Source organism: Candidatus Limnocylindrales bacterium (genome assembly GCA_035559535.1).
Lineage (GTDB): Bacteria > Moduliflexota > Moduliflexia > Moduliflexales > JAUQPW01 > JAUQPW01.
Genome location: DATMBG010000021.1, coordinates 57672 through 115342 on the forward strand (window position 1 = coordinate 57672; position 57671 = coordinate 115342).

General features: G+C 45.9%; 48 protein-coding genes (1 of these 48 only partly in view). 29 read left to right on the forward strand and 19 right to left on the reverse strand.

The window, feature by feature from the left end; translation table 11 throughout:
* Nucleotides 1-170 precede the first annotated feature (170 nt).
* A complete protein-coding gene (gene uppS, locus VNM22_06140; GenBank protein HWP46724.1) occupies nucleotides 171-854 on the forward strand; it encodes a polyprenyl diphosphate synthase in 684 nt (227 codons plus the stop codon).
* Nucleotides 855-1177: 323 nt separating this feature from the next.
* On the opposite strand, the gene VNM22_06145 is transcribed toward uppS, so the two are convergent.
* The 3 genes from VNM22_06145 to VNM22_06155 all read right to left on the reverse strand — a co-directional run bounded on the left by VNM22_06145 (nucleotide 1178) and on the right by VNM22_06155 (nucleotide 6562).
* Nucleotides 1178-2188 (reverse strand): hypothetical protein, encoded by a 1011-nt coding sequence (locus tag VNM22_06145; protein ID HWP46725.1) that lies wholly within the window; start codon nucleotides 2186-2188, stop codon nucleotides 1178-1180.
* A 78-nt stretch (nucleotides 2189-2266) separates the two neighbouring features.
* Nucleotides 2267-4525 carry an alpha-2-macroglobulin family protein gene (locus tag VNM22_06150; GenBank protein HWP46726.1) on the reverse strand — a complete coding sequence of 753 codons (2259 nt, stop codon included), beginning with the start codon at nucleotides 4523-4525 and terminating at the stop codon, nucleotides 2267-2269.
* A 129-nt stretch (nucleotides 4526-4654) separates the two neighbouring features.
* Nucleotides 4655-6562, reverse strand: a complete 1908-nt coding sequence (locus tag VNM22_06155; GenBank protein ID HWP46727.1) for a tetratricopeptide repeat protein — start codon at nucleotides 6560-6562, stop codon at nucleotides 4655-4657.
* A gap of 231 nt (nucleotides 6563-6793) precedes the next feature.
* Between VNM22_06155 and VNM22_06160 the strand changes: the two genes are divergently transcribed.
* A complete protein-coding gene (locus tag VNM22_06160; protein HWP46728.1) occupies nucleotides 6794-6976 on the forward strand; it encodes a hypothetical protein in 183 nt (60 codons plus the stop codon).
* Nucleotides 6977-7033: 57 nt separating this feature from the next.
* On the opposite strand, the gene VNM22_06165 is transcribed toward VNM22_06160, so the two are convergent.
* The 3 genes from VNM22_06165 to VNM22_06175 all read right to left on the reverse strand — a co-directional run bounded on the left by VNM22_06165 (nucleotide 7034) and on the right by VNM22_06175 (nucleotide 11751).
* On the reverse strand, nucleotides 7034-9073 hold the full coding sequence (locus VNM22_06165; GenBank protein ID HWP46729.1) for an amylo-alpha-1,6-glucosidase: 2040 nt from the start codon (nucleotides 9071-9073) through the stop codon (nucleotides 7034-7036).
* A 70-nt stretch (nucleotides 9074-9143) separates the two neighbouring features.
* Nucleotides 9144-11105, reverse strand: coding sequence for a malto-oligosyltrehalose trehalohydrolase (gene treZ / locus VNM22_06170; GenBank protein HWP46730.1), 1962 nt, complete (start codon nucleotides 11103-11105; stop codon nucleotides 9144-9146).
* Between the two features lie 109 nt (nucleotides 11106-11214).
* Nucleotides 11215-11751, reverse strand: coding sequence for a hypothetical protein (locus VNM22_06175; protein HWP46731.1), 537 nt, complete (start codon nucleotides 11749-11751; stop codon nucleotides 11215-11217).
* A 736-nt stretch (nucleotides 11752-12487) separates the two neighbouring features.
* On the opposite strand from VNM22_06175, the gene VNM22_06180 reads away from it, so the two are divergent.
* A complete protein-coding gene (locus tag VNM22_06180) occupies nucleotides 12488-13027 on the forward strand; it encodes a copper-binding protein (protein ID HWP46732.1) in 540 nt (179 codons plus the stop codon).
* Nucleotides 13028-13162: 135 nt separating this feature from the next.
* Here VNM22_06180 and ugpC read toward each other — a convergent pair whose 3' ends face one another.
* The 7 genes from ugpC to VNM22_06215 form a co-directional block, all read right to left on the reverse strand.
* A complete protein-coding gene (gene ugpC / locus VNM22_06185) occupies nucleotides 13163-14260 on the reverse strand; it encodes a sn-glycerol-3-phosphate ABC transporter ATP-binding protein UgpC (GenBank protein HWP46733.1) in 1098 nt (365 codons plus the stop codon).
* A gap of 88 nt (nucleotides 14261-14348) precedes the next feature.
* Nucleotides 14349-15194 (reverse strand): carbohydrate ABC transporter permease, encoded by an 846-nt coding sequence (locus VNM22_06190; GenBank protein HWP46734.1) that lies wholly within the window; start codon nucleotides 15192-15194, stop codon nucleotides 14349-14351.
* 1 nt (nucleotide 15195) lies between these two features.
* A complete protein-coding gene (locus VNM22_06195) occupies nucleotides 15196-16203 on the reverse strand; it encodes a sugar ABC transporter permease (protein HWP46735.1) in 1008 nt (335 codons plus the stop codon).
* 76 nt (nucleotides 16204-16279) lie between these two features.
* Entirely contained in the window at nucleotides 16280-17650 is a 1371-nt protein-coding gene (locus VNM22_06200) for an extracellular solute-binding protein (GenBank protein ID HWP46736.1), read from the reverse strand.
* A gap of 752 nt (nucleotides 17651-18402) precedes the next feature.
* The gene (locus VNM22_06205; GenBank protein HWP46737.1) at nucleotides 18403-19596 is read right to left on the reverse strand and encodes a lactate racemase domain-containing protein; all 1194 of its coding nucleotides are present in this window, start codon (nucleotides 19594-19596) and stop codon (nucleotides 18403-18405) included.
* 184 nt (nucleotides 19597-19780) lie between these two features.
* Entirely contained in the window at nucleotides 19781-21007 is a 1227-nt protein-coding gene (locus tag VNM22_06210; GenBank protein HWP46738.1) for an aspartate kinase, read from the reverse strand.
* A 152-nt stretch (nucleotides 21008-21159) separates the two neighbouring features.
* On the reverse strand, nucleotides 21160-22179 hold the full coding sequence (locus VNM22_06215; protein ID HWP46739.1) for an aspartate-semialdehyde dehydrogenase: 1020 nt from the start codon (nucleotides 22177-22179) through the stop codon (nucleotides 21160-21162).
* A gap of 403 nt (nucleotides 22180-22582) precedes the next feature.
* On the opposite strand from VNM22_06215, the gene VNM22_06220 reads away from it, so the two are divergent.
* The 3 genes from VNM22_06220 to VNM22_06230 all read left to right on the forward strand — a co-directional run bounded on the left by VNM22_06220 (nucleotide 22583) and on the right by VNM22_06230 (nucleotide 26691).
* Complete coding sequence (locus VNM22_06220; protein HWP46740.1) at nucleotides 22583-24235, forward strand: ATPase, T2SS/T4P/T4SS family; 1653 nt, start codon at nucleotides 22583-22585, stop codon at nucleotides 24233-24235.
* Nucleotides 24236-24288: 53 nt separating this feature from the next.
* Complete coding sequence (locus tag VNM22_06225; GenBank protein ID HWP46741.1) at nucleotides 24289-25407, forward strand: type IV pilus twitching motility protein PilT; 1119 nt, start codon at nucleotides 24289-24291, stop codon at nucleotides 25405-25407.
* A gap of 111 nt (nucleotides 25408-25518) precedes the next feature.
* Nucleotides 25519-26691 (forward strand): PilT/PilU family type 4a pilus ATPase, encoded by a 1173-nt coding sequence (locus VNM22_06230; protein HWP46742.1) that lies wholly within the window; start codon nucleotides 25519-25521, stop codon nucleotides 26689-26691.
* A gap of 53 nt (nucleotides 26692-26744) precedes the next feature.
* Here VNM22_06230 and VNM22_06235 read toward each other — a convergent pair whose 3' ends face one another.
* On the reverse strand, nucleotides 26745-27224 hold the full coding sequence (locus VNM22_06235; GenBank protein ID HWP46743.1) for a hypothetical protein: 480 nt from the start codon (nucleotides 27222-27224) through the stop codon (nucleotides 26745-26747).
* A gap of 301 nt (nucleotides 27225-27525) precedes the next feature.
* Here VNM22_06235 and VNM22_06240 point away from each other — a divergent pair, with 301 nt between their 5' ends.
* From VNM22_06240 to VNM22_06315, 16 genes are all read left to right on the forward strand, one after another.
* Entirely contained in the window at nucleotides 27526-28290 is a 765-nt protein-coding gene (locus VNM22_06240) for a glucose 1-dehydrogenase (protein ID HWP46744.1), read from the forward strand.
* A 417-nt stretch (nucleotides 28291-28707) separates the two neighbouring features.
* Nucleotides 28708-29019, forward strand: coding sequence for a hypothetical protein (locus VNM22_06245; GenBank protein ID HWP46745.1), 312 nt, complete (start codon nucleotides 28708-28710; stop codon nucleotides 29017-29019).
* Nucleotides 29020-29106: 87 nt separating this feature from the next.
* Complete coding sequence (locus VNM22_06250) at nucleotides 29107-29388, forward strand: SH3-like domain-containing protein (GenBank protein HWP46746.1); 282 nt, start codon at nucleotides 29107-29109, stop codon at nucleotides 29386-29388.
* 84 nt (nucleotides 29389-29472) lie between these two features.
* A complete protein-coding gene (nthA, locus tag VNM22_06255) occupies nucleotides 29473-30105 on the forward strand; it encodes a nitrile hydratase subunit alpha (GenBank protein HWP46747.1) in 633 nt (210 codons plus the stop codon).
* Between the two features lie 77 nt (nucleotides 30106-30182).
* Nucleotides 30183-31862 (forward strand): DNA repair protein RecN, encoded by a 1680-nt coding sequence (gene recN / locus VNM22_06260; protein ID HWP46748.1) that lies wholly within the window; start codon nucleotides 30183-30185, stop codon nucleotides 31860-31862.
* Between the two features lie 163 nt (nucleotides 31863-32025).
* Nucleotides 32026-32454: a 50S ribosomal protein L13 gene (rplM, locus tag VNM22_06265; protein HWP46749.1), complete on the forward strand. Its 429-nt coding sequence runs from the start codon at nucleotides 32026-32028 to the stop codon at nucleotides 32452-32454.
* A gap of 143 nt (nucleotides 32455-32597) precedes the next feature.
* Nucleotides 32598-33002, forward strand: a complete 405-nt coding sequence (gene rpsI, locus VNM22_06270) for a 30S ribosomal protein S9 (GenBank protein HWP46750.1) — start codon at nucleotides 32598-32600, stop codon at nucleotides 33000-33002.
* Nucleotides 33003-33079: 77 nt separating this feature from the next.
* Nucleotides 33080-33916, forward strand: coding sequence for a 30S ribosomal protein S2 (gene rpsB / locus VNM22_06275; GenBank protein ID HWP46751.1), 837 nt, complete (start codon nucleotides 33080-33082; stop codon nucleotides 33914-33916).
* 78 nt (nucleotides 33917-33994) lie between these two features.
* Nucleotides 33995-34603, forward strand: coding sequence for a translation elongation factor Ts (tsf, locus tag VNM22_06280; protein ID HWP46752.1), 609 nt, complete (start codon nucleotides 33995-33997; stop codon nucleotides 34601-34603).
* 2 nt (nucleotides 34604-34605) lie between these two features.
* Nucleotides 34606-35322, forward strand: coding sequence for a UMP kinase (pyrH, locus tag VNM22_06285; protein ID HWP46753.1), 717 nt, complete (start codon nucleotides 34606-34608; stop codon nucleotides 35320-35322).
* Nucleotides 35323-35406: 84 nt separating this feature from the next.
* A complete protein-coding gene (frr, locus tag VNM22_06290; protein ID HWP46754.1) occupies nucleotides 35407-35964 on the forward strand; it encodes a ribosome recycling factor in 558 nt (185 codons plus the stop codon).
* A gap of 88 nt (nucleotides 35965-36052) precedes the next feature.
* Complete coding sequence (locus tag VNM22_06295) at nucleotides 36053-36859, forward strand: isoprenyl transferase (protein ID HWP46755.1); 807 nt, start codon at nucleotides 36053-36055, stop codon at nucleotides 36857-36859.
* Nucleotides 36849-37232, forward strand: a complete 384-nt coding sequence (locus VNM22_06300; GenBank protein ID HWP46756.1) for a hypothetical protein — start codon at nucleotides 36849-36851, stop codon at nucleotides 37230-37232. Before VNM22_06295 ends, VNM22_06300 begins: the two co-directional genes overlap by 11 nt.
* Nucleotides 37233-37283: 51 nt before the next feature.
* Nucleotides 37284-38420 (forward strand): glycosyltransferase family 1 protein, encoded by a 1137-nt coding sequence (locus VNM22_06305; protein HWP46757.1) that lies wholly within the window; start codon nucleotides 37284-37286, stop codon nucleotides 38418-38420.
* Nucleotides 38421-38444: 24 nt separating this feature from the next.
* Entirely contained in the window at nucleotides 38445-39608 is a 1164-nt protein-coding gene (locus VNM22_06310; protein HWP46758.1) for a glycosyltransferase family 1 protein, read from the forward strand.
* Nucleotides 39609-39613: 5 nt separating this feature from the next.
* Nucleotides 39614-39937, forward strand: a complete 324-nt coding sequence (locus VNM22_06315) for a hypothetical protein (GenBank protein HWP46759.1) — start codon at nucleotides 39614-39616, stop codon at nucleotides 39935-39937.
* Between the two features lie 153 nt (nucleotides 39938-40090).
* On the opposite strand, the gene VNM22_06320 is transcribed toward VNM22_06315, so the two are convergent.
* Together VNM22_06320 and VNM22_06325 are read right to left on the reverse strand one after the other, a co-directional pair.
* A complete protein-coding gene (locus VNM22_06320; GenBank protein HWP46760.1) occupies nucleotides 40091-41140 on the reverse strand; it encodes a radical SAM protein in 1050 nt (349 codons plus the stop codon).
* Nucleotides 41141-41254: 114 nt separating this feature from the next.
* Entirely contained in the window at nucleotides 41255-41836 is a 582-nt protein-coding gene (locus VNM22_06325) for a hypothetical protein (GenBank protein ID HWP46761.1), read from the reverse strand.
* A 364-nt stretch (nucleotides 41837-42200) separates the two neighbouring features.
* Between VNM22_06325 and VNM22_06330 the strand changes: the two genes are divergently transcribed.
* From VNM22_06330 to glmU, 3 genes are all read left to right on the forward strand, one after another.
* A complete protein-coding gene (locus VNM22_06330; GenBank protein ID HWP46762.1) occupies nucleotides 42201-43340 on the forward strand; it encodes a glycosyltransferase family 1 protein in 1140 nt (379 codons plus the stop codon).
* A gap of 153 nt (nucleotides 43341-43493) precedes the next feature.
* Nucleotides 43494-45404: a hypothetical protein gene (locus VNM22_06335; GenBank protein ID HWP46763.1), complete on the forward strand. Its 1911-nt coding sequence runs from the start codon at nucleotides 43494-43496 to the stop codon at nucleotides 45402-45404.
* A gap of 91 nt (nucleotides 45405-45495) precedes the next feature.
* Nucleotides 45496-46734: a bifunctional sugar-1-phosphate nucleotidylyltransferase/acetyltransferase gene (gene glmU, locus VNM22_06340; protein HWP46764.1), complete on the forward strand. Its 1239-nt coding sequence runs from the start codon at nucleotides 45496-45498 to the stop codon at nucleotides 46732-46734.
* Between the two features lie 68 nt (nucleotides 46735-46802).
* Here the strand turns inward: glmU and VNM22_06345 are convergent, their stop codons facing one another.
* The 3 genes from VNM22_06345 to VNM22_06355 all read right to left on the reverse strand — a co-directional run bounded on the left by VNM22_06345 (nucleotide 46803) and on the right by VNM22_06355 (nucleotide 52852).
* Nucleotides 46803-47813: a C-terminal binding protein gene (locus VNM22_06345; GenBank protein HWP46765.1), complete on the reverse strand. Its 1011-nt coding sequence runs from the start codon at nucleotides 47811-47813 to the stop codon at nucleotides 46803-46805.
* Between the two features lie 35 nt (nucleotides 47814-47848).
* Nucleotides 47849-52357, reverse strand: a complete 4509-nt coding sequence (locus VNM22_06350) for an alpha/beta fold hydrolase (GenBank protein ID HWP46766.1) — start codon at nucleotides 52355-52357, stop codon at nucleotides 47849-47851.
* 117 nt (nucleotides 52358-52474) lie between these two features.
* Nucleotides 52475-52852: a cupin domain-containing protein gene (locus VNM22_06355; GenBank protein ID HWP46767.1), complete on the reverse strand. Its 378-nt coding sequence runs from the start codon at nucleotides 52850-52852 to the stop codon at nucleotides 52475-52477.
* A gap of 643 nt (nucleotides 52853-53495) precedes the next feature.
* Between VNM22_06355 and rimI the strand changes: the two genes are divergently transcribed.
* From rimI to VNM22_06375, 4 genes are all read left to right on the forward strand, one after another.
* Complete coding sequence (gene rimI / locus VNM22_06360; protein ID HWP46768.1) at nucleotides 53496-54023, forward strand: ribosomal protein S18-alanine N-acetyltransferase; 528 nt, start codon at nucleotides 53496-53498, stop codon at nucleotides 54021-54023.
* A 28-nt stretch (nucleotides 54024-54051) separates the two neighbouring features.
* Nucleotides 54052-54963 carry a fumarylacetoacetate hydrolase family protein gene (locus VNM22_06365; protein HWP46769.1) on the forward strand — a complete coding sequence of 304 codons (912 nt, stop codon included), beginning with the start codon at nucleotides 54052-54054 and terminating at the stop codon, nucleotides 54961-54963.
* Nucleotides 54964-55025: 62 nt separating this feature from the next.
* Nucleotides 55026-57227, forward strand: coding sequence for a discoidin domain-containing protein (locus VNM22_06370; GenBank protein HWP46770.1), 2202 nt, complete (start codon nucleotides 55026-55028; stop codon nucleotides 57225-57227).
* Nucleotides 57224-57671: the 5' portion of a lysophospholipid acyltransferase family protein gene (locus VNM22_06375; GenBank protein HWP46771.1), read on the forward strand. The gene runs 218 nt beyond the window's last position; the window shows 448 of its 666 coding nt (coding positions 1-448); it begins with the start codon at nucleotides 57224-57226; its stop codon lies beyond the right edge, outside the window. The genes VNM22_06370 and VNM22_06375 overlap by 4 nt, the downstream gene beginning before the upstream one ends.

Below are 57671 nucleotides of genomic sequence, written 5' to 3' on the forward strand. Positions count from 1 at the left end.
TTGATCTCGCCACGCGAAGTTATAATCTTAGATTAGCATAACTTTGTGTAGGCTTCTATCCTACTCTACCATACTTTAATGGATTATCTTTAACCGTATTTTTACAAAATAACTGCTATGGTATTCATCTTGAATGCCAGAGGAGTATTCTTGTAAAAAGGATATAAAAATTGAAAACGACAGCGAAAAGGCAAAAGGAGTTTTCTCGCCTTCCTCAACATGTAGGTATTATTCCAGACGGAAACCGTCGTTGGGCAAAGAAGCGAGGTCTTGCGCAGCAGGAAGGTTATGAGGCTGGAATTGAGCCCGGACTTCGTCTCCTGAATCTTTGTCGGGAACTGGGAATTAAAGAAGCTTCGGTTTATGGTTTCACCAAGGAGAATGTACATCGACCGTCCGAACAAATCGAGAAGTTTCGAGAGGCCTGCGTAAAGTTTGTTTTCTCTGCCATTGAAGTGGGTGCGGCTTTGCTGGTCGTGGGTGATTCGGACTCTCCCGTTTTTCCAGATGCCCTTCGGCCTTTTACAAAACAACGGACCCAGGGAGATATTCGGGTTAATTTGCTGGTAAACTATGGCTGGCAATGGGATCTCCTGTCAGCTCTGGAACATGCACGAACCAACAATACCCTTTCCTACTCTGGAATACCACGGGCTTTGGCTTCCGGGGATGTTTCACGCGTGGATCTTGTTGTACGTTGGGGTGGACGTCGTCGTCTTTCCGGCTTTCTGCCGATCCAATGTGCCTATGCAGATATGTATGTCATCGATACTCTTTGGCCGGACATGACTCTAGAGGAATTCTTAGATGCCCTTCGCTGGTATCAGGAACAGGACATCACCCTGGGCGGATAATCCCCTTTGAGAACGACTGTAGAGGTGTTACAGATGCTCTACAGCCGTTCTTAACTCATCTAGAGTAGCCCGTCCTACCGGCTTGCAGATACCTCAAACCTGGAAGATGATACGCTTCCCCCCTATAGAACGCCCTTCTATCTGCGACTGGATTTCAATATCGAAGGGGTATAAATCCATAGTTTATGGGAACAGATCGCCATGGATCCTTATCCAGGTCTTCCCCACCGAATACCTCTCCATATTTATTCTTAATGGGTGTAAATTTAAAGATCAATTGACCCAACCGGTTTTTCAGTACCCGGCCCTCAAATCGGATCCGATTACTTTACCCTGATCTCAATACCCGGGATCGTCCCGACTTTTTCTGCATCATACATGTCGTGAACGGATATATAAAGCCTGCCATACCCCGGACGGATAGCAACGGCATCGACCGTGAGTTCTTCTCGCTCGATAGGGAGGTAAGCGGTTTGTGCGTTGGCTCCTCCTTTGAGTAAGGCCAGGTTACCGGGCAAGAAAAGCCGTACCAGCGGAGCAAGAGCCTGCTCTCTGGGGGTAATGGTGATCTGGACCCGTTCACCCACGCGAAGCCGGGCCTTGGTCAGTTTAACCGCAAACTGGAAATGAGCCCGTGGCTCCAGGTGATTGATCTCGATCTCTTCATCTATCCGCACCATCAGGTTATCGTTGAGGGCTGTGACTTCCTGACCTATGGTAACATCCTTCAATATGACTTCCTTCCCGTCTATCACCGCCCGAGGGGATGGGTCAAACCGAAGAAAGGCCAGCAATTCTACCAATGCTCGGGTATCGGCCGTGGAGTATAGCATGCCGTTGATTAGCCTGCTGGTAACAAAGGTAAACGCCGGACGAAATAATTCATCCCCGGCATGGTACATTACTCTGGCAACATCGGCAGTTACCTCTAGATTACCGCCCCAGGCCGACTTTGCTTTCCAGTAGGCCTTGTCCCCTTCTCGCTGAACGGTCCGGCGCAAAAATTGTAAAGATATATCGCGTTGGTTATTGCCGGCAAAGTAGTAGGCAACTGCGTCTTCCGGGCCAGACATCTCCCTACGGAAATGCATATCCAAAAGTAGAAGTGCATTATCCCGATACCCGGCTCTGAGCAAAGCACCTTTGGCTTTATTCAACATGGTCTCGGCCAGAGGAAATGGTAGATCTCGCAACCCCAGCAGACGGTGTACCACACGTGCTGTAATGTCTATTTCAGGCTGTCCCCCACACCAGAGGGAATATAAACCGTCGGGATATTGGAATGTCGACAGGTGGTGTAGGCCTGCAAGTATACGGCCATGGGTAGCAGGCAAGTCCCCAGGTACCACCCCGCTAACAATGCCACAATAGGCTACGGCCAGCCCATACAGGGCGCTTGCGGTCTGCTCTGCTCAGCCAAAGGGGTAGTGAATCAGGGCAGTAACAGTGTCCCTCAGTACCGGTCCCATGGAAGGGTAAACGACCACCCGCTCACCCTGGACGGTCTGACCCTGGTCCAGGATCATCAACCGGGAAGCCGTCACCTTCTGCACCCCGGGTCCATCTATGGCACGAACACTCCAATCTGATCCGGTCTGATTTTCAATGCGAACCTCCACACGACCTGGGCCTTTGATCAAGATGCATTCCGTACCCTCACCCTGGACCCGAGTTTGGGTTCTATCAAAAGGCGTGGCAATAATCAGATCAGCAGGCTCGCGGGTATGATAATGAACCGCGGCGGTAATAGCATCTCCGACACTGGCAATGGTGGGTAGATCCAACTCAGCATATAGTGGTTTATCCACTTGAATATCCGAAGTGAGTTCGCGGTAGTCTACCTCCTGGAATAAGTAAGCCCGCACACGCCAGGTACCAATCTGATCCCCCAATTTGACCTTGCGTGAAACCTGACCATTCAGGCAAAGTAGCTCCAGGTGGACCATCTCAGGGAACTCCATGCGGATAGGAGCTACCATTACCTCCGGTAGCTTGTCTGTAGTCATGAGGAAGTCTAACTCACGCGCAGCCCCCGCCGGGCTGATGTCGGACTGCAGAGAGAAATCTTTTTGAAAGCTCATAATGATGTCGGGCTCCATAATAAGGAAATCAAGGTCACCAGGTAGAACTAAGTCCTCGTCTTGTAGGTTAGATACCGACCCGGCAGCCAAACTATGGGTCGCCTCTCGGATGCTTTCGTAAATCCTTTTGGCGAGTTTGGGGAGGAGGCTCTCGTGTTCCAGTCGGGCGTCGTAGACCAGAAGCAGACAAAAAAGTGGATGGATGGAAGACCCAACAGGGGAGATAGAGGAAGGAAGATCACCATTTTCAGTCCCCGATTTTGGATCCTGAACCTCTCCACCATTCTCCCATGTTGTTTTAAGGTGGATTGTAACTTCTTCACCGGGCTGTGCAGTGGCCGGCACGGTTAGCATGGCTTCAAACGCCAGTGGCTTGATCACAACGCCCCAACCCTCAAAGGGTTTTTCTCGGGTAAATGCCCCAACCGTGAACAGGGTATAGGGTGCTTCGGCGTCAAACTCGAGGGTTTCACCCTGTTTGAGGTCGGCCCGGTCGATTACCTGGCTGATTCCGGTACGTGGGTTGAAGACGATGAGCTGGGTCGTTAACAGGTCTGTAACCACCTGCAGTCTGCCTCTGACTGCCTGGATACTTTCCAGGACCAGGGGAGTCCTGTTAACTTCACCCAAACCGACATAAAAGCCCCGCAAAGGCTGAGCGTTCTCCCAGGGTATCAACCCCATCCTGGCCGTCTGACCCAGCAGGTTGATCGGGATAGGTTTTCGTTCTTTGACACCGGTTCCCGGAAACGAAACAAGCGCTGTATGACCTTCTGGCGTGATGACTTGTACATGGAACGGACCACTATGATTTGAAAGATTAAATTGACCCCGAACGATACCCTTTTTGGCCTTTACCTTTTGCACGGCTACTACGCATTCACTACAAACCTGGCATTGCAATCCAAGCTCCACCGGACCCGAATAGGGTGTGGAAAGCAAAAATAGCTTGAGGGTGAAGGTAAGATATTGTCCTGTATACTGATATGTTTCCAGGATAGCCAGAAGGGGGGAAAGGGTAAACTCGGCTACACTGAAGGTACATTCAGCCTGGGTATTATCGGATAAGGTAACGATGGCCTTATACTCCCCTTCTTTTAGATCTGGGTAACGATGCAAAGCCAGACCTCCTGGATTGAGAGTTACCTTTGCCTCATACACCTTTTGTCCGGCCAGTTGGATCTCAACAGCGGCTTCATCCTCCGCCATATCCGGTGCAACAATGAACAGAGCTGCCTCGCTACCGGTTCGGTAAATCTTACGGTCGGTCACCACGGTCAGTAATTTAAGCGAAGGCCAGGGAAGTCGAGGCCGATCAGGTAATGATCCCTCTTGTCCCCTTGTTTTACCGCCGCCCGAGTTATCCCCGAAACTCACCCCGTGCCGGTGGAGCGAAAGGATCGTAGTCGCACAGTAGGTTTGAAGGGTTCCATCTACCTCTAACGTCACGGGGTGTTCGTTATCGGCCTGGACAAAGATAAACTGCTGGCCGACAAATACCCGGTCGTATAAGTAACCTATATTCTGTTTACAATGGATACATACTTCAGCGTCAGCCGGATTAGGACGGAAACAGGTGGAACAATACATAGAAATCTCCTTTTTAATAACACTGATTTAAGAGTACTGGGTATCGAGTACTAGTAAATCAGTCCAGAGGGCCTGGTAGAGTGTCTAGGCAGATCTGGTAGACGTAGAAATTCTCTTTCCTTTCAGGGATTACGGCCTGGGGAAAGCGGGAGGCATTGGCTCGATACAACCACTTCGACCCGCGTTCCGACAACGATCGTACTCATCTTTTCTGCTATCGTAGTCGAGCCAGGCGTCTGCAGCGTCATTGGCCTGCCGCTCACCCATCAAATAGCTAAAGCGCTCAGCTTCGTTTCGGAATACCCTGCCTCTGGGATCTCGATAAGTACGAAACCCGATGAGTTGCCGTTCCTCCTCTGTACGGAAGGTAACGCTCAGGATTTGTCGCAGGTGCCGGGCCATATAGGCTGCCTGGGCGTGGCCGTGTGCTGCGGCTTTATCGTACCAGAAGATGGCGGTGTTACGATCCTGGGGAACCCCCATACCATACTCGTAAGCGCGTCCTAAGCGGAACTCGCCCAGGTCATGGCCTTGCCTGGCACTCAAGGCATACCAATAGGCAGCGGTCATCCAATCCTCGGGTACCCCCTTGCCATCTTCGTAAAGGGCACCCAGGTTGCTCTGCGCCGTAGCGTTACCCTGCCGGGCCGAGAGCTGATACCACCGAGCTGCTTCGGTGTAATTCTGGAGGACTCCTTCCCCGTACTCATATTGATACCCTATCTGTAATTGAGCCTGATCATAACCCAGTTTTGCCGCCTCCAGAAACCGTTGTGCGGCCGCTGCATAGTCCCCGGCGAGATAAAGTTCTTTGCCCTGCTCAAAGAGCGTGCGGGCATGGGTGGTTGCCTCGGTACTGGGGGTCGAGGGCTGACTTTGAATCGCATCGGAAGTAGATCCCCTTTCAGGTAGGGTCGACTGCGCCATCCCTGGTTTCGGTGGGGACGGAAAAGACCTGTCGTCTCTATCTGGTTCCTTGAGGTTCGTCTGTATCTCACTACTTCGTCGCCACACACCTGTGCCGAGATTACCTGTGGCTATCAGCGTGTCTGTATCCGGCAATTGATAAGTGCCCTCATCTGTATAACCGTGGGTTGACTTTAAACTCCAATGTCCGTCCTTGATCGTAACACTTCCGCTATGGGGGGCCGGAGAGCCGGGCCCTTCACTTCGGAAGTTGTAAGTACCATCAGATTGGATCTCCCATATCCAGCGTGCCACACCCCTTGCATTGGGTACCTTGAGTTCCCAGATACCCACCACTGACGGCTCAACCGGACCGACAATGGCCGAAGTAGTTTCCGAAGGTTGTAACTTTGAGGAATCTTTCTTACCCACACGGACCCATAGTATAGTACCTTCCTTATCGGTCATCTCCAACCTATCGGCCTGAAGAATTTCATAGGTAGCTTCTGTGATCGGTCCATCAACCGGTATCATCTTCAACTGCCCATTGTCGGCTTCCACATGCATCTTAACTTCTGCACTCGAAATGACACGAATCGAATGGCCATTTGGACTGATCCGCCAAACCAGGGTCAACGGAATACCGTCCTTTACTACACTTGCCTGCCAGAGACCCACCAGGGCCGAATTTAATGGATTTTGCGGAGACCCTCCTTGAGGAGCAGCCAAAACCTTATCTAAAAAAATAGGATCTATACCCGACGGTCGTGTTCCGGACGGAATCCGGGTCCATTGAATTTCATCATAAGGGGATCCGGCTTCCTGGGTCGAAAAGGCATTGGTACTCTTCACAGCATATTTGCCATGGGCAAGATCCCCAGGCTTATTGGGAACCCTTACCGCCCAACTTTCCGGGTTTGTAATGAGGAACCCGGTCTCTTCGGTGACAAGGTTAACGGACGCCTCACCGGTCGGACGAATAACCCAGAGAATACGAAACTTCGTTCCTCTGGTCTGGTCATCTTTACTGGTAAGCCAACTTCCAACCAGGGCCGGATCCACGGTTCCCGCGTAGGAAAGTGTGTTGCTTAGAAGGATTATCATAGTCAGTATTCCATATAGGTAGCGCATAAATACCTCCTTAATAATTACCACCCTCCATAATCTCCTTTGAATTCCCGCTAAGGATTCTAGAAGCCTTATAGGAAGGTCTTATTTTTTCTTTATGGATATAGACACAATAATGAAGGATTATTTAACGGTTGGGGCCTCATTTTTTCAAAAATTTTCCAAGACAAAGCCTCAAGGGGCTTAAGTTAAGGCCCCCTCTTGAGAGTTCTTTAAGGTTTAGTACCGGAAGCATTGGATCATCGACTCCGAATTGTACGTCCTATACTTCGGGATTTTGTCCATCCTATCGAGGTTCGTCGACTGAGACTTGGTCAGGCTTCCATCGATTTAAAATTTGTTTATACTTCTGACCTCAGCGTTGCTGTGAAGGCTCTCAAGGTCGATGGGCAACTGGACATAATCGTAGAATTCTAGCCATCAAACGAGACGTTTGATCTACTGGAATGATCCCCTAACATTACAGACTCAGGACTATTCTGTCGTTTTCACCCAGCATCTGAGTACCTCGGCTACACTCCAGGCCTGAGCCACACACCCTCGGGGTGTGAAGGGAGGTTCTGCGTCGAAGATTTCGCTAATGGAACCGATGCAGGCTTCCCTTAAATGGGGCATAAATCCCTGGAGAAAACGCCGGGCTCCCTTACGATCTTCAGGGTATACCTTAAGCCATGCATCCACAAAGGGTCCGATCAACCAGGCCCAAACCGTTCCCTGGTGATAGGCGGCATCCCGGGCACGAAGGTCACCATCATAGGTTGGTTTATAGTCTGGATGGTCCGGAGCGAGTGAACGAAGTCCTACCGGGGTCAGCAAACGCTTCTGTACCACCTCCAGGACAGGCTTCCATTTTGCCGGATCGAGAATGGGATGGCGAAGCGAAATGGCAAATATCTGATTAGGTCGGCAAGCCGGATCATCACCCTGTTCCCCATCCACCACGTCATAGAGATATCCTCCTTTTTCATACCAGAAGCGTTGGTTGAAGGAGCGATAGGCTTGTTCGGCATGTTGAGCTAGAGAGTGGGCAACTTCCTCTCCGAGTCCTTTACGGGTCCATTCTTCTAAAAGACGTAGGGCATTGTACCAAAGGGCATTGATTTCCACCGCCTTGCCTCGACGAGGGGTTACGACCCAATCTCCTACCTTGGCATCCATCCAGGTCAGTTGATATCCTTCCTGCCCTTGAGAGAGAAGCCCATCTTTGGGGTCGACATGAATTCCAAACCGGGTACCCCGAAGATGGTGTTCAACAATATCGAGAAGTTTAGGAAGGATGAGCGTAAGGGTTTCGTAATCGTTGGTGACTTCAAGGTAACGATCCAGGGCATGGAAGAACCAAAGCGTTGCATCGGCAGTATGATAGAGACCTTCTTTCTCTCCCTCGGGGAATAAGTTCGGGATGAGCCCATCTCGAATATAGTGGGAGAAGGTACGAAGGATGTAGCCGGCTTCCAGGTGACGTCCGGTTGTTAAGGTCAATCCTTCCAGACTGATCATGGTATCTCGCCCCCAGTCTGTGAACCAATGATAACCGGCAATGATGGTACGTACTTCATCCCCAGAAGCACGGGCACGTGCAGCATCTTCGATTCGACCGGCGGGGGTAATGATAAATTGATCGGCTGCGAAGACAAGCTCCCCGGCCAGACCTGTTTGGGCTTTGGGATGGGCCATGGAAATCAGTCGCCGTCGACGTTCATATTCGGCTTCCAAAGCCTCTTCGGGTTTAAGGGCAAAGATGGTTTCCCAGGCTCCGGTTGAAGCAACCAAAGTCGCCGGCTGGTCTTTAGTTAAATCAACCCGAAAATACCCCGGACTCCAGAGATCCCCCGTAGCTTCATACCCCCGGCGGGCTTCGACACGATAGAAGATATTCTGAAGTTTTTTCCCATCCAGGGTAAAGGCTCCCCTCTGACCGTATAATTTCATCCGTAACGGAGGAGTCTGAGCATTTTCGGCCAACTCATAGCGATCTTCTACAGCCGTTAAGGTATAAGGCTCTGCAGGTAGTTCACTGACCGGGGCATCGTGAGAACGGAAATGAACCGACGGACGAAGCTTTAGCCGAATAGTACCGTCTCCAGAAATCAAACTGTAATGGATGTACACCGTATTCTGCATGTGGGGAAGGAAAATCCGCTTTTCGATCACAAATCCTCCGACTTCGTAGCGCCAGACGGGCAAACCTGCATCGAGTCGGAACTCCGTTAAATATTCAATTCCGTGTAATTCTAATATTCCATCGAGTCGTTCCTCCCCACTGAATCGTAGGATAGTTCCATCTGGAAGCCTGACTAACTCCGACAAGTGACTCAGCATGACTCTCCGTCCAAGGGGAGCAGGAAGTGCGGCTATCAGCAGTCCATGATAACGTCGGGTAATAGCCCCAGCCAGGGTACCTGAAGCATAACCGCCAAGTCCGTTAGTTACCAGCCATTCACGGGTTAAGAGAAGTTCTGGATCGGCATTACCGGATCCGGACCATGGTAATTTAAGAATTAAGTTCTCCATAACGGGGAGTTAGAATGTAGAAATCAGATGCCAGAAGCTTGACGTAAATCAGAGTGTTGACGTTTAACTTCTAGCTTCTGGATTTCTCTTCATCTTCAGAGGGTATTTTCATTTTTGGGGCCAGAACAACGGCAGCTTCTCCGGGAATCCGCCAGTTTTCTTCCGTATCCAGGGGTGCCGTACCTCCTCCTCCGTAACGAAGATCCTCACTAGACCACAGAATCTCCCAAAGCATGCCCTCCGGAGGGGCCAACAAAGGCTCTGGAGCCGGATCAAAATGCAGGTCTCGACCCAGATTAACCAGTAAAAGTCGATCATCTCCCTTATCTCCAAAAAAGCGCAGGACGAAAGCTTGGGCCCCCAGTACGGCTCCATCCACACCTCCTTTACGCTGGGCTTTAAAGACCGGATCTTGACGCCGAAGTTTCAAAAGATCCCGATGTAAGGCATATATCTCGGCATGGCTCTGGCGTTCAGATAGATTTAGCTTCGAGCGCTCGAAGGTTTCAGGATTGGCGGGATCGGGAAGACAAGCCTGTACCTCGGGAAGGGCCAGACTTCGGAACTGTTTAAGAAATTCCCCACGACCCTTGCAAACAAGTTTAGCAAGCTCTTCTTTATGATCCGCAAAATAGAAAAATGGACTCGAGGCAGCAAACTCCTGGCCTTGAAAAAGCATTGGAGTCCCAGGCCCCAGGAGCATAAGAGCCGTTATGGCCTTATAACGACCAGGACTGGTTAGATGATGGCAACGGAGACCACGCCCGGAATTTGCTATTTGATCATGGTTTTGGATAAAGGTGATGAAGGCAGCCGGTTTTAATCCAAAAGTTGGAGTCCCTCGACGTTTTTTCTGCCAGGAATAGTACTGGCCTTGATAAAGGAAACCCCATTTAACGGCGGAGATAAACTCCTGGGGCGTGCCCAGGTAGTCGGTGTAATAAGCCTCGTTGTGTCCGGTCATGGCTACCATAGCAGTGTGGTGGAAATCATCATTCCATAGGGCATCTATCCCATAACCGCCTTGTTCCTGGGGTCGTAGGAGCTTTACCTGCTGGGGCTCGTTCTCTCCAATGACAAGCGTTGAACGACCTCGAGCAGCTTCTCGAACCCGCCGGGTTATGGCTGCAAGGATATGATCGGGCGATTTATCATATATATTTTGGGTGGCATCCAACCGTAATCCATCAAAGTGAAACTCATCGACCCAATAGCCTGCATTGGCAATGAAGAACTCTCGTACAGGACCGGAGTTCTCATCATCGAAATTGATGGCTTCCCCCCAGTCGGTTTTATAACGATCCGTAAAATAATCTTTAGAGAACTGACCCAAATAGTTCCCATCGGGTCCCAAATGATTATAAACCACATCCAGGATGACCCCAATTCCAACGGCATGGGCACGGTCGATAAAGCGACGAAGGTCGTCTGGTTTCCCATAGAGGTGGGTCGGTGCAAACAGATCTACTCCATCATAACCCCAACCGAAGCGCCCTGGAAATTCTGCAATAGGCATGATTTCCAGTACAGTAATACCCAGGGCTGCTAACTCCGGTAATTCACGACTTGCAGCCTCCCAGGTCCCTTCCCGGGTAAAAGTTCCTATGTGCATTTCGTAGAGGATCTGCCCTTCAAGGCGAATACCTTGCCATTCTTTATCCGTCCATGGAAACCCCCCAGGATCAATCACTTGGGATGGGCCGTGGGGTCCTTCGGGTTGAAAACGAGAAGCCGGATCTGGATATAAGAAATCTCTTCCATCGAGCCGGTAACGATAAAGCGTCCCGTCTCCCGCTTCGGGAACCCATCCTGAAAAATAACCCGATGCCTCAGGCTTTAATTCAAGGAAGAAAACCCTGTCGGATCTGTACCCAGGACCTCCTTCTAGAATGACCTCCACCTTCCGACAACGGGGAGCCCAAACCCTGAAATGAACCCCTCCTTCGGGTAATACTTCCGCTCCTATGGGAAGCCGTCTTTGTCGTTCTATATTACCCATCGATCTAACGGTTTTGGTCTCTTCTCCTGGCATGGCTCTTCTCCTTATTTTTGCACAGCTTCCTTTAGGATAGTGGAGATGCTTGTAACTAAAGGATTTTGGTATATAAGTTCGCAAATTTTCTGCCAACCGGTCACCAGGCCTATAGAAAAAACACGCGAAATTTAAATGCTCCACAAATTCTCCAAAAGATTGCAAGTGGCGGAATCAATGCGGAGGTTATAATCACTTCTACCACAAGATCGGGAACATGTGAAGTTTGATGTAAACGTTGGATACAAAAACGTCCTGTCATCGATACCCAAAGGCCAGTTGCACTTAATATAAGTCGAATCCGGTTGTTCAATAAACCCAGAAGCATTCCCAGTAAGGAACCTACTATACCATAGTAATGCCAGGGTGGGGTATTTGGGATGCGCTGACGATATAACTGGGGATATTTTTTATACAAAAGTGCATTGAACAGGCTTTTGCGCCGTTGAAATAAGCTGATACCCCGGGTTGCAGCCCGTATCGGATGGATGGCAACGGCTTCCGGTGCATATACAGATAAAGACGAGTCCTGCTCAGTTTCCGAGTGCTCTAGAAGCGTAAAGAAAAGATCGCGGTCTTCACGCCAGGCAGTTGAAAAGCGCTCATCGAAGCCATCAGGGGAAGTGTCACGATAATTCGTCCCCAAACCCCTATGATTCTGTTATTTTTAAAAGCACTGGAGGAAGTATTCTGAGGATTTCTAACTCCTTCTTAAAAGAGTCCACTTTTAGCTATCCTAACCCAGACAGCATAGAAACGTACATTTCTTATCCATTTCTTCACCTGAAGTGGAACTACTGTTTCTGAGGAGCAAGTCATATAATATTATATAAATATCTTTTCTTTAAATAATTATCTTAAATTTAACTAAAATATCTTAAAGCAGAGGGTTCTCCTTCCGTTAATCAGCTGGATCTGAAGAGTTCTGGACTGCTCTTTACGTTAAGGGGGTAAGAGAGGGTTAAAGCATACCCATTTTTAAGATAGGAAGAAGAAGATTTATAAATTTTTCTCGGATCTTATTATAGTTATTTTCTTATTTCAGGGGAGAGAATAAATCAGGTAATATTTTACCCTTTTTAGTTTCATTATCCCATAAAGATTTTATTACCTTTAATTTTGTATATTTCATCTGAATATAAAAGTTCTTAATTTTAATATACTTAGATCCTATGAAGGGAATACCTTTGAAACAACCAAAACTATCTTTTATGAGAAAAACTGGTATAAATATTGCTTTATTTAGTGAATTGAGTATTAAATAGGTTAACTATTTAATACTCGGAGATGTGCGTAACACCTCAATTTAATTTATTAAAACGAGTCCAGGCAAAAGCCCTTTTGCTTGAGACTTGGAAGTTTCCAATATAAGGAGGTTCAGTATGATGAAGAAATTTGCTATAATTGTTTTGGCTTTAGCCGTTGCTACAATCTGGGCAGGGATCGGCTATGCTCAGCAACCTTCAAGCCAACAACCCGGTGCCCCGAGTAGTCAACAGCCCAGCAGCCAACAACCCGGCAGTCAGCAGCAGCCTGCAGCGGGTCAAACAGGTAGTGAAATGGGAAAAACCATTTCTGGAACCGTGAAAAGTGTGGACCCGGCCAACAAAACGATTACCGTCGAATTAAATAAAGACTGGGGAAACAAGAAAAAAGGTGAGACCATGACTTTCCACGTGGGCGACAAAGTTAAATGGGAAGGGACCCAGTGGAAATCCCTTACCGATATAAAACCGGGTCAAACCATCGAGTTCCAGGCTTCAGAAGCCGCTGGTGGAAAACATGAAATCCAGAGCTTTAGCGGAGCCATGGGCGCTGGGGAAGGTCGTGGTGCCGGACAGACGGGAACGACAACTGAACAAGGCCGTAGCCAATCCGGGACTTCCGAGCAAGGTACCCCATCGGGTAGCCAAAACCGATAAGGATGGAGCTATTTAAAGGATAAAGGAAGTCTCTGGCCTAAAAAAGAAGGTCGTAGGGGTTATTCCGATCTCTACGACCTTCTTTTTTTATTCCTTCAGTCCTCCAGTCCAGAAACCCGGCTAAGGGTCGATCTTTTAAATAACTTTTTCGGTTTCTGCATCAAACAGATGCATTTTACTCATGTTAAAGTAGACGGTAATCTGCTGGTGAACTCTGGAGCTGGTGTGAGGATCAACCCGAGCGGTGAAGGAGTGTTCTCCTTTAGAGAGTTCCAAAATAACTTCTGCTCCCAGAGGTTCCAGGACATCCACCACAGCCGTTGTTTTATCCCATTCCCCACTTCTCCCTTCCGGGGTAGAGTCTATGATATCTTCAGGCCGCATTCCGAAAACTACTTCTTTTCGTATATATTTTTCATAACGCCTTTTACGCTCATCGGGTACTTTTAATCTAAAGCTTTTCATATCGATAAACAAATGATCCTTTTCGGAAACCAATGTACCTCGGAAGAAATTCATGGGAGGACTCCCAATAAATCCGGCTACGAAGATATTGGATGGATGGTCATAAACTTCTAAAGGCGCCCCCACCTGCTGAATAAGGCCATCTTTCATGATAACAATTCGGTCTCCCATGGTCATGGCCTCCACCTGATCGTGGGTGACGTAGATCATGGTAGTTTCCAGGCGATGGTGAAGTTTAACCAGCTCTCCGCGCATGGCGACACGCAGTTTAGCATCCAGGTTACTGAGGGGTTCATCGAAGAGAAATACTTCTGGATCCCGAACAATGGCACGTCCAACCGCAACCCTTTGGCGTTGACCACCCGAAAGTTGTTTCGGTTTTCTATCCAAAAGCTGTTCAATTCCTAAAATTTTTGCAGCCCGTCGGACCCGTTCATCAATCTCGCTTTTAGGGAATTTCCGTAACTTTAATCCAAAAGCCATATTTTTGTAAACATTCATATGGGGATACAAAGCATAATTCTGAAATACCATGGCGATATTCCGATCCTTTGGAGCTACATCGTTAACGAGTCTTCCCCCGATGTAAATATTCCCCTCGGTTATTTCCTCTAAACCGGCAACCATACGAAGGGTCGTAGATTTACCACAGCCGGACGGACCCACCAACACGACAAACTCTTTATCTTTGATTTCTAAATCAATAGCGTTAACCGCTATGACATCATCAAATTTTTTCGTTAATTTTTCCAATATAACATTTGCCATTTTTTACGTCTAATGTCTAGAGCCTGAGGTCTAAAGTCCAAAATCTTCTATCTTTTCTGACTCTGGACTCTGGACTCTGGACTTCTTCTTAACCTTTCACCGCCCCTGTTAATCCAGTTACATAATGTTCTACAAAAAATGAATAGATTAAGGCTACCGGTATAGAACCGAATAAGGCTCCTGCCATCAGAGAGCCCCAGAAGAAGACATCTCCTTTGATGAGTTCGCTGACCACACCTACCGGGATGGTTTTCTGGGTAGGAGAGGAGAGAAACACCAGAGCGTAGATGAACTCATTCCAGGAAAGGGTAAAAGCAAACATACCCGCCGATAGGATCCCCGGGGTAGCCAGAGGCAAAATAATCCAGATCATGGCCTGAAGACGTGTTGCTCCGTCTATTCGGGCACACTCTTCCAATTCTTTGGGTATGGTTTTAAAGTAACCTGAAAGGAGCCAGGTACAGAAAGGAATCAAAAAAGTAGGGTAGGTTAAAATTAAGGCCCAGGGCGTATCCAGTAGATTGAAATTATGAACCACCTCAGCAAGGGGAATAAAAAGCAAGGTAGGAGGAACCAGATAGGTTATAAAAATAGCGATTCCCAAAGCCGAAGCTCCTTTGAATCTCAATCGAGACAGAGCATAGCCGGCCATAATGCCACTAATAAGGGAAATTGCCGTGGAGACAATGGAAATAAAGAGTGTATTTAAAGCCCATCGGGTAAAGAGGGTGTTTTTAAATAGATATTTCCAGTGTTCCAGAGTTGGATTAAAAACCCAGAACGGAAGGCTTTTCACGTTATAGAGCTCTCGATTAGGTTTAATGGAGGTAATGAACATCCAATAAAAAGGAAAGAGCATCAGGATAGTGAAAAAAACCAGGGGGATATAAAAGCTAAACAATTTTTTTGTAAAGGTTTCACCGACCGCTGCCATCTTACTGCTCCCTTCGTATGTACCAGAGTTGAACGATGATGACCAGGAGGAGGAAGGGGAACATAAACAGGGAAATAGCCGCACCTTCTCCAAGTCTTCCAGAGGCTAAAGCAACCTGATAAGCTAAAGTAGCGAAAAGATGCGTACTGTTAGAGGGTCCTCCTCGGGTTAAAACATAGACAACCTGGAAATCAGCAAAGGTTACAATAACGGAAAAGATAAGAACGACCAATAGAACCGGCATTAACATGGGAAGTGTGATATGCCAGAATTTAGCAAAGCTCCCGGCTCCATCTATATCTGCCGCTTCATATAAATCTGGAGAAATTGTCTGCAGACCGGCCAACAGAGAAATAGCGAAGAAGGGAATTCCACGCCAGGCGTTGACAATGATAACCGAAACCATGGCCAGGTGAGGATCTCCCAACCAAACAAGGCCACGCTTGAGAATTCCCAGATGAACCAGAATCCAATTGAAGACGCTGAAGGTAGCATCGAACATCCATAACCAGGCCAGGGTACTTAAAACGGTCGGAATGATCCAGGGTAATAGCATGGAGGCCCGAACCAGTCGTTTAAATTTAAAGTGGCGATTAAGCACCAGGGCCAGTGCCAATCCAAAAACTAATTTTAAGACGGTGGCAACTCCGGTATAAACAAAGGTATTCTGAACGGTTTGTAGAAATATCTGGCTCTTCAAGATATTACGAAAATTCTGTAATCCTACAAAGTGCCCCTCATGCCCAACCGTCTTATCGGTTAAGCTTAGCCACACCCCCAAAACAAAGGGATAGGCAATGAAAAGAACCAGAATAATAACCGCCGGAGCTACCAATACATAAGCCAGGATATTTTCCCGCTCCAGATATCCGGACTTTAGCTTACCCCGCTTTTTCTCCCCCATTTCCTTGACCGCCGGCCCTACATATTCCACCGAGGTAAGTTTAGAGTCTGCATAATCTGAGACTTGTTCTACCTGGTTTTCTACGGATTTTACATTGGGTTTCACGTTTTTTTTGTCCGTTGTTCCTTGCTATAAACGATGGATTACCGTTCTTACAACAGGGAACAACAGACAACAGAGGTCAGGACTTATAAACGTTACGAAGTTCACTGGCACCCCATTCGATTGCTTTTTTAGGCGATTCTCCCTGAATAGCCCTGGCAAAAACATCTACAATAATATACTTGGAGAGAGCCTCCGAGGCACTTCGGGTAGGCGGTGCTGGATAACCAATGGCTTTTCCTAATTTTCCAATATCTTTAAAAGCCAACATACGGGGATCCTTTTGCCATAAGGGATGGTTTTCATGGTCCGGACCCGGAGCCACACTATATCCTTCGGCGATTTCAAACCATTTATAGAAATTGGGCTTATCCATTAAAAAGAGAATAAATTCCTTTGCAGCCTCTACGTTGTTAGAGTATTTCATAATGGCGTGCTCAAAGGTCACGTGATAGTGAAATCTCCCGGCCGGTCCGGCGGGCATAACCGCATGATTGATTCGTTTGGCTAACTCTGGATACTGCTTCTTGGCCACAAAGTAAATACTCGCCCCGTTCAGGGTACAAGAGATCTGCTCGGATAAAAAGGCTCGATTGTTACTGGTATCATCCCAGGAAAGTCCCGTCTCATCAAAAACGTCTTTCCAAAGCGCCACGATGAATTCGACTGCCTGCAGTGTCTCTTTACTGTCTAAAGCAACCGTCTTTCCATCCTCCTCCACTTCCTTTCCCCCAAAACTCCACAAGTACGGATAGGCAAAGGCAGGAGCATCTCCAAAAGTATGACCAAAGGTTTGACCAAAGGGGTGCCCTTTATCCTTCAGCATTTTACCGACTTTCCTGTATTCGTCCCAATTATCCGGAAACTTTTCGGCTCCAACCTCTTTGAACCAATCTTCCCGATAGGTCATGGCAGCTCCTACAATATGATAAGGTACCGCTTTATAACGGCCTTCTACAAAGCTCACATCTCGAATCTGCTTGTAAAACCCTCCATACATCTTTTCTACTTTCTCGGCAACATCATCTACATCCACACACCCACTGGCATACAAATACGGCCAGTTATGAAGCATCTGTACAATATCGGGTCCGGTACCACTTTCAATAGCCGATGCAATCCGAGCCTGTAAATCATTGGCATTGATGGTTTCAATGGTCACTTCAACCCCCATCTGTTTACCCCATTCGGCTGCCTGCCTGCGGATCTCATCATCGGCCGGTGGAACGAAATTACTCCATTGCAGAAGGTGTAACTTGGTTCCCTTTATAATAGCCGGAGCTGCTATCTTTGGAGTTGTCGTAACCAAAACCCCCTCCGTTAAAGCAGCTCCTGCAATCAATCCCGCAGTTTTTATAAACTGGCGTCGTGTGAGTCCTCCCTCTATCCCTGGATAGGTTACCTCCTTAACCTCCTGCTCGTAATTTGCCTGGATATTTATATCACCCATACTCTAAAAATTCCCTCCCCTCTGGTACCCCAGAAACTCGCTTTCCCAGACCTCCAATATCTTTTACAGAGATGGAAAGGATCGATGAAAACGGGTTTCTACCTTTACTAAGTTTCTTAAACGTTACGAAGTTTAGGGGTACCCCCCTTTAATTACTTTGAACCAAAATTTCACATTTCGTAACGTGTCTTTTTATCCTATTGATTCAATATGACTTCTCTAGGACCTCCTCTCAGGACTATCTAATAAAAACAGTCCCATACATCAGAATCTATGTCAAGATTTTTTTAATTAAGATTCTAAGGTTTATACGTGAAATTCTATGCGATTTCTCGGTTTGCTACGCAACTCCAGAAAAAAACGTGCTTACAAAATAAAGTCCTCAAAGGGGAGGGAGAGAGCTCTTTCAGGGGTTTTTTTCTAACCTAGCCCTCTAACCCCCTCCCGCATCGGGAAAGGGGAATTTAAGGATGGTCTGGGTCCCACTTTCTCCTTCCCTGGGAGGAAAGGGGAGCCAGAGGGGTTAGGGAGGAGAAGAGGAGGCTGCCTGCTTAAGGGCGACCACCTAAAGTCACCCTTACCCGACAGATAACTGCTTCAGAGGGAATGGACAGGATACAGCCTATTCCCTTCGAAGGGGTAAGAATTATTTTTCCGGGCATAAGGAAATAAGCCAATCCTATCCCTACAAGTTAGGAATGATCTAAGCCAAGCCCGAAGTGAAGAGGGTAAAGCCATCTCTTTGTTTCCACTCATAAAAGGTTTCCCTCTGAATTTAATTGAACCGGTTCCGGTTCGCTCAATGCCGTTACGTGTTTAAGATTTTGGACCTCTTTCCAAAAAGCTTCAGAAACCCTCATTTCGCTGAGCTCTAAAGTGTTTTTAATCCAAACCACCTTTACCGCTTCCAGCGGATGGATTCCAAGAACGGACAAAGCAATCTCCAGAGCCTCCTGGTCTGTTTCACAGATCAGGGGAATTTTACATTTGGCAAGACTTCCACTGGTAATACAATTGATATAAGTTGCCTTATAGTCTATTTTATTAACCGCGCGGCGATGGACTAAATCGGCCAGACCTATTCCTACAGCGTTTCCCTGGGTCTTTTCGGTCAGGTCCCGAACATAAATTCGGGAGATTTGGGGAGATTGGGATTCGCCGGGGGGAAGAATATCGACCCTTCCGATGACATTACTGTCCATCCCTGTTCCACTAATCTCCTTACCGATTTCATCAACGATGAGTAAGTCGATTTCCTCGAAAGGCAATTTGGCCATTAATTCCCGGGCTTTTTGGAGAAGTTCCGGCTCTCTGGTAGCTATTTCTTCCGGTTTAAGGGCCAAAAGAATGGCCGTTTGATCGTACCCATTCTCCACGATTCCTACTCCCAGGAGAATGTTGCAATGCTTTAAGACCATGGAAGCAATGGTTCGAATCGTCTCTAAGGGACCCCATCGAGACATGGCCCGGTGGTAGATTTCGGCTCCCTGTCGCTTTCCCAACCCGATGGCCATCATTTTCATGAGACCGCTTCCCAACTCTCCTTTAAAATTTGTATGGGGCTTGATCCGATTGATCAAAATAATTCCGTCTGCTTCCAAAGCATATTTATCTACATAAATAGGGAATCCCTGGGGGGCGGTCCCTACCTGTACTACTTCCATGGAAGAGTAAATGGGCACACCCATGGTTTCTTCGGAGATTCCGTAGTTTTTCAGCACCTTTCGCTGACCTTCTGCGGTTCCTCCGCCGTGGCTCCCCATAGCCGGAATGATATAAGGTCGGGTGCCTAAGGCTTTGAGTTCCTTAACAACCGAACCTACGACCACATCGATATTGGCAACTCCACGACTTCCTGCAGCTACGGCTATTCTCATTCCAGGCTGGACACGACTGGCCAATCTAACCCGAGCGAATTCATCCTGAATGGCGGCAGGGATATCCAAAATCCTAAGCTTCGAGAACTCCTGTCGAATTTTAAACATCTTGGGAAATAAAAACATAGAAAGGTTTAGAAATTGGAAGTCAGGAGTCAGAAGTCCGAATAAAGAACAATAACACCCCCATCCTATACCGGCTTCTGGCTTCCGATTCCTGATTTTATTCTGACTTCTGATTTCTGACTTTCAGCTATGAAGCCTTTTTATTGGCCAGATCAAAGGCGTCATGAAGGGCTCGAACGGCCTGTTCACCGTATTTTGCCTCTACGACACAAGAAATTCGAATTTCAGAGGTACTGATCATTAAAATGTTGATACCTTCTTTAGCCAGGGCCTGAAATACCTTTGCTGCAACTCCCACATGATTACGCATACCCACGCCAATAGCAGATACTTTAGCAATATTAGGATCGAACAAAACCTTCGTGGCACCCAGTTCCTTCCCTATTTCCTCGGTTAGCTTTAGAGCTTTTTTACCATCCTCCTTTGAGATGGTAAAAGAAATGTCGGCCAAACCGTTATCACTAGTATTCTGTATAATCATATCCACATTGATATTATCCCTGGCAATTGCTTCAAACAACTTTGCGGCTATACCCGGCCGGTCCGGGATTCCTTTGATGGTAATCTTTACCTCGTTTTTGGTGTGGGCAATCCCTGTTACAACAATGTCCTCCATACTTGAGTCCTCTTGAATGACTAAGGTTCCCTCCTCTTTCTTAAAGCTAGAGCGAACATGGATAGGAACGTTATATTTTTTTGCAAAGGCTACCGATCGGATTTGTAACACTTTAGCTCCCAGGCTGGCCATTTCCAGCATTTCATCATAGGAGATTCGACTGAGTTTTCTGGCTTCAGGCACAATATGGGGATCTGTGGTATAGACTCCATCTACATCGGTGTATATTTCACAAATATCGGCACCGATGGCTGCTGCAATCGCTACGCCGGTTGTATCAGAGCCTCCACGTCCCAAGGTTGTAATTTCTCCGTTTTCATCGATACCCTGGAATCCAGCAACCACCACCACTTTACCCTGATTGAGCTCCCGGAAGATGCGTTCAGAGTCGATTTCCCGAATTCGAGCCTTGGTATGTGCGCTATCCGTTATAATCCGGACCTGCTGCCCGGTAAAGGAACGAGCGTCCTGCCCTTTAGCCTGCAAAGCCATGGCCAGCAAAGCTATGGAAACCTGTTCTCCCGTAGCCAGCAACATATCCAGTTCCCGTCCATCCGGGGTATCTGTTATTTGATAGGCCATATTCAAAAGCTTATCGGTCTCTCCACTCATGGCTGAGACCACTACAATGACATCGTGTCCTTGCTTTTTGGTTTCAATAATCCGATCTGCAACCTTCTTAATTCGTTCGATATTACCGACCGAAGTCCCTCCAAATTTTTGAACAATGAGTGCCATATGAGGATCCAGCTACAAAGACACTAAAATACCGACCTTGAGGAAAGGTTGGGAAGGGAAGCCTGGGTTTTCACCCTTCCGTTCTAGATCCCTCATCTGTGTATCTTCGTGACTTTGCGGCTGAATAATCACTTTACCTTTACGAATCGACTCTACAACTTTCCTTCTCGGATCAGCAGTTCGGCAATTTGAATTGCGTTGAGTGCAGCCCCTTTGCGGAGATTATCCGCCACAATCCACATATTTAACCCATTGGGAATCGTCTTATCTTCTCGAATGCGTCCTACATACACCTCATCTCTACCTGCCACATCGATGGCCAGAGGATACTCTCGCTGTTTGGGATTATCATAGACCACAACCCCGGGGGCTTTAGAGAGAATATCCCGGACTTCCTGTGCGGTTAGCTTCTTTTCGGTCTCTATATTGACCGACTCCGAATGACAATGGAAGACCGGAACCCGAACCGTTGTAGCCGTGACACGGATTGAATCGTCTTCCATAATCTTCTTGGTTTCGTTGATCATTTTCCATTCTTCTTTAGAGTAACCGTCCTCCAGGAACTCATCGATATGAGGAAGACAATTGAAGGCAATTTGATGAGGGTAGACTTTACAGACAATCTCTCTGAAGTTTAAGAGGGCCTTAGTCTGCTCTAATAACTCATCCATTCCTTTTTTACCGGTACCTGAAACGGATTGATAAGTCGAGACCACGATTCTTTTGATTTTAGCCCGATCATGGATCGGCTTCAAAGCAACGACCATTTGAATGGTTGAGCAATTGGGGTTTGCAATAAGTCCACGATGACGCAGAGCGGCTTGAGGGTTGACTTCAGGTACCACCAAAGGAACCTCCGGATCCATTCGGAAGGCACTGGTATTGTCGATGACAACCACTCCCTCTTTTACGGCAATGGGAGCAAATCGTTTACTCACACTGGCCCCCGGAGAAAAGAGACCTATTTCGATACCTTTAAAGGAATCTTCTTTAAGCTCTTCCACCGGAATTTCTTCCTCTTTGAATTCTAGCTTTCTTCCTACAGATTTACTGGATGCAAATAACCTTAAAGTCCGAACCGGAAAGTTTCGCTCTTCCAGGATCTTAATCATCTCGTTTCCAACGGCACCGGTGGCACCAACCACCGCAACATGGTAACCTTGCGCGCTCATTCTTGTTCAACTCCTGTTAAATATCCATCGGATTTTGAAATTTGCCATCGAAGGTAGAGAGCACTTTATGAGTGCTCTTACCTTTAAATCCTCGCTGGCATATTTCTTAAAGGGATTGGACCTAGGATCTTAAAACATTTTAATACAGAAGTAATGTAATATCGTAATTTCCAAAATCAAATTTTTGCAAGCAAAATTCTACATCTTTTTAAGCCGAAATAGCCTGGAACTGGGTTCTACCTGTCCGACCCTCGCTAATTTTTTCTGGATCGATTTGCGAGTATTCTTGGGTTCAGCACGAATTTTGAATCAACTTAGCCATTGTTTTATTTTGGGAAGAATTCCGTTTTTGACGTTAATCGATGCCAGCTATTACCCCATTACCCCGAGGAGGGGGTAGTTTATGGAGCAAGAAAAAAAAATAAGGGTCGGAGATATTGTGCGGGAATATAACCTCATAACCGAAGACCAATTAAATCTGGCCCTTAAAGAATCTAAAAAAACCGGAAAACGCTTAGGAGAAGCTCTGATCAGTCTGGGCCTGGTAACGGAAGGACAGCTTAACTGGGCTTTATCTCACCACCTCCATATCCCTCTTATAGAAAATTTAGACTTTAATACGCTGGATTTAGATTTAATTCGAAGTATTCCCCGGGAGGTTCTTCTCACCTACAGGGTTCTTCCCCTGGCAATTTTGGACGATGAAATGGCCGTAGCCATGGCAGACCCCACCGACTCAAAAGCTATAGAACGACTGGAAAGTATTACCGGGCGAAAGGTAAGACCTTCCATTGCTTCGGCCAGTCACATTTCGGCCGTTCTCTCCGAGTTTTTTGCCATTCCGGAACAAGAATACCGATTAGAATCCAGGGAGATTCAATCCTCAAGGGTTCCGCGGACCCATTTTGACCTGAAAGAAAACTTTTCCGGATCCTCTTTCCTGAACTTTCATCTGACCCAGGCCATTTCTGAAGATGCCGAGGAGATTCATATAGATCCCGTAGAAGAGGCTTTGTGGGTCAGATATAGAGTAAAAGGAACCTTAGAACATAAGTCTAAGGAATCTCTGGCATTTCACGAACCTGTCCTCCAGCAGTTACGGATTATGGGAAAGCTGCCTACCCTGGAGACTTCCTGGCAAAAAGCCGAGGTGAAGGTTCAGTTTAACGACCGGGAGTTCTACCTGGGTATTTCTATTTTTCCCACCCGACGGGGAGAGGCAGTCTGGATAAAAATCCTCAAAGAGCCTCCAAAGCCTCAAGAAAACCCGCTTTCTCCAATTCTGACCTCCGCCACGAGAAAATTTTCTTCCCGTTCCAACGGCTTATTCCTGGTTACCGGTTCCTTTCTTTCTGAAAGAAATTTTATTCTATCCGAATTGATGAGACAACTGGAATCTCCGGCCAGAAAGATCTTCGTTTTGGAAAAAAATGCGCTCCTTTCTCTCTGTGAAGGAGTCCAGGTGGTAAGCCCTCTGCCTAAGGAACCTTCAGATGAAAAAGCCTTGGAAGAACTTCTGAGTTTAAATCCAGAGGTTTTAGTCCTTGCAGAACCGGAGATTTTTTGGAATTTCCTCACCCCAGTCTTATGGGAGGCAGCCTCTTCCAGCACCTTAATTATCGGTACCCTCCCTTACAAAGATAGCGGGGAAGCCCTGGAGAATTTGTTACAAAAGATCAAGCCGATCTTTTTAGATCTGACGCTCCGATATGTCATAGCCGGAAACAGGTTTAAAAGGCTTTGCCAGGAGTGTCGGGAAAGTTACATCCCTTCCGCTGAGATACGAACTTTCCTAAATTTAGATGCAGACACCCATCTTTACCATACGAAGGGATGCGAGAAATGTAACTTTACGGGGGTCAATGGAGAAGTGAAGCTTTATGAACTTCTGGAGATAGATCGGGGAATTTTTACCGGCCTTCAGGGTACCGCCTTAACCCGTATACGGAAAGTTATCTTAGAGCGTATAAAAAATCCCATTGAGAAACAAGCCCTACAAAAACTGAAGGAAGGCCTGCTGTCCAAGGAAGAAGTTATTCTCAAGGTTCTTAACTAAAATCTAAAGTCGAGGCATCCGGATGGGATGCCCTTACCGGGAGGAATTTTAAGATGGATATCTCTGAATTGTTATTATTTGCTGAGAAACAAGGCGCTTCAGATTTACATATCAGTGCAGGTGAACCCCCTATGCTTCGAATTCATGGGGATATTAAGAAGATCAATCTCCCCCCTCTCAGTAAAGAAGAAGTTCATAAGATGCTCTACGACGTTATGGGTGACAGTCAGCGTAAGATATTTGAGGAAAGACACGAACTGGACTTTTCCATAGAGCTGGCAGATATAGCCCGATTCCGGGTGAATGTGTTTATGCAGAGACGGGGAGAGGCGGCTGTTTTTCGGTCTATTCCTACCAAGATTCTTTCCTTTGAGCAGTTGGGTTTACCGGAAGTATGCAAGAAAATTTGTGAGAACGATCGGGGATTGGTTCTGGTTACCGGACCTACCGGAAGCGGTAAATCGACCACCCTGGCTGCCATGATCGACTACATTAACGAAACCGAGCACGGGCATATCCTGACCATCGAGGATCCCATTGAGTTTATTCATAAATCCAAAAACTGTTTGATCAATCAAAGGGAGTTGGGTCCTCATACCCATAGCTTTGCCAACGCTCTAAGAAGTGCCTTGCGGGAAGACCCCGATGTCATTCTGGTGGGAGAGATGCGAGATCTCGAGACGATCAGTCTGGCTCTCACGGCAGCCGAAACAGGTCATCTGGTCTTTGCAACCCTTCATACCAGCAGTGCGCCTAAAACCGTGGATCGTATTATCGACGTTTTTCCCGCCGATGAACAGGCCCAAGTTCGGGCCATGCTGTCGGAATCCTTAAGGGCGGTCATCTCCCAGACCCTATTGAAAAGGGCCGACGGCAGAGGAAGGGTTGCCGCGCTGGAAATCCTCATTGGAGTTCCGGCTATTCGCAACCTGATTCGAGAGGCTAAAGTTCACCAGATGCCCTCCATCATGCAGACCGGTCAACAATATGGTATGCAGACCCTGGACCAGGTTTTGAAAGATTTGGTCATGAAACGCATCATTACCAAGGAAGAAGCCTTGAGCCGAACAACCAATCCCGATCTGTTTGAAGATGCAAAGAATATAAAACCTGTTGCAAGACCCGGTACTCCAACTGGAAGTGGAAGTACGACCGGAGGTATAAAAAGATAACCCAGAACTCAGGAGTCAGAAGCCAGAGGTCGGAATAAAGCCCTTAACCGGATGGGAACTCCCTTTATGCTACCTGCTGACGTCTGACTTCTGAATTCTGATTTTTGCTCCATGACGGTAAAAGACCTGCTCAAATTCATGGTTCAGCAAGATGCATCGGATCTCTATCTCACGGTGGATGCACCCCCTGTGTATCGAATTCAGGGAGTTACAAGACCTGCCGGCACGCAGAAATTGCTCCCCGAGCATACGGAACAGCTTGCCTACTCGGTCATGAATAAGCGCCAGCAAGAAATCTTTGAAAAGGAATATGAAATGAATCTAGCCCTCTACTACCCGGATCTGGGTCGGTTCCGGGTGAATATATTTCGCCAAAGGAACTGTGTGGGTCTGGTGATCCGGCAGATCAAAATGGAGATTAAAACCATTGATGATCTCCAGCTACCTGCTGTTCTTAAAAATATTGCCATGGCCAAACGAGGGTTGGTCCTGGTCGTAGGGGCTACAGGCTCCGGAAAGTCCACCACCCTGGCTGCCATGATCGATTATCGTAACTCCAATTCCCCGGGTCATATTGTGACCATAGAAGATCCAGTTGAGTACATACACCCCCATAAAAAATCCCTCGTAACCCAACGAGAAGTAGGTACCGATACCCTTTCCTTTGCCCACGCCTTGAAAAATACACTACGACAGGCACCCGACGTGATTCTGGTTGGAGAGATCCGAGATGTGGAAACCATGGAAGCCGCCGTGGCTTTTGCAGAAACCGGACATCTCTGTATGGGAACCCTTCATGCTAACAATGCCAACCAGGCCATTGAGAGAATCATGAATTTCTTCCCTGCCGAACGCCATCCCCAAATTTACCTGCAACTGGCCTTGAATTTACGTGCGATTATCTCCCAAAGATTAGTCCCAACCGTAGATGGAAAACGAACCGCTGCGGTGGAAATTTTGTTGGGAACCCCAAGGGTCCAGGATTTGATCCAAAAAGGGGAAGTCGACATCCTTAAAGAAGCCATGGAACAAAGTGTTCAGGAGGGAATGCAGAGCTTTGATCATGCATTATATATTCTTTATAAACAGGGCCGTATTCGCTATGAAGATGCCCTTGCGAATGCAGATAGCGCTAACAATCTTCGGCTAAAAATCAAGCTGGAAGAGGTCGGCCAGGGGGCCAGTAAAGAAGAAGTACTCAAGTCGACTCAAGGCCTAAAGATCCAGGAAGATGATCCCAAATCCTCCGGTCGGCTGCTGATCCCACGCCCTCCAAAGAAGTAACACCAAAAAGAATAGAGAAGCGGGGAGGTCTCCCCGCTCCTCTGAATCCTTTTTTAACCTCCCATTCGGCTAAATTGACCCGCCACATCGTTTATTTCAAGGAACCAACCCATAAAAACCTCTGAACCGATGTCTACAATTTGATCTGCCGCCACATCATCCACAAAGATAAAATACTGAAATGTTTTTTGGGCCTGAGAACTCGGATCAATTACATCCACCCGGAAATCGTGGGAACTTTGGATAGCAATTTGTGTGGTTAAAGCAGTGTGAGGACTTACTTCCACTTCAAATCCATTACTTCCATCTACAGCAATCCGCAAGGTTGAATCGGTTCGATTGATAATAGCTCCACAGCCGGGATCTGTACTCAACGTAACTCCGCACTGAGGGGATGGGACGGTACTGAGCGCAGAGGATGTGGAACTTGAAGTTATAAGATCAGAGCTCTCATCCTCACCACAACCGCCTAAGATTACTCCTAAAATTAAAAATAAAAGAGCGTAACTTATAAACGGCATCGTTTTGCTCATAAGTGCTCCTTATCTATTAAGGTTTAAATAAAGCCAAAGGGTACAAAGACCGTTCTTGATTAAATAAAATCCAAGCTCCCCATATGGATTAGGTGAAATTTTGTAATGGAAGGAAAGAAAAAAGTCAACACTTTTTATGTGAAAATTTACTCGTCTAAGTTAAAGATTTTAGATGACTTTTTGCTAACGATTAAATAATATTTATTTCGTTACAGGATAAAGGATAAGAGAAAACTAACCCTTGGTTAAAATTACTTACTACAAACTCTGCAGAGGAATAATCCTGGAGGAGGATTCTTGTATGCTTGAAGACCTGTTTGGATTAGAAGGAAAAGTAAGCCTGGTTACCGGAGCCGGTCGTGGAATCGGAAAAGCAGCAGCCATAGGACTTGCAGAAGCCGGTTCTCAGGTGGTTTTGGTAAGTCGTTCCCGGAATGAACTGGAAGAAGTGGCCCGGGAGGTTCGGAATCTGGGTCGAAAAGCCCTGGTACTTCCGGCGGATTTATTGCAATTTGATAAGATTCCAGAACTGGTAACCCGGACGGTTGAAGAGTTCGGACGATTAGATATTCTGGTCAACAACGCAGGAACCAACCTTAAGCGCCCCACCGTAGAAGTTCCCTGGGAAGACTTCGACAAGATTATCGGCTTGAATCTCAAAGCGGCCTTTATTCTCTCACAGGCTGCCATTAAACACATGTTGAAGCAGGGCAGTGGAAAGATCATCAATGTAACCTCCATGACTGCTGCTATCGGAATTCCAACCAGTGCCATCTATTGTTCCAGTAAAGGAGGACTTCAGCAGTTGACCAAATCTCTGGCGGTCGAGCTGGCTCCCAAGAACATTCAGGTAAATGCCATCGCTCCGGGTATGATTGAGACCGAATTAGCCAAACCCATCCTGGCCAGGCCGGAATTTCGGAACTGGGTCATGCCGAAAATTCCCATGGGGCGGTTGGGAGTACCCGATGATTTGAAAGGAGCCTTTATTTTCCTGGCAAGTCCGGCGTCCAATTACGTTACCGGACACACCCTCTTTGTAGACGGCGGCTGGCTGGCCGGATAGTACCGGTCCCCAAAATGCTTTTTGTGACCCATTTCCACGACTCAACTTCCTATCTTAGCCCCGGTGGGGCATACGCGCCAGGATAAGAATATTAACCCCGGCAGGGCAACCTGTAGATAACCCCTGGTGTAAGCCAGGGGAAACAGGATTCTATCTGTCAAACGGGGACGTTTGGCCTACTCCGGCTTGAAAAATCCTGAATCTCTGAATCCTCTGACTTTCGTCGGGGGCTACCAACTGCTCCCCCCTAACCGGGCTGTTCAGCTTAACCTGGGGCATAGGCCCCGGGGAGGTCCTGTTTTCTCCCCAGGATTTTCATAATTTATCTTGACAGAATCTTCAAGAAAGCTAAGCTTAAAAACAGGTTGCAGCAGACAGGCTCAGACAATATCAACTTCAAAGTAAGGAGAACAAGCTATGAGGCGGATACACGATCGAGGGGGATGGCCTGATGCCGGTCCGATCCATAAATCTGAACATGATTATGCCATATGGGAGAAACGGACCGATGCCTTGCTGGTTTTGTTGACAAGCCCCCAGAAGAATATCATGAAGGTCGATGAACTGCGCCGGGCGATTGAGAGCCTGGAACCGGATCAATATGAAAAGCTAACCTATTATGAGAAGTGGATTACCGCCATCGAAATGATTATGATCGAGAAGGGAATCCTAACCCGTGAAGAAATTGATCGGAAAGTCGAAGAACTGGAGGCTCAGGGGAGAATATGAATTCTGAGACACGGAGACATGGGGACACGGAGACATTTCCCCGCGTCCCCATGTCTCCGTGTCCTAAACAGGGTCCTTTTTTGAAAGGTGACTAAATTTAAACCTGGAGATAGGGTTCGGATCAGAACAGGTTCTCCACCCGGGCATTTTCGTACCCCGGCCTATATTCAGGGTAAGGTGGGGATTATTAAAACAATCCATGGTTTGTTTGGGAATCCGGAATCCCTTGCATACGGAGGAGATGGATTGCCAAAACAGGTTCTCTATCAGGTTTGTTTTGATCAAACCCAGGTTTGGGAAGAGTATAAAGGATCTTCCCGAGACAAGCTTCTCATAGATATTTATGAACATTGGCTGGAACCGGTCTGAGAACCGGTAGCCCCAATTTTTGGGGAACGACTTGGGATCTTTTTTATTAAAAACAACCGAGGTCGTTGCTCCAATCGGGTAAGTATGCACAAAGACCATCCTTTAGAAGCTCATGTGCCTGTTCAAAATGAGCCTGAACTCACCTATTACGAGAAGCGGACTTATGCTATTCAGGCTCTTTTGATTGAGAAAGGAATCATAACCGCGGATGAAGTTCGTCGGGCAGTTGAAGATATGGATTCACGGACCCCTGCTTTGGGAGCAAAGGTTGTAGCCCGAGCCTGGGTGGATCCGGCGTTTAAAGCACGTCTTTTGTCCGATGCGAAGGCGGCAGTGGCCGAACTGGGAATAGAGGTCAGTCCGCTAAGCGTTCTTGTTGCGGTTGAAAATACCGAAAAGGTTCATCACGTCGTGGTGTGCACCTTATGCTCCTGTTACCCCCGTTCTATCCTGGGTTTACCTCCAGACTGGTACAAGAGTTTGAACTACAGATCCAGGGTTGTAGCAGATCCACGGGGTGTCTTAAAGGAGTTTGGACTGGAACTGGACCCCGATGTAGAAGTACGGGTTCTGGATAGTACGGCGGATATGCGTTATCTGGTTATTCCGGCACGTCCACCTGGGACGGAAAACATGAGTGAAGAGGAACTTGCCGGTTTGGTCACCAGGGATAGTATGATCGGCGTCGCGAAAGCCCGCAATCCCGGCGAACCCTAGGCTATAAGTGGGGGCCATGAGCTCAGGATAGAAAACAAATTCCTCACAGCCCATGGCGTAGAACCTATTGTCTTTTTGTGTTATTGGAACTTCATATAGAAAATTTTGCTATTATTGATAAACTCCACGTGGAATTTTCCAAAGGATTCAATGTCCTTACCGGGGAAACGGGAGCCGGAAAATCTATTCTTATTGATGCCCTTAGTCTGGCCCTAGGAAGTAAATCCAGCAGCGAGATGATTCGATCCGATGCCGAAAAGGCGGTGGTAGAGATACGGGTGGATGTGCAGGAGAATGAAACGGTCAGAACCAAAGCAGTGGAGTTGGGATTTTTAAGTCCTTCGGAAGAATCCCAGGAGTTGATCATTCGTCGGGAAATCTCCCGAAGCGGCAAGGGTCGTGCCCTTATCAACGGCAATCTGGCAACTACTGCCATGCTGGCAGAACTCGGAGAAAATCTCATCGACATCCACGGTCAACACCAACACCAGTCTCTCCTGAAACCTTCTATCCATATCGACCTGTTGGATGCTTTTGGAGGTCTGTTAAAGCTTCGCAAAGAGTTTGAAGAAAAGTTTCAAAGGTTCAAACAGGTCCAGACGGAACTTCGGGAATTAAAAGAAAGTATTCGGACCCGGATGCAGCGCCTGGATCTACTGAATTTTCAAAAGCAAGAAATTGAAAAAGCTCACCTGATTCCGGGGGAAGATGAAGAACTTCAGCGGGAAAGGAAACTTCTTTCCGCTGCGGAACGACTGGCTACCGAGACCCAGGAAGCCTATGAACTCCTCTACGGTGGGGAAGAATCCCTGGTGGACAGGTTAGGACAGGTACTGAATTTATTAAAAGACCTGACCCAAATCGATGATTCACTATCTCCCCTGTTAAGTTCTTGCGAATCTATTGGTTACCAGTTGGAAGATATAGCTTATTCTCTTCGGGATTATGCTCAAAAGGTTGAGTTTAATCCTCAACGATTAGAGGAAATTGAGCGACGCCTGGACGAACTCCATCGACTCAAGAGAAAATACGGAAATACCCTTTCGGATATCCTGGATTTGAAAAAGAGTATTGAGGAAGAGTTAGCGTCTTACGATGAAGGAGAGGAGAGGTTGGAGAAGTTAGAAAACACTTTTAGAAATTTAGAAGAAGAACTGCGCATGCGTGCTGAAGAGTTATCCCGGCGGCGACAAGAGGTTGCTAAAAACATGGAATTATTGGTCATGAAAGAACTCGGCGAGTTAAATATGGATAAAACCCGGTTTCAAATAACCCTGGAGCCCGGTAATTCAGGAGAATATCCCTTTACCTCTAAGGGGAAGGACAGGGTGGAATTTTTTATGGCTCCTAACCCGGGGGAGGATCTAAAGCCTCTCAGTAAGATCGCTTCGGGAGGCGAGATATCCCGAATTATGCTGGCGTTTAAGACCATCTTAGCTTCCGTAGATAACGTTTCAACCCTTATCTTTGATGAAGTAGACCTGGGAATTGGAGGACGGATCGCCGAGATGGTCGGCAAAAAGTTAAAATTTATTTCGTCTTCCCGACAGGTTATTTGTATAACCCATCTTCCCCAGATAGCCAGTAAAGCCGATTTACATCTCCAGATCTCCAAGGAAGTTCAGGGGGGTAAGACTCTCACAAAGGTTCGAAGGCTATCGGAGTCCGAGCGAATAGAGGAGATTGCCCGGATGCTGGGAGGAGAAACAATTACAGAGACCACGTTGAAGCATGCGCGGGAAATGCTGGGATATTAAACTTTTCCCCTTGACAAAGGGGCTTGTAACTTAGTAATAATTAATATCTATGGCTTAAAACAAAAACGAAACCGGGAGTGAAAGCCGAAAATTCCGAACTCCTATCATCCAGAGGGATATCAGTTCGTGAATCTTTATCCTGGGTCATTTTCAGTTAAAAACTATGAAAACATTTTCAGCCAAGAAAGAGGAAGTTCAGCATAAGTGGTATGTAATTAATGCAGAGGGAAAGGTTTTAGGCCGACTGGCAGTTGAAATCGCTAAGAGATTAAGAGGTAAGCATAAACCTATTTTTACTCCCCATGTAGATACCGGGGATTATATCATCGTCACCAATGCGAGTAAAATTACCTTGACAGGTCGGAAGTTGCAACATAAAGTTTACATCCGGCATAGTGGGTACCCCGGCGGATTAAAATCTATAACGGCAGAAAAATTGCTAAAGGAAAAACCGGAGAGATTGATTGAGGCCGCTGTGTGGGGAATGTTACCCAAAAACCGGTTAAGTCGAAAGCTTTTGCATAAGCTAAAGGTATATGCTGGACCGGAGCATCCCCATCAGGCCCAGCGACCTGAGCCGTTAAATATATAGATACAGACATTCTTGAAGTTAGAGGGTGAAAGTCAGAATAACTCCCTTATCGGGGACAGGGGAAATGCCCCTGGCTCCCAGAGGAGAAAGTGTGGGGAAGGTTTTTATTCTAACTTTCAACCTCGGACTTCTGGATTTTAAAAATGGAAGGTGAAAACGTAATCCAGCAGTACTATGGTACCGGAAAGAGGAAGACGGCCATAGCAAGAGTCTGGCTAAGACCTGGTAAGGGTCGTATAACCGTCAATAAAATCCCCATTGATAAATACTTTCCCCGCGACACCTTAAAAACCTTCATTAAACAACCTTTAAAACTCACGAAAAATCTTAATACTTTCGATATTTACGTAAATGTTCATGGAGGTGGAAAAAGCGGACAAGCGGGGGCAATTCGACATGGCATAGCCCGGGCTTTGCTAAATTACGATCTTGAATTGCGCCCTGTGTTGAAAAAAGCGGGCTTACTCACCCGAGATGCACGGGTAAAAGAGAGGAAAAAATACGGACAACGCGGAGCGAGAGCCCGATTTCAATTTTCTAAAAGATAATTTTTTATATTCATTCAAAGGGGTTTTCAGGGTACCTTCTTCCCATGAAAGCCCTTTGAGTGAAAGGAGGGAGTTGGTTGAGCGAAATAACCATGAAGGAATTATTAGAGGCTGGGGTCCACTTTGGGCACCAGACCAAGCGATGGAACCCAAAGATGAAGAAATATATCTTTGGGGAACGGAACGGTATTTATATTATAGATTTACAGAAAACCTTGAAGAAGTTTAAGGAAGCATATGAAAAAATTGTAGATACCGTTGCAAAGGGAGGTAAAATTCTCCTGGTTGGGACTAAAAAACAAGCGCGAGATGTTATTGTTGAGGAAGCCAAACGTTGTGGGATGTATTACGTGAATCAACGTTGGTTGGGGGGAACCTTAACCAACTTTTCTACTATTAAGAACAGTATCGAAAAGCTTAAACGGCTGGAACAACTGAAACAGGAACCTGAAAGTAGCCCCTTAATCAAGAAAGAGAGATTACGTCTGGAGCGGACCATTGCGAAGCTTGAGAAGTTTCTAGGAGGCATTAAAGACATGGATAGGCTTCCGGATATGCTCTTCGTGATCGATCCCAAGAAAGAGAAGATTGCAGTTGCTGAAGCAAATAAACTGGGCATTCCCATTGTGGCCATTGTGGATACCAATTGTGATCCGGATAAAATTGATTATGTGATTCCAGGTAATGATGATGCGATTCGGGCCATTAAATTATTCGCTTCTAAAGTTGCAGATGCCGTACTGGAAGGTAAAGCAATCCTGGAGAGCCAGCAAGCCGCTATGGAAAAGCTTCCAGAATTTGAGAAGACTCAAGGAGAATCTGAAAAAGAGAGTAAACTAGAAGACTCTGAAGAGCCTATAGAAGGAGTTAAATCGACGACTCCTTCCAACGAGGAACAAGTGGTAGTATCCTAATCAACTATGCACAATGGACAATGAGCCAGGAACCCCAAGGTTCATTGTTAATTGCTAATTGCTCATTGCGAAGTTAAAATGGAAATATCAGCAGAACTGGTTAAGAAATTGCGAGCCAAAACGGGTGCAGGTGTTATGGATTGTAAAATAGCTCTCCAGGAAGCCCAAGGGGACCCTGAAAAAGCTATTGAGATTCTTAAGAAAAAAGGTCTGGCAGCTGCAGCCAAAAAAGCCGATCGTATTGCCACGGAAGGTCTTATTGGTTCTTATATCCATGCCGGGGGAAAAATAGGTGTTCTGTTGGAGGTAAATTGTGAGACCGATTTTGTAGCCAGAACCGAGGAATTTCAAACTTTGGTTAAGGACCTTGCCATGCATATTGCAGCCTCCAATCCCTCGTATCTTCGGCGAGAAGATATTCCGGCGGAAATTCTGAATAAGGAACGGGAAATCTATAAAGCTCAGATGGAAGGATCTGGGAAGCCAGAGAAAGTTATTGAGAAGATCGTAGACGGTAAAATGGAAAAATACTTTGCGGAAGTTTGTTTGTATGAACAACCTTTTATAAAAGATACCGATAAAACGATCCGGGATTTGATCAACGAGTATATCGCCAAGTTTGGTGAGAATATTAACATTCGACGCTTTGTCCGCTTTCAGTTGGGAGAAGGTTTAGAGAAAAAATAGCCATGCAAGTAAAACCTGTATATCGAAGGATCCTCTTGAAGCTAAGTGGAGAAGCCTTAGCAGGGGAAGAAGGTTATGGAATCGACTCGAAGGTGCTGGATTTTATCGCCGAAGAGATTAAGGAAATTTATGAGTTAGGCATAGAGATTGCCATAGTTATAGGAGGCGGTAATATCTTCAGGGGTATTCAAGGAGCTGCCAAGGGAATGGAGCGGGCCTCTGCAGATTATATGGGAATGCTGGCAACCGTATTAAATGCCCTCTCGCTCCAATATGCCCTGGAAAAACTTGGGGTGAATACCAGGGTTCAAACGGCCATTGAAATGAAAGAATTGGCCGAACCTTATATCCGTCGACGGGCTATTCGACATCTGGAAAAAGGGAGAATTGTCATCTTCGCCGCCGGTACCGGCAATCCCTTCTTCACCACAGATACGGCTGCAGCCCTTCGGGCTATGGAAATCGGGGCTGAAGTCATACTTAAAGCCACCAAAGTGGATGGAGTTTATACGGCAGACCCTCTGCTAAATCCCCAGGCCGAAAGGTTTAAAGAATTAAGTTACCTGGATGTTCTCCAAAAGCAATTGAGAGTGATGGACTCCACAGCCGTGTCTCTCTGTATGGATAACAATCTACCCATTATCGTGTTTAACCTCCGTGAAAAGGGTAATATGAAGCGGATTCTACTGGGAGAGGATATAGGAACTATCGTAAAATAAACAATGAACCCAGAACAATGAGCAGTTACCAATTAACAATGGTTAATGGTTCATGGTTAATGGTTCATTGGGAATTGTTACACGATGATACAGGATGTTTACAAAAAAGTTGAAGAGACGATGCAGAAAACCCTTAACGTCCTTCAGCGAGAATTTGCTTCAATTCGAACTGGGCGGGCTTCTGTTAGTCTGCTAGATGGTATTACCGTCGATTATTATGGAACTCCAACGCCCCTAAACCAAGTCGCAACCCTCTCGGCACCTGAAAGTAACCTGATTGTTATTCAACCCTGGGATCCTACCACCATCAAGGAAATTGAAAAGGCCATCCTGAGATCCGATTTAGGTCTGACTCCTACCTCCGATGGAAAAGTCATACGTCTGTCCGTTCCCCCTTTAACCGAAGAACGACGTAAACAGCTCGTAAAGGTAGTAAAAAAAATAGCCGAGGAATCCCGGGTTGCTATTCGTCAAATCAGGAAAGATGGGAATGACGACTTAAAACGCCTGGAAAAAAATAAAGAAATCTCGGAAGATGAACTCCATAAAGCTCAAGAACAAATTCAGAAAATTACCGATAAATATATGAAAAAAATAGATGAACTGTTAGAGAAAAAAGAAGAAGAAATCATGGAGATCTGATTTTTGATCGTTGTCCGTTAAGAATAACCTGGCCCAATGGATAACAGGGTAGAAGGGACAACGGACAACAGGTAATGACCGGCGAACCGTGAGCAACGAACAACAAACCCTTCGTCAAGACCCAGGCCGGGTAGCAGACAACGGATCCCAAGAGCTTCTTTCCCGAATCGACAAGACTAAATTGCCCCGCCATATAGCGATAATTATGGACGGAAATGGACGCTGGGCAAGGCAACGCCATCTTCCCAGGATAGAGGGGCATCGAGCCGGAGCTAAAGCCGTCCGAGATACCGTAGAAGCCTGTGCAGAATTAGGAATTGAAGTGTTAACCCTCTATGCTTTCTCGGCAGAAAACTGGAAAAGACCGATCTCCGAAGTCATGGCGCTTATGGGCATGCTGGTGGAGTACCTTCAAAAGGAGTTAAAAACCCTCGAGGATAATAATATTCGGTTAATTACCATCGGTCGAACCCAAGAGTTACCCTTTCCTGCTCAAGAAGCTCTTAAGTTTACAATTAATAAAACCAAAAATAATCAAGGCCTTACTTTAAATCTCGCTTTGAATTACGGAGGTCAGATAGAAATTCTGGATGCGGTGTTACGAATCGTTCAAGATATCGAAAATAAAAAATTATCCCCTAAAGATTTAACGGTTTCGGTCTTCAACAATTATCTATATACAGCAGGACTTCCGGATCTGGATCTTATGATCAGAACCAGTGGAGAAATGCGGGTGAGTAATTTCCTGTTATGGCAGCTTGCCTACGCAGAAATCCATGTAACCCCTGTGCTCTGGCCGGATTTCCGACGCCAACACTTATATGAAGCATTGCTGGATTTTCAAAAAAGAGAGCGCCGATTCGGTCGGGTTGAAGGAGATAACTATGATGGATAGCCTAGTTTTAAAACCATTTTATAATTCTCGAGGCGATGCCAGACTTAATTTCATTCTTGCTATCATTATAGTTGCCGTTATTATTTATATCATTAAACAAGTAGCTCCGGTTTGGATCGATTATTACGGCCTTAAAGATTATGTAACCGAACAGGCCCAATACGGTTCCTGCCGGGATGTGGACAGTATTAAAGAGAATATTGTAAAGAAAATAAAAGAATATCCCAATACGGTCGTTAAAGAAGATCAAGTGAAAGTGTCCTGCGATGGAGGAATTATGAAGGTCCAGGCTTCCTATCGAAGAAGATTAGAATTACCCGGCTACTCAAGAAATCTGGCCTTTGATATCGATACCGGAGTGCGGAAATTCTAATAAGATAGGGGCGGGTTTGAAACCCTACCCCTATCTTATCTTTAAACCTGTGTGAGAATTGGCCTCGATGCTCGATTAGCCTTTTACGATAGGACCGGAATCGGTCAATATACCCGCGCCCTCCTGACCTATCTACCCACGGTAAGCACCGATCAAGATCTTTACTTTCTTTTCTGTGATCGGCAACCCTTCGTAAACCCCTGGTCAGATCCCCGATTGAATATTGTTCCCATTCCTCGAAAACAAAGGATTCTTTGGACAAATTTCTCCCTTCCACCTTTCTTGAAAGCCAAACAGATCGACCTTTACCATGGCGTCTGCAATTTTGAACTACCTGTACGTAAAGTCTGTCCTTACGTGGTAACAATCCATGACCTGATCCCTTTATTTTTCCCCAAACTGGTTCCTAAAAAACATCTTCTATTATTTCACATCTTGATGAGATGGGTTGCCCGGATAGCCGATAAAATTATCACCGATTCTAATTCCTCTAAAAAAGACATCCTGGACCGATTGGGAGTTCCTGAGGAGAAAATACAGGTCATTTACCTGGCTCATCATCCCGTTTATCGCCCTATCCCAGACCGGAATAAGATAGAATCCATACTGGCAAAGTATCGTTTAAACGGTAAATATCTGCTTTTTACCGGGGTCTTAGAGCCAAAGAAAAACCTTCTTCGGCTTATCGAAGCCTTCTATCTCCTTAAAACCCAGATAAACCCCCATAAAGACCTTAAATTGGTTCTTGTGGGTGGAACGGGATGGGGGTATACCGGAGCCGGTGAAAATCTTCCCAGGCTTATTGAACAGAGGGAATTGAAGGAAGAAGTCATCTTTACAGGCTATGTACCCGACGAAGATCTTCCCTATCTTTACAATGGAGCCGAACTTTTTGTCTTTCCTTCTCTTTACGAAGGATTTGGTCTTCCGGTTTTAGAAGCTATGGCCTGCGGTACTCCCGTGGTCACCTCAAAGGTCTCTTCCTTACCTGAAATCGTAGGTGAAGCCGGTAAGTTGATTAATCCTTATGATCCTCGAAGCATTGCAGAAGGGATTTCAGAGGTTTTGACCAACCAGACCCTTCGACAATCCATGATCGAAAAGGGATTGCAACGGGCCCATCTTTTCTCCTGGCAGCGGACTGCTGCAGAAACCCTGGCCGTATATCGATCCGTAACTAAAGGTTAGACAAGAGGAAAAGGGAAACCGGTCATGCGCATTGCTATTGATATTCGCTGGCTAAGGAAAGAGATGGACGGAATCGGTCGATACGTAAGTAACCTGGTAACCCACCTGGTAGAATTAGATACCCGTAATACTTATTTTCTCATCACACATCCTAACAGCTTCCCATCTTCCTATTCCTTTCCCACGTCCCCGCGTCTCTACATCTCCGCATCCCCATATCCTTTCCTCTCCCCTCGAGATTTCTTTTGCCTTCCTGGGTTTTTGAACCGACTGGAGATAGATTTATTCCATGCACCGAATTACCTGACTTCCCCTCTATCTGGACGTTATGCTCAAATTGTTACCGTCCACGATCTTATTCCTTATCTTTATCCTGAAACCCTCTGGAAAGCCAGCTTGAGATGGAAGTTCTATTACAGAAGTAAGTATCCTGCTTATCTTGTCTTACACAAAGCAGATCAGATCATAGCCGATTCCCTGCATACGAAAAAAGATATTGTGAAGCTATTTGGAATTCCACCCGAAAAAATCAGAGTGATCTGGCCGGGTATTGAAACAAGATTTTATACAGCAGAAAAACCTTCAAAGGCGTTTCTACAGAAATATAACCTTCGAGAAGATTTTCTCTTGTACTTAGGACGACAAGATCCTTATAAGGGGTTGGAGTTTTTAATCCGGGCTTATTATCAGCTGGATCCTGGGTTACGAAACCAATACCCCCTGATCATTGCCGGTAAGAAGGACTCTCGATACTTAAAATCCGTGGAGCACCTGATCGAGGATCTGGCCTTGAAAGAACAGGTTCAATTTTTAGGTTACGTACCGGACCCGGATCTTCCTTCCCTATATAAGGCCGCAACCCTTTTTGTATATCCTTCCCTTTATGAAGGGTTTGGGTTCCCACCTCTCGAAGCCATGGCCTGTGGAACCCCGGTGATTTATGGCCGGGGATCTTCTCTGGAAGAAGTTATCGGTGACAAGGGAGGGTCGTTCACCCCTCATCATCTTCCAGAGTTGACTCAAGCCATTCAAATGCTTCTCCAAAACAGACAACTCCGGGAGGAGATGTCTCAAAGAGGACGTGAACAGGTCCTTTCCTTAACCTGGCGGAAAACGGCCGAGGCCGTTCTGGAAGTGTATCAGGCGGTAGGCCATCGAAAAACAGGTCAGGGAGGGATCCAAAGATAAAAACTATGAAGTGGAAAGATATCCTTATGGTAGTTCTAACTTTTATTAACCTCACCATCGCCTGTTATATTCATTTACAGAGTGGGGTAGCAGGAGCAGAACGAAAGCCTCTCAGTCTTCAAGAACAGGTCCAGGATATGGAAAAACGCCTGGAAACCATCGAAGAGGAGCTAAAATACAAGGGAAATCAGAAAATATCCCGGATCGATTACCTGGAGGAGGAGTTGAACAAGCTCAAGGGCCAGGTAGATTTGTTAAGGGCCAGACTGGATCTTTTTACAACCAAAACCCGTATTTTGGAGAATCAGGTAGATCGCCTGAGAAGATAACCGGTTCCCAGGCAACCTCATCGGCCTGAATCAGGTTTTACTCCGATAAAATTCAAGGCTATCCTGGCAAGGACACTCCTATCGGATCCCTCTCAACCTGAAACGGTGAGAGATCTCCACAGGGATCCGGTCTTCCAGGAAGGTTTGGGGATTTTAACGGAGATAATCTGCCGCAAAGGACCAGAAGTCTTCCACAAAATAATGGGACATAACGTTACCGAACAAATAACAGACTCCCTGACAATGGGGGATATCTCCATAGAGCTTTCGACCTCGCTCAAAAATTTTCTTAAAAGATCCTTCCCGGAACAAATTCCCACCAATGGTCTTTAAAGGCTCACAAGGATAAAACACATCTCCATTGGGATAAACCCGGGGGAACATGGTGGGATAACAATGAAACGGGGTGAAATCAAACAGGGTTCGAAGAAGTTTGGGAGTTCCATTAATAGCCTGTCCTGCTTTCCTCCGCTCGATAATAAGATCGACCAGCTTCTGGTATTTGGGATTTTGGAGAAGTTCTCGACGGGGATAACGATGGATTAAGCCGGTCTGGGCCGAGAAGACGAAGTTATGCTCCTGGCAAAAATCCAGAATCTTGGCGATCTCATCCAGGTTTTCTTCGGTAATAACGGTACTGATGGTAATCCGGGATCGTGCAGGTTTACCAACGGATTTACAATACAGAAGATTATCCAGGACTTTCTCGACTACGTAAGGTTTGGTTCTCGGTTTGCCTTTGTCTACCGTGATGGCATCCAGACTCACCACCATACTGGTTAGATAATCTAGGATTTCCTCTCTTTCACGAATATGAGTTCCATTGGTAATCAGCATAACCGACCGAAATTTCAAATCCTTACGGGCCGCTTTCGCCAGTTGAACAATATCCCGTCGTAACAGGGGTTCCCCTCCGGTTAATAAGATATAATCTGTTTCTTTTCGAATAAGCCTGAGAAGATCAATGGTACGATGGGTATCCAATTCTTCGCTGATAACATCGGGTGTTTTTTGAGTACAGTAGGAACAATTCAGATTACAATGATGGGAAACGTAGAGAACGGCCGAATAAGGAGGGACTATTCGACTCCCTTTGATTTTAAGTGTATACCAGTTTCGAATATGCTGCTGGATATTTTTTAAGACGAAGGGATAATTCCGTTTAAGGAGAGCTATTAAATGTTTCCGGGTTTGAGCATCCATAGTTTAATTAACATGCCAGGGCGTTTGCCCTGGGATTTAGCAAAACGCCCTTTCGGGTTAAGACAAATAAAAAGATACTTCTTAAGCGTAAGTCGTTGAGGATTTAAGTTCCAGTTAACTCCTTGGTCGGACCCAGGTCTCACACCAGGCTAAACAGGCACTGCTACTTAGCTGATCGCCTCTTTTCTCTGACCAGGGTTTTCCGGTTGCGAACTTCCCGTTAACTATCAAATCTGCCGAAGTAGCCGGAAAGAAGGTCGTTTGAACGCCAAGGGGACGGTTATTCCAACCCGGCTCGGCAGAGAAGTTGAAGGGAGTGATGAAGTCGTACCATACCAGTCGGATGGAATCCACTGAAGATTCAATCTGCTCCGCAGCATAAGAGCGAGGATCCCCTTCCCGGGTAAATATGGCATCGATGACGGGAATATGGATATCTCCGAACGGCTTATGAAGCAGATATTCGATCTGACGCTGAAGGTATCGCGCCAGTGCTACGTTATCGCTATAGATCTTGATTCCATCGGTCAGCTCACTTTCAATAAACAAGGCATGTCCTGGTCCGACAGGCGACCAGAAAACCCGCCAATGGCTGGTCCGATGGGCCATAGTTTTACCTTCATCCACACTGAGCCGCAGAAAAGAATTCTCTCCGGCTACGATCAGTTCGTGGGGATTTACTCTCATAGTGGTCATTTTTACCTGTACCTCCTTATCTGAGACACGGGGTTTTGGGACGCGGAGACAGAAGTCCCCGTATTGCTGGGTCCCCTTGTCTCCCCGTTCCAGAGTTCCTATGTCCCCCAAAACCCCGCGTCTCCCTGTCCCCCTGCCTCCGCGTCCCAAAACCCCGTGTCTCAAACAGGGTTCTCCGTAGATGAGTATTTAAAAACTGCAAATTTAGTGTAGGATCTTCAGACCGTGTCACTCCATATGTCTTAAGTACCTCTACCAGAGTAAAGGATGGATTCGTCCCTGTCCAGTTAAAAATTCACTTAAAACTGAGTTGAAAACAGCTGGTTTTATCCTATGATTAGGATAGGGGAGGATGAATCTTTAAATGCGTATAGGAATTGATGCCAGAAAATTAGATGACTTTGGGATCGGTACGTATATTCGGAACTTGGTCCATCACCTTGCCAAGAAAGATACCCGCAATACCTATATTCTCTTTTGTCCCCCCCACCATGAACCCTTTGAACTACCGGGACGAAACTTTTCTAAAGTCATAGAAGATGCAGGTAAGTATTCCCTCAAAGAGCTGGTTCGACTTCCTTTCCAGATGAAGTATCATAAGCTTGATCTGTTCCATGCTCCGCATTATACTCTTCCCCCTCTGAGGCCGTGTAAGGCCGTTGTAACCATCCATGATGTGATCCATCTTCGATTTCCTCAATACCTGCCTTCTGTGGGAGCCTATTATTATGCTAAGGGGATGATGTTTTTGGCTGCCCGTTCGGCCAGCAAGATCATTACCGTTTCCCAGTTTTGCAAAAAAGATATTGTGGAAATATTAAAAGTTCCGGAGACTAAAGTCGAGGTCATCTATAACGGGGTTGCAGAGGTCTACAGGTGGAGTACTTCCTCTGATTTTAACTCTATAGAAAACAAGGTTAAGACCCGAGAATTCCTGAACAGGTTTGGAATCACAGGCCCTTATCTTCTGTATGTGGGAAATTTCATGGCCCATAAGAATTTAAAAACTTTAATGGAAGCCTATAGACTTTTAAAGGATCAATCAGGTTTTCACCATCAATTGGTCCTTGTAGGAGACAACAGGAAAGGTAGACCGGAGTTAGAAAACTTTATTACTACCCGACAATGGCAAAATGAAGTCATTTTGACAGGATTTGTTCCCTGGGAGTGGTTACCGATTTTTTATAGAAGCGCCGATCTTTTTGTTTTTCCTTCTTTATACGAAGGTTTTGGCCTTCCGGTGCTGGAGGCTATGGCTTGTGGAGTACCCGTAGTTGCTTCGAATCGATCATCTCTTCCCGAGATCATAGGAGAGGCCGGAGTCCTTGTAAATCCAGAATCCCCACAAGAGATAGCCCAAGCTATCTGGCGAGTTCTTTCCGATTCAGGTCTTCGCACCCGATTAATTCGCGGGGGGTTAGACCAGGCCCGGCGATTCTCCTGGGAAGAGACCGCCCGAAAGACACTGGCGGTTTATCAAAGTGTTTTAACTCCAGGAGGTTAATTTTTTAACCCCTCAAGGAGAAAAGATCCAAAAAAAGGCTTAAATTTTAACATTTGTTCTGATGATTAGAAAAAACTTGACGTATAATTAAGGTATAGGATATAGATTTTACCGTGACTTAAAACCTAAAATCGAGAGCTTAACGTTAATACCATGTTTTTCCGACGAAAAAAGCAGGACTTAACTAAAGAGAAGATTTATAAACTGAGTAGTCGAGAACTGGATCGGAGTGTCTATGAAATTGGGCTATCCCTATGGGAAAAGGCTATTCGAGAGAGATTGGAAGATACAAAAGAAGTTGTTGCGGTTGAGAAAAAAGGAGACGCCACCCGGGACATGGTTTATTATCGTCTGGCAAATGAAATCGATATTTTTTTAGGAGTTGAACTGAACAAAAGGATTCGTAAAACGACCAAGACGGTTCAGGACGTTTCACGGGCTATTAATCAAAAATATCAGGAACTTGTGGAAAATCATGCAGAATATGAAAAATCTGAGCATGAAGAGGGAATCATTGTTAATTTAATTCCTTCTTTTAAACTTAAGGGAAATCAGTTTACCTTTAGACTGAAGGAGCGGGTGCCGAAAGATGCCCGCATCATGGCCCGGCTGGTCGAAGTAGGGCCGGAAAGTCGGGGGATAGAGCTGGAGCTATTAAGCCATCAACGCGAGTTTATTGTAGGGGGAAATCCTCTTCTGGTAGATTATTATGCTTCAGATCTGGCCGATGAGCATTTTGGGATCTCGGTTCAGGGTTCCAATTTCTATCTTTATCACCTCTCAAAAGAAAAAGATTCTTTTACCGATCTTATCCAAAATGAGAATACCAAGCTTTCCATAACCTCTCAGTACCAGTTGCTTAATCATAAAGATTATATCATTGCCGGTTTTCAAAATCAGGTACGGCGTTTCCAATTTTTCCTGGTGGACTCCGATATTAGAACCGAAGACCAGCCTTCTTCTCGATATCGCTTGGTCGAAACAGGTTATTATATTTTACGCAGCCTGGATCCAACTCAAAATACTTATCGATATCCCACTGTATTTTTTTCTGAAACGGACGGGAGCATGAAAGGCCTGAGGGATGTTCAGCAGATTCCTCTGCCAGGCATGAAAAACGTAGGAACCCCTGCAAAGATTATCTATAAAGAGGGGGAATTTTACTTTCAGAAATTAAGTAGCATTGTTCCCGTCACGGTAAAACTAAACGGACAGGAAATTCCCGAGGGGGCTGAGCGGAAGCTGTCCGGTATCAAAGATAAACTGGAAATCGGGTATGTTCAGTTCTTCTTTGAAAAACTCGAAAAACGATCCGATACTCCCCTGGCCATGTTGGAAATCACGGTGGCAGACATGGAAAAGGTCCGACATTTTCCTCTTTATGGAAAACCGATCATTATCTCTGGAGAGGCTAAAAGACCCGGGCATGAGGAGTATCTTTTTTTAAATGAGAGTTCGATTCCCCATAATGCCATGCGAATCAGTTTTAAACATGGAGTTTTATTCGTAGAGAAGGGTAAAACAGCTCCCCCCTTGCTGATCAATGGAAGCGAAGTCAAAGGTAAACAGGCTATATCTTCCGGGGATGTTCTCACCATGGGAAAGGTGAGTATCAAAGTAGCCAGGCGGGATTTACCTCCTGCTTTCTGTGCCAAACTAACTTTAACCGCAGAATCCCGACGTCCCGTTCATGTCCTTGCAGAATTGAGTAAAGGAAAAACTTATATTTTGGGACGAGAAGCTCCGGATTCTTCCTCCTCCAGTTTGGTGGGTGGGGAAGAACAGAAGAGGGTATTTATTAAAATCTCCGACGATCTCCACGTTTCGGCCAGTCACGCCCGATTATCTCTTACAGGAGAAAGAATGGTTACCCTTCAAAATATCAGTGAAAGTAACTCTATTTTTATTATATCTGCCAATGGGACCCTCCGTGCGGACTTACCTCAAAAAAGCTTTGCTTCTGAAGTCCTGATGAGGTGGGATCGAATTATTATCGGACCTGTAGAACTCGAATACCGTGGACCGGGCTCGTCCATGGTTATCTCGGATAGTTATGAAATATAAGAATCGCTGGGTAATGGGCAGTGGGTGATGGGCAGTAACTCCAATATGTTGTTCACTGCCGACTGTTCACTGTCCATTGCTATAAAATATAATGAAAGCTCTGATCTTAGCTGCCGGGCGAGGAAGTAACCTTCATCCGCTAACCGATACCCGCCCAAAACCTATGATTTACATGTGCGGGAAGCCGGTTCTGCAATATATCATTGAAAGTCTTCGGGAAATAGGGGTCCATGATATTATTCTGGTTGTGGGACATAAAAAAGAAAAAATCATCAATTATTTTCGGCGTGGAGAAGATTTTAAGGTCTCGATCAGCTATATTGAACAAGAAAATCAAACCGGAATTGGGGATGCTGTCATGTTAGCTGAAGATAGATTCGCCATAGGTGAGCATTTCTTTCTGGTTTACGCCGATATCATCTTCCAACCCAATATTTTCCTGGCAGCCCAAATGTCCTTTAATGCTTTAAAAGCACCCATCGCGACCATTACGTTGGCCCCCTCATCGGAACTTTATGGAAATGTCTACTTAGACCGGGACGTTCAAATCACCCGAATTGTAGAAAAGCCTTATCGAGAGGCCGGACTATCCTATACAGGTGGAGGTAATTATGTACTGGCAGGGGTTTTTATTCTTTCTGCCGAGTTTTTCTCTTTACTCAAAACGGTAGATGGCGACATCAAGCGAGGTTTTGACCTCCTGATCGATCAAAACAATTTATTTGCTTCTATTTTTGAAGGAGAATGGATCGATTTAGGGTACCCCTGGAATATCATAGATGCCAATAAACTGCTTATGAAGTCCTTTACCCATGCCCATATTGCCAACAGCGTGAATTTTGATGGAAGTGTCACGATTCGCGGTCCGGTTTACATCGAAGACGGCGTGCTGATTAAATCCGGAGCCGTTATCAACGGGCCCTGTTATATCGGAAAGGGATCCTTTATCGGAAATAATGTTTTAGTACGGGAGTATACTTCCATCGGAAGCCGTTGTACCATAGGGTTTGGGGTAGAGTTGAAAAATTGCGTTCTCTTTGAGAACTGTAAAGTAGGGCGTCTTTCCTTCATAGGAGATAGTGTACTGGGAGAAGGCGTAGAAATTGCCTCAGGTGTCATGACGGTGAATAATTTGATGACCGACGAAACCGTTAAGGTTAAAACCTATGCCGGAACCCAACAGAATGTCCCCCCTACCGACAGCCATCTTAGAAAACTCGGGTCCTTCATCGGCGATTATGCTAAAGTCGGAGCCAGCAATACCCTTCTTCCCGGTACGGTGATTCCCTCGGGTACTTATATCCCCCACCAGGGAACCCAATGGGAGTAGAGAAATGCAAGGGCGTAGAGATCGGAAGATAGGGGAATAAAGAAATTCCCCTTATGCAGAGAGGTCTTCTAGTCTCTGGATCGCAAATTTACCTTCTCCTTTACCTTTGGATTAACCAAATATTTAGGATAATATCCTTCCAAGACCTGCCGGATATTGAGGGCGGCTTTTCTTCGTAGTTCTGGGACAGAATCTTCGGAATACCAGGCAGCGTGGGGAGTTAAAATTACATTATCCAGAGTTAATAAAACATTATCAGGTTCGGGAGGTTCTTTTTCAAGGACATCCAGTGCAGCCCCGGCTATCCATTTTTCTTTTAGTGCCTTAATCAAAGCTTTTTCATTGATAATGGGACCCCGGGCTGTATTAATCAAAAAAGCAGTGGGTTTCATCCATTTAAGCTGAGATTCTCCGATGAGATTTCGGGTTTCCGTATTGAGGGGCAGATGTAAGGAGACATAATCGGATTGTCTGAGAACCTCCTCCAGGGAAACCAGCTCTACCCCATAAGCCTGCCCGATCTCCCTGGGAATATAGGGGTCATTGGCAATAATCTTTAATCCAAGAGGTCGGATTTTATTGGCCAGACTTCGACCAATATTTCCAAATCCTATAAGACCAAAAGTCTGCCCTTCCAGGCGAAAAATGGGACGAGGTAGCTGAGGGACCCCTGAGCACCAATTTCCCCTTTTGACTTCCCGGTTGAGTATCACAATTTTTCTGGCACAGGCCAGAAATAATCCCAATGCATGGATGGCGACTTCTTCAATACAATAATCTGTTACGTTGGTTACACAAATTCCTTTTTCAGTGGCGGCTTCTATATCTATGGTATCAAACCCAATTCCGTATCGGGCAATTACCCTACACCTTTCCAGAGATTCAATCACGCGCCGCGGCATAGGTACAGCCTGATTAAAGATACCATCTGCCATCCTGCATGCCTCGATGACTTCTTCTTCTGAGTGACACTGCCTGGGAATCAGTTCAGCACCAATTTCCGAGAGAATAGCTTTTTCAATGTCAAGATTGCCGAAATTATAATCTGTGGTAACCACCCTAAAAATTTTGTCTGTCATGGATCAGGGATTTGCAGTTTGTTATCCGGCAAGGGCTAATTGCCGTCGGTTATCCTGGACAATGGATCCGAAATGACCGATGAATGGGAAGAAAGAAGAATATACCAGGTTCCATCTTGAGGACGCCAAACCGCCAGATCGGCTTTTTTGTCCCCATCATAATCGGCCGGAACCGGGATATCTCCTTGCCTGCCCAGAGGCTGGATAAAAATTCCCTTGGAAGAGAGCAAAATGTACCAGGTTCCCTCACCGGGGCGCCAAACTGCTATGTCTGTTTGATTATCTCCATCATAGTCGGCAGGGACCGGTATATCCCCTGGAAAGCCCCAGGGTAGAATCATAGATCCGGCTGAAGAAAAAGGAATATACCAGGCCCCTTCGCTGGGTCGCCATACGGCTATCTCTGATTTTCCATCGCCATCAAAGTCTCCAGAGATAGGAATATCCCCGGGAGTACTCCATTTATACACAATGAATTTATTGAGTGAAATCATGTTTATATCGGACTGGTCGGCAGAGGAATGCCAAAGGGCTACATCCATAATTCCATCCCCATTATAATCTCCCAATAGGGGGAGGATAAAGTCATTAGATCGGTTATTCCTGCCTTTCTGTTTTATACTAATACCTCCAGAGGAGTTGAGGATAAGCCATTTTTGAGTTTGCGGGCGCCACACGGCTATATCACTTCGACCATCCCCGTCGTAATCGGCAGGTACAGGCTTATCCTCCCGAGATCCCCACACCTGGGTTAAAACTTCCGACATACCAGACCTCCCACCGGCTGAACTTAAAAGTACATACCAGGTTGCATTGGTAGGACGCCATACTGCCGGGTCGGCTTTATTATCTCCATCATAATCCTCAGGAACCGGAATATCCTCTGACGTCCCCCAACTCACCACAAGGGGAGAAGGCGCAGGGGTTGGTGTTAAAGGTACGGTGGTAGATTCTTCAACCGGTAAGGGCGAAGCCAACGGCTGAGGGGTTTCCGATACGGTATCGGCTCCACCCCTATCCGGAGTCGGTTGCAATAAAGGACCGTTACAGGTTACATTACCAGGGGTACCGCATCCGGCACTTCTACTCCTATCCGGAGTTTGTGGGGATAAAGACGAAGAAGGTACAGGGGTGGGAACAGGAGCTATGGTTTTTGCCACTGTCGGTAAAGAGACCAGGGGAGCAAATATCGGAATAGGTGTTGAGGAAACCGGAGTTGCCAGGGGTAATGCAGGTTGTGGAGTCCACTCAGCCGGTGTGGCCGCCGAAACCATGGGAGTAGATACCGGAGGTACAGGCGTGGATAAGAGAGGTACCGAAGCGGGATCCTGAAAGGATCGTGACATCAGGTTCTGAGCCCCAGGAGTTGGAACCAGGGTATTGGGGTCGAATATAGCTGGTTGAAGGGCTAAAGGAATTCCTCCATTGCCAACACTTCCCCCATTTTCCTCCATCTTTAACTCAGGATCTTCGTTTTTTCTAGAGAAGATGGCCGAAGTTTTGCCAATCGAATTAAGTTCTTCTTCGGTATTACGAGGTGAGGAAGAGACCTTACTCCGATCATTCTCTTTTTCTCCTTGATCATTCAGGGATTCCATAGAGGGGAAATGAAGGTCTTTAACCTTTTCTTTGTCCGGTTCCTTATTCTGTCCATCCTGGATAAAATCCTTATCGGCATATCGGATGACACAGTATCGCAGTACGCCAGAGGTAGCCCCATATTCCGGGTTCTGGAAGTCTATCCCCTTCCAATCCCCCGGAGAAGGCCGGGTCGCATCTCCATCTCCATTGGTATCTCCTCCCAGGGTATCATCCTTAATAGAGGTAAAAACAACTCTATTCTGATAGGTTCCATCGGTTAAAAGTATTCCCCGAACGGTCAGGAAACTCTCGGGATAGCCTTTTACAATGGAGCCGGGGGCTAAAGCTAAAATACCGGTCGGAGCTACCACCAAACCGGTTTTATCGATGGTATAAACCATCTTATTATTCCAGATGGTATTCGACGAAACAGTCCCCTGAACCCGGGCCACATCCTTAACCGTCAAGCCTTCGTTATTTAATAGAATAACGTTCATATCCTGGCCGTACGTAATATCCAAAGCAACCTCATTTTGATTGAACCTATTATAAATAATTCGGGGACTTGATTTGGCATCTACTCTAAGCCCGGTGTGTCGGTTATTTTCAAAGGTATTTTGGGTTATATCCGGCGAAGAAGCCAGGATGGTAATACCGGTTTGGTTTTCGGAAATAATATTTTGTGAAAGGATTGCCTTTGAATCTTCAGATAAATAAATACCATTCTCGGCTCCGTATCGGATCAAGTTATGGGTTAGAACCGGAGAGGAACCTGAAATTTGTACATTATTCTGCCCATATTGAATCACCGCATGGGTCAACAGGCTATCCACACTGGTATTGGAAAAGTAAATCTGGCCCCAGTCCCCCGGAACCGGTGGAGAAGATGGGGGAGTAAGAGTTTCTCCACCCTCTTTAAAAGAAGCATCCCGATAGGAAGTAAAAATAACCTTTTGATCCGCAGTACCCAGGGCTTTTAAAGTACCCCTCACAATGAGAGAAGCCCTGGGACTGAATTTGATCACGGTACCCGGTTCCAGGGTCAGGATAGCACCTTCGGCAACCGTTACCGATTCACGAACCAGATAAGGACTCCCCAGGGCCAGCCAGGTTTCATTGGAGGAAAGAGTTCCTCCGGGAATTATGGTCGGACCGACTCCCACCGTAACATTGGTTGTAGTTTGTAAAGTCTTAGAACCAAACTTAAGATAATCCTCTGCAAAGGTTAAGGTTAAGGAAACTTTATAATACCCACCTTGTGCGTAAGTATGTTGGACCTGGGCCGCCTGGACCGGGGGAGTTCCATCTCCAAAATCCCAGGTATAAGAAGCTATATAAGGAGATTCGGAAATGCTAAATTTTCTGGTCCATGCCGTATCCGGAACGACATAAATCTGAGGATTACGGATATTTACCCAGATCGTGGCACTGTGTTTATCTCCTAAACTGGTTTGAACGGTCAAGGTCACCTTGTAAGTGCCCGGGACCAGATAAGCATGCTCTATAACTTCTCCTGTACCTGTAAAACCATCCCCGAAGTCCCAGGAGTAGGAAAGGATATTTTGAGTCGTATCGGTTGTAGAGGCCGTCCCATTAAAAACAAGGGGAGTCAAAGCAGGAAAACTGCAGTGGGTGGTGGGCATGGAACAATGGATAGCGGGTATTGGCCTGTTATTTCCTGCCGGCGGTCCCTGGATTCCTGTATCGCTTGCCGCTGTCGGTCTTTCACTCACCGAAATGACCGCCCGGGTGGTTAAATCTAAAAGATCATTCTCGATAGACTCAAAGAGGGGGATCTCTCCAAATTTGTCTATCTTTCCGTCTTTCATGTCTAAATGATCATATCCGATGAACATTCGTCGTCCGCCTATCTGATAACCATAAAAACTTCCACTGAGTACGGGAACCAGACCATCATTTAAAGGAAAGGCATGGGAAAGACCCATATCCATCAAGACATTAGAAGCGATAAGTCCTAAATGGTAATTGAAAACAGTGGCATAGGGGAAGTTGATAACAGGAGTTAGAATTCCTGTAATTCGACTGGCCCCTTCATACCAATCAGATAAATACAACCGGTAGGGATCCTCCGGATCGATATAGCCATAGTAGGCAATAATTTTTTCATCGTAACGCCTGTCCGGATTTTTAGGATCTTTACTGTTCAGTTTAATCAGCCAATCATTTCGCTCCGAACTTGTTTCGTATTCAGAAGGGGGAAGGGCCTGATCAAAATTATCGTATCTGACAGCGCCTCGATTGGGGAGATTGGGTACAAGGGCATTATCACAAGAGGAAAGGCCGCCCGAACACCAAAAGGCAATATCACTAAATTTTAAGGCATCCATCCAACCATACAAAACCGCCGATTGGGTAGCCAAAGCATCCCGGGCCTGTTTATTTGCTGCAGGAGTTCCGTGATGGGGGGTGGCCAGCGTAATAAGTTTTAATACCCGTTCACCGCCTAATTGACCGGCATAATTGCCAATACCCTTATGGGTATAACTGCTCATATAAGCCCTTGCAATCAACCCTCCCATACTATGGGCAATAATGACTAAAGGCTTATCTTCGAGCTTTCCACGACGTATCATTTGATCGATCTGCTGACCAAATCCTCTGGCCAGATCGGATATCGAACACTTATTGCTTAAATAATGAAAGCGATAAACCTTGAACTTTTCATATAATGCCGGAGTTGATTTAAAGTATGTTAAGAAGTTTCTCCAATAGGTATCATCTAAGTGATTCAGATCTTTCGTCCCAAAAATTCCATGGATGAGAATTAAAGGAGTACGCCCCTCTCGATTAATCAAATCCTGGGGATCATCTTCTACAAGTTGGACGAGTTGATTAAGGGAAGGACAAAACTGGATCAGAACTGGTTTGGAGACAGAAAAGCCTACCAGGCTTAACATAAAGCAGAAGGAAAGACCTACTATCCATTTCCGGGAATAGGTCATCCGTCCTTTGCCCGTTGTTTTTAATCGAGGGTCCAGTGTCTTTTATCTGTTATCGCGAAAGCCTCTAAGCAGAGTTTATAACCCAGACCACCGACTAAAAACACGGAATTTAAGCAGTTATTCCTGGAACTTTATCTGAGAAGGACCTAAATAGCCTATTAAATAATCAACTCGAATAGGAGAAAAGATTTCAAAATATTTAGCTCCTGATTCTCCTACTCCGGTCGCACCATGGTATAACCCTTCCGGAATACAAACCACATCTCCAGGCTCTATCCACCGTTCTTCATCTTCTATCCTGAGCCTGAGTCGTCCTTCCAACATCAGTACCATCTGTTCCGAAGGATGACTATGTAACTTCCCATCAAATTGGGTTCCGGGTCGAATTTCGGCTTTAACTATTGTAATTTTTTGACCGCTTACCGTCCTTCGACTCGCACCAGCACGCAACCCCTGGACTTCAGGAAATTCGCTCCATTTATGAAAGTAGGACATTCTACCTGGAAGCCAGGAGCCAGAAATCTAAATAACGTTAGTTTCTAGCTTCTGACTTCAAACCCTCTCCTTCTGAACCTCTTTAACCATCAAATCTAATGCCAAGTTTGGGAATCAGACGCATTTTCCTGATTTGTCGAGAATCAATCGACTCCTCTCAAAGATAAAATTACAATTTTCTTCTGATCCTGGTTATCTGTAGAATATCTAATATTTAGACGCTTTTACTGCCAGATAGTTTAACTTTATTCATCTTATGGGATAGTCTATCACTACCTAACTCCACCCTTTGTGATAAAGTAACAATAGGGAAAAAATTTTTTAACCATTTCCCCCCTTAGCATAGTTTAATTCCGAATATAGCTAAATACCATCTTGAAACGGGAAAAATTTAATCCTGAGAGGAATAAAGAGTTTAGCAAGTTACCAGTAGGTCAATCGTCTCGATTGATCTTAAAGCCTTCCTAACAAGGAAATGGTAATTAAACCTATCCGTTTGGATCTTAACGGAAGGATCTGTATCCATTTCGTAGGAAATTGTTACAGCTACTTAACGGAAAGTTCTTCTTGACCTTTACGGGGTTTGGTGTATAAGTAGAGTAGAGTTTAGAGGATGGTATAATAGTCAGGTGTATTTTTATCTATGCCTTTCCAAATTATTATTGAAAAAGCCGGTCTTAAGCATATCGATGCTATTGCAGAAATAGAGAGAAGTTCCTTTGTGGCTCCCTGGTCTCGGAAGATGTTGCTTTCGGAGCTAGAAGGACATGATTTTTCCCATGCTCACATCGCAAAAATTCAAGAAGATCCCACCAAAAAGCCAGTTATAGCAGGCTATATCTTTTTTTGGTCGGTAGCCGATGAGATTCATATCATCAATATTGCTGTACATCCCAGGTTTAGAAAGATGGGAATAGGCCGGAGACTGATTCAGGTGGCTTTAGATTATGGGAGAAAAACTGGTGCTCGCCATGCCTTTCTAGAAGTGCGGGTTTCCAACCTGAATGCCCAACATCTTTACACGAAAATGGGGTTCAAGGTAACAGGAATGCGTCGGGGATACTATACCGATAATCGAGAAGATGCCCTGGTTATGAAATATGTGTTTGAAAACGATAAGAACCAGAAGCCAGAATTTGGGAGTCAGAATTTAGAAGACTCTAAATTCTGACCCCTGAATTTGGATTTTCACTTAAATTATGAAACTCGTTCAGTTTTATCTTCCCGGAGAAGGAACTCGAGTAGGGATTCTGGATGGAGAGGTGATCCTGGATATTACCGAGAAAAACAGAAGAAGCGTTATAGACTTGATGGAAGCTGCTTATGAAGCAGGGGAAGGATTCGAATCTTTCCTTCAACGTCAATGGGATCAGGCAAAAAAAACAACTGGGTTCTCCTTTAGGGCCTTAAATATTCCCCCGGATAAATCTAAGCCCCATCTGTTAATTCCTATTTTTCCTCCTGAAGTTTGGGGAGCCGGGGTCACTTACAAGCGAAGTGCCGAGATGAGGGATGAAGATGTAACCCTCCAACAGAAGGCCCGAAGTAGCCTTTATGATTATGTTTACAACAATCCCCGACCGGAATTGTTTTTTAAAGCCACCACTCCCCGTTGTGTAGGTCCCAATGATTATATCACCATCCGCAGCGATTCTAAATTAACGGCTGCAGAACCGGAAATAGCCTTTGTAATCGGTAAAAATCAGGATATTTTAGGATATACCATCTCCAACGATGTCTCTGCCTGGGACATTGAGCGGGAGAATCCCCTTTACCTTCCTCAGTCTAAGATCTTTATGGGTTGTTGTGCGCTGGGACCTGTATTGGTTACAACCTCCCAGATAGACCCTTATAATCTCAATATGACCTGTAGGATTCTTCGGGATGGAAAGCCCATCTTTGAGGGTTCAGTCCATACCTCCATGATTAAGCGTACCTTTAAAGAGCTGAGTGAATATCTGCATCGCGATAATTTTGTTCCGATGGGAACCACTGTCTCCACAGGAACCGGTATCATGATACCTAATGAATATGCCTTGAAGGAAGGAGATTATGTGGAAATCACCGTGGACGGCATCGGGACGTTATCGAATCCGGTAAAACAGCTATAAAATATCCTGCGTAGTGCCTAATTATTTGAGATCGATTACGCATTACGCATTACGCATTACGCTTGAAATCTTCGCACCTGACAGTTTTACTTATTTTTACCCTTTTTACTTTGGGATTGACGTATCCTTTAGTCTTTCACTTAAACTCCTCGGTGTTTGCCGTCTACGGAGATCCCCTGTTAACCACCTGGATCCTGGCCTGGGATGTCCATAAGCTGTTCACCGACCCTCAAAACCTGTTCCAGGCCAATATCTTTTATCCCTATAAAAATGTCCTGGCTTATTCCGAGAATCTTCTGGCCAGCAGTCTCTTTGCCGCTCCCATACTGCTCCTTTCCCAAAATCCCATCCTGGCCCATAATGGCGTCTTTCTGCTTTCCTTTATACTTTCAGGTTTTGGAACTTACCTGCTGGTTCGACATCTAACCCATAACCCGTATGCCGGTCTCTTTTCCGGAATTATATTTGCCTTTGGCCCTTATAAGTTCAGCCACCTGGGCCATTTGCAACTGTTGACCACCCAGTGGATTCCCTTCTGTTTTTTATTCCTTCATCGCCTCTTAGAAACCCATCGTTGGAGAGATCTTTTTCTTTTCTGGTTGTTTTTCATCCTGCAGGCTTTATCCTCAAGTTATTATGCTTTGTTTCTTTCCCTCTCCCTGGGAATTTGGCTGGTTGCCTATGGACTAATCTCCCGGAGAAACTTTCTATCTTCCCTGTGGAGTAAACTGGGAGGTTTTGTAATTTTGTCGGTTCTCGTTCTCTATCCGGTCAGCCGTCCCTACTTTAAGGTACAGGAGGAAATGGGTTTTACCCGAACCCTGGAAGAGGTCAAAGTATTTTCTGCGGATCTTAAGAACTACTTGGGAGTTCCCCACTTCAATAAATTATATGGAAAAGTTTTAGTTCGTTTTGCCAAAACAGAAGCGATGCTATTTCCCGGAACCCTGGCTCTGCTGTTTGCCGGCCTTGGTATTTTATTCGCGGTTCGTCCCTTAAAATGGAGAACGCTCTTCCCGGAGAGAGGTTTATTTTTAAAAAATGTTCCTGTTATCGGGGCCTATGGATTTATGGTTATTTTAGCTGGAATTTTATCTCTGGGACCTCAACTCCACCTTTTTGGAATAACCCTGGAGGGGCCTTACGGGATTTTATACCATCACGTACCTGGATTTAAAGGGCTAAGGGTTCCCTCTCGATGGGGAATGATGGTATCCTTCGGCCTCAGTGTCTTAGCCGGATATGGAGTTCTTCCTTTACTCAGGAATACAGGAAATAGCAAGCAAAATAAAAGATATCTGTCCTTTCTTCGTACTCCATTTTTAGTTTGTGCCTTACTTTCGGCCTTATTGGTTGTGGAATACGACTCAACACCTCTTTCTCTCCATAAAGTACCTGTCGGAGAACAGATTCCGGAAGTCTACCAATGGCTGGCCAAACAGGAAGGGGACTTTCCCATTTTTGAACTTCCCCTTCAGTCGAACTTACAGGATTACTGGCGGGAAGCCCCCTACGTATATTTTTCTACGTACCATTGGAAAAAACTTATAAACGGATATAGTGGATTCTCTCCCCCACTGGCTATTTTAATCCATCAAGTTATGGAAACTTTTCCTGATGAGACCTCCATTCAGATTCTTCAACGACTGGGGACCCGGTATTTGATTATCCATTCAGAAACGTATCCACCCTGGTATGTCCGCAAACTCTTGCAAGACTTAGAATGTTTTGATGATCAGCTTATCCTTCGGGAAAAATTTGGAGAAGCCTATCTTTACGAAATTAACGGATTAAAAGAGGGTCTAGAAAATAGGAAGCCGGTAAATTTAAGCCCACAAAGCCTGCAGGAGATCCGGGTAGCCCATTCAAATTATAATTCAGAAGAGGCTAAACTGGCCGTGGATGGGAATTTAAAAACTCGCTGGACAACCAAGACTCCCCAAAAGCCGGATATGTATTTCGAGCTGGAACTTGAAAATATTTCCCCGATCTCTGGAGTCCTTTTAAATATGGGGTCTTCCATGCCAGAATATCCTCGACAGTTCCAGGTGGAGGTTTCCACCGATGGAACCGGGTGGGAGCCTGTAAATCTTCTTCCGGGATCTCTGCTATCTTTGGCCGAATCGGCTATTCAAACCCCCAAACAACCCCGGTTAGATTTTGTCTTTGCCCAACCTATAAAAACTAAATTTATCCGAATTTCCCAGACAGGTCAAGATAAACAATGGGCCTGGTCTATCCATGAAATTCAGGTATATAAATGAAGTCGTTCCGTTCTCCCCTGATATATCTCTTACCTCCCTTGGCAGCAGGATTTCTCTACGGTTTAGGGAAAACCCTGGATTTAACCATTCTTAACGAGGCCTCCCATGCCGAGTTGCGAAAGCAATTTCCGAACCTGATTTATACGCTCTGGCATGGTCGGCTTTTGCTTCTGGTTTATAGCCATCGAAATAGAGGGATTACGGTCTTGGTGAGTCAAAGTCAGGATGGGGAATACCTCAGTCGAATGCTTCAATGGGCCCGGTTCCGTACCGTTCGGGGTTCTTCAACAAGGGGTGGAGTACGGGGATTGCTTGGATTGATCAAGGCGATCCGGGAGGGTTATGATGTGGCCATTACCCCGGACGGCCCCCAGGGGCCGGCCCATCACGTTCAGCCTGGAGTTATCTATCTCGCCCAACAAACAGGCGCCCCCATTGTACCGG

Bases quoted from the DNA above. Each gene is read 5' to 3' on its own strand.
- pyrH (HWP46753.1), top strand. From the start codon at position 34,606: ATGCAAGTAAAACCTGTATATCGAAGGATCCTCTTGAAGCTAAGTGGA.
- VNM22_06335 (HWP46763.1), top strand. From the start codon at position 43,494: ATGTTTTTCCGACGAAAAAAGCAGGACTTAACTAAAGAGAAGATTTAT.
- glmU (HWP46764.1), top strand. From the start codon at position 45,496: ATGAAAGCTCTGATCTTAGCTGCCGGGCGAGGAAGTAACCTTCATCCG.
- rplM (HWP46749.1), top strand. From the start codon at position 32,026: ATGAAAACATTTTCAGCCAAGAAAGAGGAAGTTCAGCATAAGTGGTAT.
- VNM22_06365 (HWP46769.1), top strand. From the start codon at position 54,052: ATGAAACTCGTTCAGTTTTATCTTCCCGGAGAAGGAACTCGAGTAGGG.
- VNM22_06235 (HWP46743.1), bottom strand. From the start codon at position 27,224: ATGAGCAAAACGATGCCGTTTATAAGTTACGCTCTTTTATTTTTAATT.
- nthA (HWP46747.1), top strand. From the start codon at position 29,473: ATGCACAAAGACCATCCTTTAGAAGCTCATGTGCCTGTTCAAAATGAG.
- VNM22_06350 (HWP46766.1), bottom strand. From the start codon at position 52,357: ATGACCTATTCCCGGAAATGGATAGTAGGTCTTTCCTTCTGCTTTATG.
- VNM22_06200 (HWP46736.1), bottom strand. From the start codon at position 17,650: ATGGGTGATATAAATATCCAGGCAAATTACGAGCAGGAGGTTAAGGAG.
- tsf (HWP46752.1), top strand. From the start codon at position 33,995: ATGGAAATATCAGCAGAACTGGTTAAGAAATTGCGAGCCAAAACGGGT.
- VNM22_06330 (HWP46762.1), top strand. From the start codon at position 42,201: ATGCGTATAGGAATTGATGCCAGAAAATTAGATGACTTTGGGATCGGT.
- VNM22_06210 (HWP46738.1), bottom strand. From the start codon at position 21,007: ATGGCACTCATTGTTCAAAAATTTGGAGGGACTTCGGTCGGTAATATC.
- rimI (HWP46768.1), top strand. From the start codon at position 53,496: ATGCCTTTCCAAATTATTATTGAAAAAGCCGGTCTTAAGCATATCGAT.
- rpsI (HWP46750.1), top strand. From the start codon at position 32,598: ATGGAAGGTGAAAACGTAATCCAGCAGTACTATGGTACCGGAAAGAGG.
- VNM22_06230 (HWP46742.1), top strand. From the start codon at position 25,519: ATGACGGTAAAAGACCTGCTCAAATTCATGGTTCAGCAAGATGCATCG.
- frr (HWP46754.1), top strand. From the start codon at position 35,407: ATGATACAGGATGTTTACAAAAAAGTTGAAGAGACGATGCAGAAAACC.
- VNM22_06220 (HWP46740.1), top strand. From the start codon at position 22,583: ATGGAGCAAGAAAAAAAAATAAGGGTCGGAGATATTGTGCGGGAATAT.
- VNM22_06225 (HWP46741.1), top strand. From the start codon at position 24,289: ATGGATATCTCTGAATTGTTATTATTTGCTGAGAAACAAGGCGCTTCA.
- VNM22_06150 (HWP46726.1), bottom strand. From the start codon at position 4,525: ATGTATTGTTCCACCTGTTTCCGTCCTAATCCGGCTGACGCTGAAGTA.
- VNM22_06190 (HWP46734.1), bottom strand. From the start codon at position 15,194: ATGGCAGCGGTCGGTGAAACCTTTACAAAAAAATTGTTTAGCTTTTAT.
- VNM22_06300 (HWP46756.1), top strand. From the start codon at position 36,849: ATGATGGATAGCCTAGTTTTAAAACCATTTTATAATTCTCGAGGCGAT.
- VNM22_06165 (HWP46729.1), bottom strand. From the start codon at position 9,073: ATGGAGAACTTAATTCTTAAATTACCATGGTCCGGATCCGGTAATGCC.
- VNM22_06315 (HWP46759.1), top strand. From the start codon at position 39,614: ATGAAGTGGAAAGATATCCTTATGGTAGTTCTAACTTTTATTAACCTC.
- ugpC (HWP46733.1), bottom strand. From the start codon at position 14,260: ATGGCAAATGTTATATTGGAAAAATTAACGAAAAAATTTGATGATGTC.
- VNM22_06345 (HWP46765.1), bottom strand. From the start codon at position 47,813: ATGACAGACAAAATTTTTAGGGTGGTTACCACAGATTATAATTTCGGC.
- treZ (HWP46730.1), bottom strand. From the start codon at position 11,105: ATGCCAGGAGAAGAGACCAAAACCGTTAGATCGATGGGTAATATAGAA.
- VNM22_06310 (HWP46758.1), top strand. From the start codon at position 38,445: ATGCGCATTGCTATTGATATTCGCTGGCTAAGGAAAGAGATGGACGGA.
- VNM22_06215 (HWP46739.1), bottom strand. From the start codon at position 22,179: ATGAGCGCGCAAGGTTACCATGTTGCGGTGGTTGGTGCCACCGGTGCC.
- VNM22_06320 (HWP46760.1), bottom strand. From the start codon at position 41,140: ATGGATGCTCAAACCCGGAAACATTTAATAGCTCTCCTTAAACGGAAT.
- VNM22_06240 (HWP46744.1), top strand. From the start codon at position 27,526: ATGCTTGAAGACCTGTTTGGATTAGAAGGAAAAGTAAGCCTGGTTACC.
- VNM22_06325 (HWP46761.1), bottom strand. From the start codon at position 41,836: ATGACCACTATGAGAGTAAATCCCCACGAACTGATCGTAGCCGGAGAG.
- VNM22_06245 (HWP46745.1), top strand. From the start codon at position 28,708: ATGAGGCGGATACACGATCGAGGGGGATGGCCTGATGCCGGTCCGATC.
- VNM22_06355 (HWP46767.1), bottom strand. From the start codon at position 52,852: ATGTCCTACTTTCATAAATGGAGCGAATTTCCTGAAGTCCAGGGGTTG.
- VNM22_06155 (HWP46727.1), bottom strand. From the start codon at position 6,562: ATGCGCTACCTATATGGAATACTGACTATGATAATCCTTCTAAGCAAC.
- VNM22_06180 (HWP46732.1), top strand. From the start codon at position 12,488: ATGATGAAGAAATTTGCTATAATTGTTTTGGCTTTAGCCGTTGCTACA.